Genomic DNA, 57671 nt, shown 5'->3' with positions numbered 1-57671 from the left:
CAATCCCGAGCTTGCGGCCAAATCGCTCGGCTCGGAAGAGCTTGGTTTGTTTGAGGCCTATAGCGCGGTCGCGAATGTCATCAGTTCGCCGAAAAGCTACGCGCCGGCAGATAGTCTGGCCAAGAAATCCACATTGAAGGGAATAACGCCGGCTCAGTTCGGCACTCTGGCTTCCGGATGCTGGAACACTTCATCCTGGGTGATAGGCACGAATGCCTTTGGAGGGTGGCTTTACAAGCTGACCGTTAGTGGCGGATGGTGTGGCAACGGTTCGTCAGCAACACAATCATGGTTCAACGGCACGTGGGGTGAGACGTTTGCAATCGGGTGGCGCGACAATGGCCAGGTCTCCAGGCACGCAATCATCTCGGGCGGCTCGGCTAAAATTGTCGGACAGCGCGAATTCAAACTCGGTGTCGGGGGTTGGGACGTGTCGTCGCCTCGCCCCTGCGTGCGGATCATAGGTCACGGCAATGGTCAAAAAGGAGATGACCAATCATGCAGCCCTTGGTAAGGAAGCGCTCAGGCGTTGCGCTCTCCAGATTTTTCCTGCTGGGAGCGGCCATCTTGTTGATTTTGCCGCTCTATCCATTCACAGCTATCTCTGCTGTCCTGTCAGGATCTGCCCTCTTTCTTGCAGCCAGAGAAGCCCCGAGTCGGAACCGCACCCTCACCTTGGCCACGGCCGTTGTGCTGCTCGGAATGGTCATCCTCTTGACGCTCCTGAGCCTGCAGACGGGAACCATTGGCCCCCACAGCGGCGAGGTCTCGAAAGTGTAGCTCCCGCTGTTCAATGCTCAGGCGCGCACGACGGCGACACGCCCCGAAAAGGACACGTCGCCGTCGTTGTCAATTCCTTTAGTGCGGCCCGCCGTCGATCGCCAAAGCCGTTCCTTCTTGGGCGCCGTCGTGCCACACTTGGTGGACTATCGATTGACTGGGGGATCCGGGTCAGGAGATTGGTATGTGTGTTGTGATGCAACCCCGCACCTCGGGCCGCCGACTGGTGGTGATCGAGCCATGATCATCGGTTGGGCTTACTTCATGGCGGGAGTGATGACGGTTGATGCGCTCTTGCTGGGGCTGCTGCTGTTGAACGTGAAGTGGCCCAAGCATTGGAAGAGGAACGGCTAGGCGCCAGCGTAGGTGCCGGACCTAGAGGACCTTGCGGATCGTCTCTTCGAAACTCACCACGTGGTGCAGGGCGAGCGCCGCCGCGCGGTCCTCGTCGCCGTCGGCGATTGCGGTGAGCAGCTCAGCGTGCTCTGCGACGTGGCCCGTCACAGAAGGCATCTTGTCCAGCATGTGGCACCAGATGCGGGTTGCCAGGTTGTCGTAGCGGATCAGCACGTCCTCGAGGTGCGGATTGGCCGCGGCCCTGTAGATGAGCCGGTGCACCTGGATGTCGTAGCGCATGAGGTCCTGCTGGCCGGCGTCGTGTGCCTCCAGGCCGCTGATGGCTGCGGCGACCTCGCGCAGTTCTTCCCTCAGCTTCGGGCTGGCCATGCGGGCAGCCCGCCGTGACGCCAAGGGCTCAAGCAGCTCGCGGATTTCGGAGACGTCCGCGAGCTGGGTGATGTCGACGCCGGTGGCGAAGGTTCCGCGGCGGGGATATGAGACCACAAGGTGGTCGCTTTCCAGCCGCTTGATGGCCTCGCGCACGGGTGTCCGTCCGATGCCGAGCTCCGCGGCGACCTGCCCGTCGTTGATGGGGTCTCCGGGTTTGATGTCCAGCATGATGAGCCGGTCGCGCAGGAGCAGGTAGGCGTTTTCCGCCAAGGACGTTCCCTGCGTGCCTGTGTCCGGTGCTTCCAGTGCAGTGCTCATGTGCCTCTCCCGTTTGCCACAATTCCAAGTCTGGCGGTTCAGTTGCCGCCGGACTGTTGACGGCTGTGTGATCTTCAACATACTATGGCAACAGTCCTAATATATCAGTTGCTGATTAGTCAGTAAATATAAGTATCTCAAAAGGAGACCACGATGGTTGAACCGCTGATCCGCCCACTCGCCCAGGCGGACCCGGAGGTTGAGCAGGCGATCGCCCAGGAACTCATCCGCCAGCAGTCCACGCTGGAAATGATCGCCTCCGAAAACTTCGCTCCTGCAGCCGTCATGCAGGCACAGGGCTCGGTCCTGACCAACAAGTACGCGGAAGGCTACCCCGGCAAGCGCTACTACGGCGGCTGCGAGCATGTGGACGTCATCGAGCAGCTGGCCATCGATCGCGTCAAGGCCCTCTTCGGCGCCGAAGCCGCAAATGTCCAGCCGCACTCCGGCGCCCAGGCCAACGCCGCAGCCATGTTCGCGCTCCTTGAACCGGGGGACACCATCATGGGCCTCGACCTGGCGCACGGTGGCCACCTGACCCACGGCATGCGCATCAACTTCTCCGGCAAGCTGTACAACGTCATCCCGTACCACGTCAGCGAATCCGACCTCCGGGTGGATATGGCGGAAGTGGAAGCCCTCGCCCTGGAACACCGCCCGAAGCTGATCGTTGCCGGTTGGTCCGCCTACTCGCGCCACTTGGATTTCGCAGAATTCCGCCGCATCGCCGACCTCGTGGGCGCCTACCTCATGGTGGACATGGCCCACTTCGCCGGCCTCGTCGCAGCGGGACTGCACCCCAACCCGGTGCCGTATGCCGACGTCGTGACCACCACAACCCACAAGACACTCGGCGGCCCGCGCGGCGGAGTCATCCTGTCGAAGGAACAATACGCACGCAAGATCAACAGCGCGGTTTTCCCCGGCCAGCAAGGCGGCCCGCTGGAGCATGTGATCGCGGCCAAGGCCGTGGCGTTCAAGATGGCGGCTGAGCCTGAATTCCAGGAACGCCAAGCACGGGTGCTGGAAGGCGCCAAGCTCCTGGCCGAACGACTCCTGAAGGACGACGTGGCCGCAGCAGGGATCTCGGTGGTCAACGGAGGCACCGACGTCCACTTGGTCCTCGTTGACCTGCGCCACTCGGAACTGGACGGCCAGCAGGCCGAGGACACCTTGCACCGCATCGGCATCACCGTGAACCGCAACGCCGTCCCTTTCGACCCCCGGCCGCCGATGGTTTCCTCCGGACTCCGCATCGGCACCCCGGCGCTCGCCGCACGCGGCTTCGGTGCCAAGGAATTCGCGGAGGTCGCGGACATCATCGCGACGGCGTTGATCGCCTCCGCCAGCACTGGCACAAACAGCAGCGGCACCTTGGGAGACGAGGCCGCCGTCGAACTCCGGGGGAGGGTTACCGCGCTCGCCGAGCAATTCCCGCTTTACCCGCACCTTTCCCAGGCTGGCAGCGGCAACGACGCCGCTTCCACCGAACTTGAGGCAGAAATGATTGGAGCAGCCCAGTGAGCGCAGACCAACTCCCCGAACACCCGGATTTCCTGTGGCGTAACCCGGAGCCCAAGGCTTCCTACGATGCCGTGATCGTGGGTGGTGGCGGCCACGGCTTGGCCACCGCGTACTTCCTGGCCAAGAACCACGGCATGACCAACATCGCCGTCCTGGAAAAGGGCTGGCTGGCCGGCGGCAACATGGCGCGCAACACCACCATCATCCGTTCCAACTACCTGTGGGACGAGAGCGCCGTCATCTACGAGCACGCCCTTAAGCTCTGGGAGATCCTGCCCGAGGAACTCGAATACGATTTCCTCTTCAGCCAGCGCGGCGTCATGAACCTCGCCCACACCCTCGGCGACGTCCGCGAAAGCGTCCGCCGCGTCGGCGCGAACAAGCTCAACGGGGTCGACGCCGAATGGCTGGACCCGCAGCAGGTCAAGGAACTCTGCCCAATCCTGAACATCAGCGACAACATCCGCTACCCGGTGATGGGCGCTACTTACCAGCCCCGGGCTGGCATCGCGAAGCACGACCACGTCGCCTGGGCTTTCGCCCGCAAGTGCGACGAGCTCGGCGTGGATATCATCCAGAACTGCGAAGTAACGGGCTTCCTGAAGGACGGCAACCGCGTGGTGGGCGTCAAGACCAACCAGGGAACCATCCACACCGAAAAGGTTGGCCTCGCGGCCGCCGGCCACAGCTCGGTCCTCGCCGAAATGGCCGGCTTCCGCCTCCCGATCCAGTCCCACCCCCTCCAGGCGCTGGTATCGGAGCTGCATGAGCCGGTCCACCCCACGGTGGTCATGTCCAACCACGTGCATGTCTATGTTTCCCAGGCGCACAAGGGCGAGTTGGTCATGGGCGCCGGCGTCGACTCTTACAACGGCTATGGCCAGCGCGGCTCCTTCCACGTGATCGAGCACCAGATGGCTGCCGCCGTCGAACTGTTCCCGATCTTCGCCCGGGCCCATGTGCTCCGGACTTGGGGCGGAATTGTGGACACCACCATGGATGCCTCGCCGATCGTCGGACTCTCGCCGGTTGAGAACATGTTCGTCAACTGTGGATGGGGAACGGGCGGCTTCAAGGGCACGCCCGCTGCGGGCCTGACCTTCGCCCACACCATCGCCACGGGAACGCCGCACGAGCTCAACAAGCCCTTTTCACTGGAACGCTTCGAGACCGGTGCCCTGATCGACGAACACGGCGCCGCCGCCGTCGCCCACTAGCCGCAGCCTTTTAGGAGACCAACCATGCTGCTCATCAGCTGCCCCAATTGCGGGCCACGAGACGAAACCGAATTCCACTACGGCGGCCAGGCCCACGTGGCCTACCCGGAAAACCCGGACGCGCTAACGGACCGCCAGTGGGCCGAGTACTTGTTCTACCGCGACAACACGAAAGGCGCCTTCGCCGAACGCTGGGTACACAGCACCGGTTGCCGCCAATGGTTCAACATGCTCCGTGACACCGTCAGCTATGACATCCAGGCCATCTACAAGATGGGCGAACCGCGCCCTGATGTGAACCCCACAGCAGCCACCACTCCGGAAGGAGCAACGAAGTGACCCCGCAGAACGCCCGCCTCGCCACCGGCGGCCGCATCGACCGCAGCATCTCCTGGCGGTTCACCGTGGACGGCCAGGAATACACCGGCCACCCGGGGGACACTGTCGCTTCCGCTCTGCTGGCCAACGGCCGCATCAACGCAGGCAACTCCCTCTACGAGGACCGGCCCCGCGGCATCATGTCCGCCGGCGTGGAAGAATCCAACGCCCTGGTCAAGGTGGCTGCCCGCTTCCCCGGCCATGTCGCCGAGTCGATGCTTCCGGCGACCACCGTGTCTCTCGTGGACGGGCTCAACGTTGAGTTCCTGAACGGCCTCGGCAAGCTCGATCCCAACGAGGACCGCGCCGAGTACGACAAGAAGTACGTCCACACAGACGTCCTGGTGGTTGGCGGCGGCGTTTCCGGCCTCGCGGCAGCCCGCGAAGCCGTCCGCACCGGGGCCAGGGTCATCCTGATCGATGACCAGCCCGAACTCGGCGGCTCGCTGCTTTCCGGCTCCGCTGCCCCGGAACTCGCCGAAGTGATCGAAGGCAAGCCGGCGCTCGAATGGATCGCCGATGTCGAGGCGGAGCTCGTCTCCGCCGCCGAATGCACCGTCCTCAACCGCACCACGGCGTTCGGCTCCTACGACGCGAACTATGTGATCGCGGCACAGAACCGCACCGACCACCTCGGCAGCCCGGCCGCGGACGGCGTCTCCCGCCAGCGAATTTGGCACATCCGTGCCAAGCAGGTGGTCCTGGCCCCCGGTGCCCACGAGCGTCCGCTCGTCTTCGAGAACAACGACCGGCCCGGCATCATGCTGGCCTCGGCTGTCCGTAGCTACCTCAACCGCTACGCAGTCGCCGCCGGACGGCGGGTCGTCATCGGCACCACCAACGATTCGGCCTACTTGCTCGCTGCGGATTTGCTGGCCGCAGGCGTCAAGGTCGCCGCCGTCGTCGACGCCCGCCCCAAGCTCAGCGAGAAAGCGGCAACCGCCGTCGAAAGCGGCCTCCGCGTCCTCGTCGGCAGCGCCGTCGCCGATACCTCCGGCGCGGGGGAAAACGGCCGGATCGACGGCGTCACCATCCGCAGCCTCAACGACGACGGCGAAGTCACCTCCGGCGTCGAACGGATCGCTTGCGATCTGCTGGCGGTTTCCGGTGGCTGGAGTCCCGTGGTCCACCTCCACAGCCAGCGCCAGGGCAAGTTGCGTTGGGACGATGACCTGGCCGGCTTCGTGCCGAGCTCCGTGGTCAGGGACCAGCATGTTGCCGGTTCAGGCCGTGGCAGCTACGAGCTCGAGGATTGCCTGAGCGAAGGCGCTTCCGCCGGTGCCGCGGCCGCTATCGCCGCAGGCTTCAGCACCCAGACGGTGCCCGTCGAGCCGAAGGCGCCTGTGGCCTCCGCCCCGACCCGCCAGTTGTGGCTGGTGCCGGGGCAGAGCGGAAACGCGGGGGAGTGGCACCACCACTTCGTCGACTTCCAGCGCGACCAGTCCGTGGCCGATGTGCTCCGTTCCACCGGGGCCGGCATGCGCTCGGTGGAACACATCAAGCGGTACACCTCCATCAGCACGGCCAACGACCAGGGCAAGACCTCCGGGGTCAACGCCATCGGCGTGATCGCGGCGGCCCTCAAGCAGGCGGGCGAGGCAGCCCGTGGCATCGGGGACATCGGAACCACGACCTACCGTGCCCCGTTCACGCCGGTGGCCTTCGCGGCGTTGGCCGGACGCCAGCGCGGCGAGCTGTTCGATCCCGCCCGCGTGACCTCCATCCAACCCTGGCACGTTGCCCAGGGAGCGCTCTTCGAGGACGTCGGCCAGTGGAAGCGGCCGTGGTACTACCCGCAAGCGGGCGAGGACATGGACGCCGCGGTGCTCCGCGAATGCGCCGCAGTCCGCGAATCCGTGGGCTTCATGGACGCCACCACGCTCGGCAAGATCGAGATCCGTGGCAAGGACGCCGGTGAGTTCCTGAACCGCATCTACACCAACGCGTTCAAGAAGCTTGCCCCCGGTTCCGCACGCTACGGGGTCATGTGCACCCCGGACGGCATGATCTTCGACGACGGCGTGACCCTGCGCCTCGACGAGGGCCGCTACTTCATGACCACCACCACCGGCGGCGCAGCCAAGGTCCTCGACTGGCTCGAGGAATGGCACCAGACCGAGTGGCCCGAACTCGACGTCGTGTGCACGTCGGTGACCGAACAGTGGACGACGATTGCCGTCGTCGGGCCGAAATCCCGCGCCGTGATCGCCAAAGTCGCCCCGCAACTGGCGGCCGACGGCGGGCTGGACGCCGAAGCATTCCCGTTCATGACGTTCCGCGAGACCACGCTGGCCTCCGGAGTCCAGGCACGGGTTTGCCGGATCTCGTTCTCCGGTGAGCTTGCCTACGAAATCAATGTTCCGTCCTGGTACGGGCTCAACACCTGGGAAGCCGTTGCTGCCGCAGGTGCCGAGTTCAACATCACCCCGTACGGCACGGAAACCATGCACGTGCTGCGTGCCGAGAAGGGCTACCCGATCGTCGGGCAGGACACGGACGGGACTGTCACCCCGCAGGATGCCGGGATGGAGTGGATCGTTTCCAAAGCCAAGGACTTCATCGGCAAGCGTTCGTACAGCCGCGAGGACGCGGTCCGCACTGACCGCAAGCACCTGGTCAGCGTCCTGCCGGCGGACGGCTCGTTCCGTCTTCCGGAAGGCACCCAGCTCGTGGAAAAGGGAATCCCGGTCAACCCGGCTTACGGCCCCGTGCCGATGCAGGGCTTCGTGACCTCGAGCTACCACAGTGCCGCATTGGGCCGTTCCTTCGGCCTGGCTCTGATCACCAACGGCCGCAACCGCATCGGCGAGACCTTGGTGGCCTCCGTCGGCGACCAGTTGCTGGACGTCGTTGTCGGAGAAACCGTACTTTTCGACGCAGAAGGGACCCGTAAAGATGGCTGAAACAGCAACCCCCGCAAACCCTGAGACGCTCCGTGCGGCACGCCGCAGCCCGGCGTCGCACTTGGCACCGACCTTCGAGTCCGGCTCCGTGGCTGGAACCGTGGCGTTGAAGGAGATCCCGTTCCAAACCATGGTGGGGATCCGGGTTGACAGGAATTCCGACGCCGGAGCCCGCCTCGCGTCCGTGACAGGCGGCCTGCCGGCTGCCTGCGGTGACATCAGCGGGGGTGAGAGGGCCACCACCCTGTGGCTTGGGCCGGAAGAATTCCTGGTGGTCGCACCGGAATCGGCCCACGATTCACTGGGCGGAGACCTTGTCCGCGCCCTGGTGGAGGCCTTGGGCGACGACCCTGGACAGGTGGTGGACTTGTCCGCCAACCGCACCACCTTCGAACTGTCCGGGATCCGGGCGCGAGACGTCCTGGAGAAGGGTTGTTCGCTGGACCTGCACCCCCGCGCCTTCCGCACCGGAACGGCCCTGGCCACGGAAATCGGCAACATCCCCGCCATGCTGTTCAAGACCGGCGAGGACAGCTTCCGGATCTTCCCGAGGGCGTCGTTCGCCGACTTCCTGGGCCGCTGGCTGCTTGACGGCATGAGGGAATACGCCTCTCCTGAGGTCCCCTGATGGCATTGAGCGTGCTTGACCTGTTTTCCATTGGCATCGGGCCGTCGTCTTCGCACACGGTCGGCCCGATGCGGGCGGCGAAGCAGTTCACCGACGGCCTGGAATCCTCCGGGCAACTCGCGGCAACGGTGCGCGTCCAGGCAGAGCTTTTCGGCTCGCTGGGCGCCACCGGCCGCGGCCACGGTTCGGACAAAGCCGTGGTGCTGGGACTACAGGGCCAATCACCGGAAACGGTGGACACGTCCACCGCCGATGACCAGGTTGCCGCGGCCGCCCTCGACGCCGAATTGCGGATAGCCGGACATCACCGCGTGGACTTCAACTGGGATGAAGACGTGGTCCTGCACCGACGCAAATCCCTGCCTGCCCACCCCAACGGCATGACCTTCCGGGCCCTCGACCACACCGGGGAAGTGCTCCGCGAACGGAGCTATTATTCGATCGGCGGCGGCTTCGTGGTGGACGGTGACGCGTCCGGAAACGACAAAGTGGTCGCTGACAGCACCGTGCTGCCCTATCCGTTCAGCACTGCAGACGAGCTCCTGGCGATCTGCGCACGGGAGGGCATGTCCATTTCCGATGTCATGCTCGCCAACGAACTCGTGTGGCGCAGCGAGGCCGAACTTCGCGAGCGGCTGCTGCAGATCTGGGCCGTCATGCGCGAATGCGTCGACAATGGCTGCGCCGCGGAAGGAATCCTGCCGGGAGGCTTGAACGTCAGGCGACGGGCGCCGTCGTTGTTCAAGTCGCTCAAGGCCACCGACGCCGGTCTGCAAGGCTCAAGCTCGGCAGACCCGCTGCTCGCCATGGAATGGGTGAACCTGTTCGCGCTGGCCGTGAACGAGGAAAACGCCGCGGGTGGCCGCATTGTCACGGCACCCACCAACGGCGCGGCGGGCATTGTTCCGGCGGTACTGCACTATTACACGAAATTCGTGCAGGGCGCCGACGACGACGGCGTGGTCCGCTTCCTGCTCGCGGCGGCCGCCGTCGGGATCCTGTTCAAGATCAACGCCTCCATTTCCGGCGCCGAAGTCGGCTGCCAGGGTGAAGTGGGCTCAGCCTGTTCGATGGCTGCCGCTGGTCTGTGCGAGGTCCTTGGAGGCACTCCCAAACAAGTGGAGAACGCCGCGGAAGTGGGCATCGAACACAACCTTGGCCTCACGTGCGATCCCGTAGGCGGGCTGGTGCAGATCCCATGCATCGAACGCAACGCCATCGCCAGCGTGAAGGCCATCAACGCCGCCCGTCTTGCCCTGCACGGCGACGGCAGCCACAAAGTGTCCCTTGATAAAGCCATCAAAACCATGCGAGAGACAGGAGCGGACATGAAAAGCAAGTACAAGGAGACCTCCCGCGGAGGCCTCGCCGTCAACGTAGTGGAGTGCTAGCCATGACTGTCACACAGAATGAATCCGCCCCGCGGCCTGGAGCGGCCCTGCCGGCTACCACCGTTGAGCATGTCCTGACGCTCGATTGCCCGGAAACGCGGGGGATCGTGCACGCCGTCTCTGGCTTCCTCCTGGAACACGGCTGCGACATCATCGACAACAAGCAATTCGACTCCCAACTGGATCACCATTTCTTCATGCGGATCCACTTCGCATCGGAAGGTGACGAATCGACGATCGACTCGCTCCGGGAAGCCTTTGCGCCCGTTGCCGAAAAGTTCGGCATGCGCTGGCAGTTGCAACGCCACGGCGCCAAGCGGCGCGTCCTGATCATGGTCTCGAAGTTCGAGCACTGCCTCAACGATCTCCTGTTCCGGGCACGTATCGGGGAACTGCCGGTCGAGATTGTCGGGGTGGTCTCCAACCATCCGGACCACAGGCGGACGGTCGAATGGCACGGCATTCCGTTCTTCCACGTGCCCGTCACCGCGGACACCAAGGCGGCGGCTGAAGGACAACTCCTTGACCTGATCGATCGCCTGGACGTCGAACTGGTGGTCCTGGCCCGCTACATGCAGGTCCTCAGCGACGATCTTGCCCGCAAGCTCGACGGCCGGGCCATCAACATCCACCATTCATTCCTGCCCAGCTTCAAAGGTGCCAAGCCGTACCACCAGGCTTACGCCCGGGGCGTCAAGACCGTGGGTGCCACCGCGCACTACGTCAACGGTGAGTTGGATGAGGGACCGATCATCGCCCAGCAAGTGGTGGAAGTTGACCACACCTTCGGTCCTGACGACCTCGTGGCAGCCGGCCGCGACACCGAGTGCAAAGCACTCAGCAACGCCGTCCGCTGGCACTGCGAAGGGCGCGTGATCCTGCAAGGCAGCAGAACCGTAGTGCTCAAGTAGCGTTTGAACGGCCCACCCAACGGTGGGCCGTTCAGGCGTTGCCTAAAGCCGCGCCAAGCGTGTTGCCACGTGAAGCGCGACGAGCCTGCCCGTTCCCCGGGGGTCCCCGCCGCACAACTCGAAAATCCGCTGGAGCCTGTGGTGCATCGACTGCCGTTCCAAGTGCAGTTCCCGTGCCGCGTGAGCGGTATTGCACCCCGTATCCAGCCAGACGGCCAACGTCCGCATCAGCTCCGAGCGCCGCAGCTCGTCATGCTCGACGACGGCGCCGAGCTGCCGCCGCACGAATCCCTCACGGACTGCCGCGTCGAGGCTTCCTTGTGCCAGTCGCTCGACGGCGAAGTCCTCGGTATCGACCACGCCGTTCGCGGCTCCCGGCCCGGACCCCGGCATGAGCTCAAGCGTCCGGCGCGCCTCTGCCAGCGACCACGGCGCCTCGCCGATTCCCTGCGCCAGCGGACCCACGGCGATGACCGAGCCGTCGGGGACCTCCAGGCCCTCAAGCGCATGGATGAGCGCGATGCGCGAAGCCACTGCCCTGGTGCGGGGAAGCGCGGCCAAGGCAATCAATTCCGCGTTGTCCGCGTAGCTCGCGCTTTGCGGAACCGTGCCGTCCAGGATGCCGTCGAGCCGTGTCCGGAGCTGCCCCGCCGCAGGGGAACGCACCACGACGGCGGCCACCGGGCCGCTGGCGGGAAACCCCGACGCTGGTCCCAATTGCTGCAGTCGCCATGACTGCGTACCCGAACTGACGGCCCGCATGAGTTCGATGCCGGCAAGTTCCTTGAGTCCCGGCGGCATGCGTTGCAGCAGGGCCAAGCCGAGGATATCGACGCACCGCTCGCCGGCCACCTGCGCGAGGTTGGCGTCGCCGTCGTCGGGCACTTCCAACTCCAGCCGGGCCGCAAGGACGCCGCGGACGGGCACATCGACGGTGGTGACGGTCCCGGACTCGGGCTGCGCGGCCGCCGTCGCGCTTCCCAAAGTGATGCCCGACGGCGAGGCGAGCCTCGCGCTGGAACCCGTCCGGCCGGCCAGCACCGCGAGGAGTTGATCCAGTCCGCCTCCGTGCGCGAGCTCCGCCGCCATGGCGTGGCTCGTTTCGTCGCCGAACTGCAATTGCGCAACCGACTCACTGACAAGGAGCGAGTTGATGGCTTGCATGATGCCGACGAAAGGGGCCACTTTGCATAACTCGATGATGGGCAGCCCGGCGTCCTGGCCGGCGTCGAGCATGGACTCCGGAATCGCGGGCAGCTCGGGACCCGTTTCGATCGCCAAAGCGGTGATGCCGCGCGCCGCCAGTTGGCGGACGTAGTCCACGCGCCGCTCGTCCGAGGCGGTGGCGAGGGCCTGCCCGCCGCTCAGGAGCAGCTCTCCGCCACGCAGCAACGGAGCGATGTCCAGCACTTCGCTTGAATGGACCCAACGGAGCTGCCGGGACAGTGCCTCGGGCACATCCGTCCGGAGAAGTGGTTCGGCGGCTTTCAGGCTTTCGTGTTCGAAGGCGTCGGCAAGGAGCAGAGACATGACACTCCGTAACTAATTATTGGAATCTATCGTACACATCGTATCTTGTTGCTGTGATGTGGGGCACATACATTGAAGGAGTCCCTTTCCTACACGGAGGATCCCCCCAATGCACGAGAACTTATCCACTGCGACGCCTGGGGCTGCAACGGCGCAGACCGACGTCGAACAGAACCTGCAGTCCATTCCCGAATCAGCGCGTACCCGCAGCGTAGCGGGCCAATTCTGGATCTGGGCAGGCGCAAACCTTGCCCCCATCAACTGGGTCCTCGGGGCCCTCGGCGTCCAGCTTGGACTGGGCTTTGCCGATACCGTCACGGTCCTGGTGGTGGGAAACCTGATCGGCATGGCGCTCTTTGGCTTGTTTGTCCTCCTGGGCCAGCGGACCGGTGCCACCGGCATGGTCCTGGCCCGGGCGGTCTTCGGCCGCCGCGGCAACTACCTCCCGAGCGCCATCCAGGCGCTCCTCGGAATCGGTTGGTGCGCCGTCAACACCTGGATCATCCTGGACCTCGTGATGGCACTCCTCGGCAAGCTCGGCATGGTCGATCCCGAGCAGCCCAACGTAGGCCCCAAGATCCTGGTGGCCTTCCTGATCATGTCCGCCCAGGTCACCATCGCCTGGTTCGGCTACAAGGCCATCGCGGCCTTCGAGAAGTGGACCGTCCCGCCCACCATCGTGGTGCTGATCGCGATGTCCGCCGTGGCCTGGTTCGGCATGAACATCGATTGGGGTTACGCAGGCCCTCCCGGTGCTGTCCTTGAGGGCGGCGCGCGGATCGCGGCCATGACCACCGTGATGACGGTTATCGGCATCGGCTGGGGGATCACCTGGTTCACCTACGCGGCGGACTATTCACGCTTCGTCAGCAAGTCCGTCCCCAAGCACAAGGTCTACCTGGCCTCCGTATTCGGCCAGTTTCTCCCGGTGGTGTGGCTCGGCATCCTTGGCGCCAGCTTGGCAACGAAAAGCGGCACGGCCGATCCCGGCCACCTCATCGTGGACAACTTCGGCGTGCTGGCCATCCCGGTGCTCTTCCTGGTGCTGCACGGTCCCATCGCGACGAACATCCTGAACATCTACACCTTTTCGGTAGCTGCCCAGGCCCTGGACATCAAGGCCAAGCGTCGCTCCTTGAACCTCTTCGTCGGACTCCTGGCCCTGGTCGGCGTCGTGTTCTTCATCCTGCAGGAGGATTTCGCGTCAACGCTGAGCACGTGGCTCGGCGGGCTCGTGGCGTGGGTAGCCGCGTGGGGAGGCATCATGTTGGTGCACTACTTCTGGGTGGACAAGCGCAGCCCCGTAGCAGTCGACCGGCTCTTCGACCCTGTGGGTACCCGCCGGCTCCCGGCGTTCAACTGGGCCGGGATCACCGCGCTCCTGGTAGGCATCTTTGCCACGTGGCTGTTCATGTACGGCGTCCTGCCGATCATGCAAGGCCCCATCGCCACGGCCATGGGCGGGATCGACTTGTCCTGGCTGGCCGGCGGACTTGTTGCCGCGGCAGTCTATGGCGCGCTGGGCCCACGGGTCCATGCCCGGTACCTTCCGCTGTCTTCCGAGACCGCGGCGCCGCAGCCCGTTGCGGAAGACGCCGTCGCCAATCTGGTCAACGACTGAAAGGACACCCGATGACCACCAACGCTTTCCCCGACGAGGCACACTCGATCACTTGGCCTGAAGGCTTCAGGGCAGCGGCGTCCTTCACGTTCGACGTCGACGCCGAATCCTGCACCATCGCGCACGATCCCACGAGCACCAGGCGCATGTCCCTCATGAGCCACCAGTCGTATGGCCCGAGGGTTGCTGTTCCGCGACTCTTGAAGATCCTCGAGCGCCAAGAGATCCAGGGAACCTTCTTCATCCCGGGGTTCACGGCGGAGAGCTATCCGGACGTGGTGCGGCGGATCGTCGACGGCGGCCATGAAGTCGCCCACCACGGCTACCTGCACGAGCCAATGCAGGGAATCGACGCCGCCACCGAGGCCAACTACCTGGACCGCGGGCTCGACGCGCTCGCGAAGGTAGCCGGGGTCAGGCCGGTCGGCTACAGGGCACCGTGGTGGGAGCTCAACTGGCATTCGCCGGCGCTGCTCGCGGACCGTGGCTTCCTCTACGATTCAAGCCTGCTCGACGGCGATGCCCCCTACCGCATGGCGGTTGCCTCGGATTCGGGTGATTCGCGGGACATCGTGGAGATCCCGGTGGATTGGGCCTTGGACGATTGGGAACAATACGCGTTCTATCCGGGAGTGACAGGCAGCGGGGTCATCGAGAGTCCGGCCAAGGTGTTGGAGATGTGGACCCTCGAAGCCGAAGCCCACCACACCCAAGGCAGCTGTTTCGTCTTGACCAACCACCCCTTCATCTCCGGCCGTCCGTCCAAGGCGGTTGCCTTGGAGCAGCTGATCGGACGAGTCAAGGCCATGGACGGGATGTGGGTGACCACCTTGGAACGGATCGCCGAGCACACCAAGGCCACGGTGAACGAGATCCACAGCCACGCCCGGATCGAGGTCCCGTCCTACCCGGGCGCAGGAGCCAGCTTCACGTCCGCCCGCGTGCTGGAAACCGCCCCCAACTAAGCCCGTCCCCACCCAACTGACTCGCAGTTGTTGTCGTTATCAGGGCCCAAAACGACACCTAATGCGAGCTAGTTGGGTGGGCCGGGCTAAGGGTGGGCCGGGCTACAGGTCGGTGCGGCACAGAGCGGTGTGGAGTTTGTAGAGTCCATTCAGGTCTCCGGCCGCCAAACCATCAGGGGCGCCGATCTCCGGGTACATGAGCTGGATCGGATCGTCTACGTGGTCAAGGCCAACCACGTGGCCAAGTTCGTGTTGGATCACCGCGGAGACGTAATGGGCGCCGCCGGAGACGCCCAGCAGTTCCGTGATTTGCGGGGCGTCCAAGTCCAGGCTTCCCGAGACGTAGCTCTTGGGTCCGGTGCCGAAGCTGTACATGGTGCTGCCGCCGGTTCCGATGACGGATCCTGTCAATGCGGGAGCCGCCTCGGGAGTGGTCCAGGAAATCAGCAGCGGGGCCCAACGGTCTCCGTAGAGCGCGGGCTGGTACGGCTTGCGCTTCTCGGAGGGGGTTTCCTTGCTGGTGCCGTCGTCAACGAATGTGAGGCCCGTAGCAGCGGCAATCTTTGCAATGGCGTCGGCGATGAGCCCCTCGGATCCGGCCGGGGCGAGAGCCGCGTTGACCACGTAGTGCAGTGGCCGGCACGGAGAGTAGCCCACGGGGGTGCCGTCGGCATTGGTGGCCAGGAACTTGAAGGAGTTGCTGGCCACCGCAGGCTTGGCGGGGGAGCCAAGCGGGTGGCCGGCTTCTTCCAGGCCAGGCGGCGGTGTATCCGGCGCGCGGGCCGCCTTTGGCTGACCCTGTCCGGGAGCCCCGCCCGGCCCGGAGCTGCTTGCCGTGGCGTGGGCGGACGGGGCCAGGTTCGGAAGCAAGCCGGTGATTCCAGGGTCGCCCCGGAGGAATCCACTGACCAACACGGCTACGGCAGCGACCACCGCCACCAGCATCAAATTTCGGAACAGCGCGAGCGCGGTGCTGGGGCGCTTGGGCGGCGGGCCGCCGTCGTACCCGTAGTTTGAATGCAAGTCTTCCCCCAAATCCCCGTACCCGGCACCCCAGCGGGCCGGCGGTACTAACCGATGACAGCGCCGAAGACGAAGCCCAGCCCATACGTGGCCGCGGCCGCGCCGAGACCGATGGCGAGCTGCCGGAGGCCGCGGGTCAGCGGCGAGGTTCCGGACAACAAGCCGACGACGGCGCCGGTCGACAGAAGCGCGATGCCCACCAGCGTGCCGGCCACAGCAAGCGCCGCGAAGCCGGTCATGCCGAAGATGAACGGCAGGATGGGCACAATGGCGCCCGAAGCGAAGAAGCAGAAGCTCGAGATCGCGGCGCCCCAGGCGGAGCCCACGGCCTCGTGCTCATTGACGGTTTCTTCCACTTCGGGGTGCAGGGAGAGGCTGGGATCGCAATCGCAGCTGTAGACGCCCATGCGTTCAGCGGCCCGGTGTTCGGCGGCTTCGCGGGACATGCCCCGGGCCAGATACACGAGGACCAGCTCGTTGTGCTCGATGTCCAGGGCCGGGGCTGCGGTCAGCGTGGCCTGGGTGGGGCGGGTGGCCTTGAGGAGCTCGAGCTGCGAGCGGACAGAGACATATTCGCCGGCACCCATGGACAGCGCGCCTGCCAGCAGGCCTGCGATGCCGCTGAACAGGACCACAGTGGCGGGGACGCCGGTGGCCGCCATGCCCATTACGAGTGAGAGGTTGCTGACAAGGCCGTCGTTGGCGCCGAATACGGCCGCGCGGAAAGTGCCGGACAACCTGTTGCGGCCGCGCGTCGCCAGGCCGCGGACTACTTCCTCGTGGATCTGTTCGTCAGCCGCCATGGCGCGGGTCGCTGCTGGATCCTTGGCGTAAGGCGAGCGGCCTTCAGCCCTTTGGGCGAGGGCCAGCACGAACACTGATCCAAAGTTCCGGGCGAGGAAGCCGAGCATTTGGCTTCGGATCGAGGCCGCCTTCGGCATGCCGGCATGTTCCCCGAGGAGCTTGAGCCAGTGTGCCTCGTGGCGGCCCTCGGCCTCTGCGAGTGCCAACAGGATTTCGCGTTCCTCGCCGTCGCGGCGCTGCGCCAGTTGGCGGTACACGGCGGCCTCGGCCCGCTCGTCCGCCAAGTACTGACGCCAGCGCTTGATGTCCGACGACGACGGGGGAGTCTTGGGGGCCGCTTCATCTTGCAATGGACTGCTTTGGTCCGAGGGATTGTCGGGATGCGCGTTGTCTGGATCTGTCGGGTTCTGTGGATCTGCGTGCGGGTGCACCGGGACTCCTGGGTTGCTGGGGCGGGCTTCATCGCCTCATTGCGGCTCCACTCTATCGCCAATTTCCGCGGTTTTTCGGCTGGCAATCCTCACTGGACGTTTTAGGCGCGCCTCAAAAACGGGAGGCTCCCGGGAGGCCTTGACCGCGGCTGGGGGCAGTGCTGGGATGGATGGACAGGGTCCACGAATTGGCGGGGTAGCGTGGTGACCGGCTGCCTCATGTGCCTGTGCGATGGGCTCAGCGGCACGTCGAACGGAGGTTGCACCATGGACAGCACCGAAACCCACGCCCGCCACCCCGACCGTCCCACGGTCGAGGCCGATCCCGCCTACGACTACAGCGAAGACCTTGAGGTGGACGAGGACTGGGAGGAACAATCCGAGGTCCTCGACGACGACGAACGGGTGGTTCCGCTCGACGCAGAGGAACACCGCGAGGACGAAGAGTTCGAATAGCCCCGGGCTCGCTAAACCCCGGAGCTAAAACGCGCTCAGGATGAAGTGCCTCTGCACGCCTGCCCGGTGCCCGGTTGCCGCCACCGTCAGGGTGAGTTTCCGTGTGGCGGGGAACCAGCGGGCGGGCTGGACCGCTTTTGAAAGGGCTTGGGTGATGAGCCGCGGCTCATGGTGCCAATAGCGTTCCAGGTTTCCGTCCACGACGAACGTGACGGAGCCTTGGGAGAGGTCGACGCCGGGAATCACCCGGACGAATTCGTCCACCCGGCGGGGGCGGGGCGACAAGAGGGTGCTGGGCTGGGTGGTGCGGTCGGCTATGGCGGTGGCGCCGTTTTCGAAAGGCATGGCCTTCTCCTGTGGAGTTGCTCTTGCCCGTTCGGTTGTCTCTGGTCCGAGCCGGGCCGCTTCTTCATCCGAACCACCCGTGAACATGGGGTTGGCGTGTGGCAAGTCGGAGCTTGGCGCCACATCTCTTGAAGCTCTTCCTACTGTACATGCGACGGCGGCGCCGCACCCCGGAAAAAGGTGAGGCGCCGCCGTCGTACTTGACTCTGTGAAACTTAGTGGCTGGCCACCGGGTGGGCCTCCAGCGGGAGTTCCTCGGTGACTCCTCCGGCGACGCGACGGTCCCATGCTTCGCGGACCTGGGGCTCCGTGGGAGGCGTCAGCAGCGAGACCACGACGTACACCAGCAACGAGGCTCCGAGGCCCCAATAGATGGGATCGTTGGCGTAGACGCCGTCTTCGCTGGGGATGATTCCCGTGGCATAGGCGATCAGCAGGGCCAGGGTCAGTACGGACCCCACGGCCATGGACCAGGCCGCGGCAATACCGGTGCCCCGCTTCCAGACCAGGCCGCCCAGGATGGCAACCAGCAGGCCGCCCACCAGGATGTCGTAGGCGATGGTCAGGGCGACCACGACGTCTTGCGCCGCCATGGATATCAACACGGCCACGATGCCCAGTCCGAGGACCCAGTAGCGGTTGGCCTTGACGTCGTGCTCGGGGTTCTCGGTGTCGTCGGTGTTGACGGTCTTGCCGAACCAGCTGGCCACGAACGGGACCACGTCGGCGCGGGCAACGGTGGCCGCGGCGATGAGGGCTCCGGAAGCCGTGGACATCATGGCCGCGACTGCTGCGGCCATCACGAGGCCGCCGATGCCGATCGGCAGGATGTGCGTGGCAACCTCGGCGTAGACGACGTCCTTGCCGAGGGCCTTCACGTCGATGTTGGGCAGTGCCACGCGGGCGGCAAGGCCGATCAATGCGCCGGCGACGCCGTACAGGACGCAGTAGATACCCGCGGTGGCACCGCCCCAACGGGCCACCTTGGGAGTCTTGGCGGTGAAGACGCGCTGCCAGATGTCCTGGCCGATCAGCAGGCCCAGGGTGTAGACCACGAAGTACGTGATGATGGTTTGTGCTCCGATGCCGTCCAACTGGAAGAAGCTGGCGTCAACGCGGGCACGGATGCCATCGAAGCCGCCTGCGGCGTTCAGGACGAACGGGAGCATGAGGAAGAAGATGCCCACGGTCTTGATGATGAACTGCACCTGGTCGGCGAGGGTGATGGACCACATGCCGCCGATCGTTGAGTAGACCAGGACGATTGCGCCGCCGACGGCGATGGCGAGCCAGCGCTCCCAGCCGAAGAGGACAACGAAGATGGTGGCGTAGGCGCCCGTGGACGTGGCGCACAGCATCAGGGTGTAGGCGAGCATGACGATGCCGGAAGTCTGTGTGGCGCGCTGTCCGTAACGCAGGCTCAGCATCTGGGAGACCGTGTAGATCTTCAGCCGCTGGATGGTGCCGGCGAAAAGCAGGCTCAGGAGGAGCACGCCCGAACCGATCGCGACAACCAGCCACATGCCGGAGACGCCGAACTTGTAGCCGAGGCCGACGCCGCCAACCGTCGATGCGCCGCCGAGGACGACTGCGGCCATGGTGCCGGTGTAGAGCATCGGACCGAGGCGGCGTCCTGCCACGAGGAAATCGCTGTTGTTCTTGGTGCGCGACTTGCCCCACCAGCCGAAGGCCAGCATGGCGAGCAAATACACCACCACGATCGCAATATTGATGAACGAAGAGTCCACGGTTGGCTCCTGAAAGTGATGCGCAGAGCCCTTGGGGATTCCGACGCCGGTCCGCTGGGTTTCGTTGCGGGTTGCGGAAGGTCTCTGCGCTGGTGATTGGGGAGAGTAGTCTGTGATGTATGCCTCACAAACAACACTTGTTGCCTATGAGGATACGTAGTGATGCGAGTAACAGTCAAGGTGCTGTCTCGCCCAGCAGACTCATCGGCGCTCCTCCAGCTTGCCAAAGGCCCTGCCGCGCGGGCGATCCGGCTACTATTGCTGCAATGACAGGGCCGCAGAAACGGCCTGAAAGGTTCGTGAATGAAGGCTCTCCCCGTTGAACCGAGCAATGTCCCCGTTGCCATCGGTTCCAGAATCCGTGCCGCCCGCCAATCGCAGCGGCTCACCATCGAGCAGGTTGCCGACGCCACCGGCCTGACCAAAGGGTTCCTGAGCCGGGTGGAACGTGACCTGACATCGCCGTCGGTCGCTTCCCTTGTGACGCTTTGCCAAGTTCTTTCAGTCTCCATCGGCGATCTTTTCGCCGCACCTGAGACGCACCTGACGCGGCGCGACGATGGGCCGCGGATTTCGCTTGGCGGCCAGGGAATCGTGGAGCGGCTCCTGACCGCCCGGTCGGAACGACGGCTGCAGATCCTACAGGCTTCCATCGAGCCCCGCGGCCGGGGAGAAGCCGAGCTTTACGCCGTCGATTGCGACGTCGACGTCCTGCACGTGGTCAAGGGCCGCATCAAATTGATCCTCACCAACGAGGAGTACGAACTCGAAGAGGGGGACACGCTGTCCTTCCCGGGCCGCGAGCCGCACACCTGGGTCAATCCAACCGACGAGCCCGTTGAGGTGCTCTGGATCCTGGTGCCGGCAGCCAGCCGCTGACGCCGGCACTTTGCGATACGGGACCGCATGTGGCCGACACGCGGCGTAACACGCCTGAAACATGACTGACTCCGGGATTTAACCCTGGGACCTTCGGTGTTACGTGCCTGAAATGATCCGTGCCGACTGCTGAAACAGGGCGACTGTACCTTCGAGTCAAGGCAACTCGTCAAGGTCGGTATCCCGTGGGGTACCAGGACCTGTTCGTTTTAAAAATGGTCTCGCCGTGCGGGCGCCATGGAGCGCCGTATATGCAGGAAGGCTCCCGAAATGAACCCAGTATTCTTCAGCGTAGGGCTGGATGTGAACCCCCAGACCCTCGATCCAGGCGCAACAGCCTGGATGCTTGCAGCTTCCGCCCTCGTCCTTCTCATGACGCCAGGTTTGGCGTTCTTCTACGGCGGCCTGGTCAGGATGAAGTCCGTCCTCAACATCATGATGATGAGCTTTGGCGCCATTGGCGTCGTCGCGGTGGTCTGGGCCCTGTGGGGCTACGGACTCGCGTTCGGCCCGGATACCCTTGGCGGCTTCATCGGAGATCCCTTCGCGAACTTCGGACTCAGCGGACTGGCCAGCGTCATCGGCGGGAAAGCCCCGGGGTTGCCGGACATGGTCTTCATAGGGTTCCAAGCCACCTTCGCCATCATCACGGTGGCACTGATCAGTGGCGCGGTGGCCGAACGGGTCAGGTTTGGCCCCTGGCTGCTGTTTGCCGGCCTCTGGGTCACCATTGTCTACGCTCCTATTGCCCACTGGGTCTGGGGCGGCGGCCTCTTCGGATCCACAGGGATCATCGGCAGCAAGATCTCGGCCCTCGACTTTGCCGGTGGCACCGTCGTCCACATGAACGCCGGCATGGCAGGGCTGATGCTTGCGGTAGTGCTCGGCAAGCGGCTCGGATTCATGAAAGACCCCAACATCCGGCCGCACAACCTCCCCTTCGTGATGCTCGGGGCAGGCCTGTTGTGGTTCGGGTGGTTCGGATTCAACGCCGGTTCGGAACTGGCCGCTGATGGAATCGCCGCGCTCGCCTGGACGAATACCCTCTTGGCCACAAGCGCGGCGCTCCTCGGTTGGCTGCTTGTCGAAAGGCTGCGCGACGGCCACGCGACGTCCCTTGGTGCCGCATCCGGCGCGGTCGCCGGCTTGGTGGCGGTCACCCCGGCTTGTGGATTCGTGGACCCCATTGGCGCCATCGTCATCGGCGTCATCGCGGGTGCCGTCTGTGCACTGGCCATCGGACTGAAGTTCAAGATCGGCCTTGACGACTCCTTGGATGTTGTTGCCGTCCACTTTGTCGGCGGCCTGTGGGGGACCCTGTCCCTCGGATTCTTCGCGGTACCCTCGGCAAAGACTGAAGGCGGCCTTTTCTACGGCGGCGGCCTGAGCCAATTCTGGCCCCAAATATTGACGGCCTTGGTGGTCACCGCCTGGACGGCGATCATGACGACGCTCATCGGGCTCGCCATCCACAAGACAGTGGGCATGCGCGTCAAGGAGCACGAAGAGCTGGCCGGCATCGACATCACGGAGCACGCGGAAACAGCCTACGAGCTGGCCATGATTGGCGGGTCCTTCAATCCCGGAGAACCGCAGAACGGCAAAACTCCGTCGAGTTCCAGCGGTGACCCAGAAGCCAGCTCCAACGGGAAAACAGATCGGATGCGCAGCAAGGCGTCGACGTGAAACTGGTCACGGCCATCGTGAGGCCGGAGCGGATCGACGAGGTCCGGGAAGCTTTGGAACACTTTGGAGTCAACGGGATGACCGTGAGCCAAGCCAACGGTTACGGCCAGCAACGGGGCTTCGTGGAGGTGTACCGGGGCGCGGAATACAATTCCGATCTCCTTCCCAAAATCCGGGTGGAGGTCCTGGCCACGGACGATCTCGTGGACGGAATAGTGGACGCCATCATCTCCGGTGCAAGTACGGGCCAGTTCGGAGACGGGAAGATCTGGACGGTCGACGTTTCGCAAGCCGTCCGGGTCCGGACCGGGGAGCGTGGCGCCTCCGCGATCAGCTAGAAGACTGTGTTGGTGCCGCTCTGTTGGTGCCGCTCTGCGGCGAGCGGCACCAACACTGCCATGTTCATCCCACGTGCACCCATGGCCTGCGCGTGATGTCCGGTTCGGCTTCGCGCAGCACTTCGCGGGTCACCGGTGCAATCTCGCCCTCGCCGAAGAAGAGGAACTTGCTCAGATTGGCGATCGGATTGCCTTCGGTCCAGCGGAAATAGATGTGCGGCATGAGTCCCGTGACGTCGCGGATGTGGAGGAGTACCGCGGCCAGCGTGTTGGGCACGTTGTTGCTGTGGATCTCCAGGATCTTGAAGCCGTGCCGGACCTTGCCTTCCACGAGGAGTTCCTGCTCGAAATCTGAGCTGTCATCCACAATGATCTCGATGAAGATCGCGTGGCTGTCCACCGGCAAGTGGTTGGCTTGCTGGGCATGCTGCAGCTTCAACTCGTACCGGTCGGCGCTCAGCCGCTTGGGCTCGTGGGCGATGATCCGGATGGGGCCTTCCTCGTTCGATGCCGTGAACTCGAGGGCCATCTGGTCCATCTTGATGTGGGTAGCCCGCAGTTCGAAGGACCGGCGTACCCGCGACGCGAAGCTCACCAGGACAATGCCGAGGATGAACAGGGCAGCGATCCTGATACCGTCCGGGCGTTCCACCACATTGGCCACCGTGGTGTAGGCGAAGACCACCGCCACAGCACCGAAAGCGAGGGTCTTGCCCCGTTGCTTCTTCCGGCGCGCGGACAGGGTGACTGCGATCGAGGCCGAGGTCATGAGGACCAGGACGCCGGTGGCGTAGGCACCGCCTTGGGCCTCCACGTTTGCCTCGAAGACCAACGTGATGATGAATCCAACCGCCGTGAAGACGAGGACCAGCGGGCGGACGGCTTTGGTCCACGCCGGGGCCATGCCGAAACGCGGCAAATAGCGCGGCACGAGGTTCAACAAGCCGGCCATGGCGGAGGCCCCGGCAAACCACAAGATGGCGATAGTGCTGATGTCATACACCGTGCCGAAGCCGTCGCCCAGGAACTGGTGCGCAAGGAATGCGAGGGCTCGACCGTCGGCTTTCCCTCCCGGCTGGAATTCAGCGGCCGGAATCAGGAACGTGGTGATGAAGCTCGAGGCCACCAGGAAGGCACTCATGATGAGTGCCGCCGTCGTGAGCAGTTTGTGGGTGCCGCGGATGCGGCCCGCGGGATTTTCCTCCGTGTCGCTCGGGCTGCCCTTGATCTGGGGCATGACCGCGACGCCGGTCTCGAACCCTGAGAGCCCCAGGGCAAGTTTCGGGAAGACCAGGAGCGCGATGCCCACCATGATCAACGGGTTGCCGTGCTGCTGGTTCAATGCAGCCCACCAATCGGTCGCCACATGCGCCTCGGTCACCACGTGCGCCAAGCCGACCGCGACGACGACGGCGTTCAGCACCAGATAGACGCCCACCAACACGACGGCGACGTTGATGGCCTCCTTGAATCCCCTGAGGAACACCACGCCAAGCCCGGCGATGAGCGCCAGGGTGATGGTGATTTCCTGCCCATGGAGCCATTCCGGTGCAAAAGGGTTTTCGATGGCGTGGGCGCTCGCATCCGCGGCGGAGAGCGTCATGGTGATCATGAAGTCCGTGGCGGCGAATCCCAGCAAGGCGAGGACGAAGAGTTTGCCGCCCCACCGGGGGAGGAGCCGCTCAAGCATCGCGATGGAGCCTTCGCCGCGGGCGCTTTCGGAAGCCACCCGGCGGTAGACCGGCAGGGCGCCGAGCAGGGTGACGGCCACCAGGACAATCGTGGCGAGCGGCGAAACGATACCCGCGGCGAGCGCCGCAATGGCGGGCTGGTAGCCGAGGGTGGAGAAGTAGTCGACGCCGGTGAGGCACATGACCTTCCACCAGGACTGGGGAGTGTGGCCCTCGTCCGGCTTGCCGTGTGGACCCTGGCGTTTTCCCGAGGTCTCAGGCATTCCGTCGAGCAGCCATCGCTTGAATTGCCCCTGTTTGATGTCGCCCGCGGGCTTGTGCCGGTCAGAGGGTTCGGCCGGCGGCCTGGTCAGCGTTGTCACATGGTCCTTTCGCGCAGCCTGGAAGCTGCTCCAGATGGAGCGTACGGGTGTACCGGGGAGTGGATGCCCGTCTTTATGGAATCTTTACGCCGCTTGTGAGGCGGGTCACTTCCAGGAAAGACGCATTCAAGCATTTGGCATGTGAGCGGCATCACGTAGCATATAGAACGTCCTATGTTGGATGTGACCAAAAACGAAAGGGCTACGCATGAATAACCCGCTACTCAGTGACAGGGTCAGGAGGCGGCCGGGATGGAGTCGGGGCAGACTAGCCGTCTCCTTGGCAGCCGCCGCAGTTCTCGTGACGTCAACCGTTGTGCCCGCCTACGCCGCGTTGGATCCATTCCCGAGTCCCAACGTTCCCTCCAACCCTCCGGGAAGCTACGCCGAGCAGGTCCTGGCTTCCAACGGTGACAACGCCATCGACCCCGTGCTCGGCAAGTACTACCGGATCGTCGCGCTCGCGGACTTGGGCGACGGAGTCCTCCTGGCTTCCTACGATGGCCGTCCCGATGGGGGCGATTCACCCTCGGCCAACTCGATCGTCCAGCGGCGCAGCACCGACAGCGGAAAGACGTGGGGCAGTCCCACCTTCATCGCTCGGGGACAGATGGGCTCAGCGGGCGTACAGAAATACGGTTTCAGCGACCCCAGCTACGTCGTGGACAAAGTCACCGGGACGGTGTTCAACTTCCACGTCTACTCGAAGAACCAGGGATTTGCGGGCAGCGTGCTCGGCAACGACGACTCCGACCCCAACGTGATCAGCTCGCAAGTGTCCGTCTCCACCGACCGCGGACTCACGTGGTCCACGGATCCGGTCAATCAGCCCACCCTGCCTGTGCCCTCCAGCTACGCGGCGGGTTCCGCCTACGCCGGGTTTGCAGGTCCGCTGGTCACCAGTACCGTCAAGCCAAACGGCAGCACTGTCAACGGCGTCCCCAACGTTGGCGGCGTGGTCAGCATGTTCGCTTCGTCCGGCGAGGGCATCCAGCTCAAGTACGGAGCGCACGCCGGAAGGCTCATCCAGCAGTTTGCCGGAACCATTGTCCAGCCCGACGGGAGCCGCCAGATCCAGGCGTACAGCGTCTACTCCGATGACCACGGCAAGACGTGGAACATGGGTAAGCCCACCGGAACGGGCATGGACGAGAACAAGGCGGTGGAACTCTCCGACGGCCGCGTCATGTTGAACTCGCGGGACAGCACCGGCGCCAATCCGCATTTCCGGAAGGTGGCGTATTCCTCCGACGGCGGTGTCACGTACAGCACGCCTGTTGCCGAGACGCAACTCCCGGATCCGCGGAACAACGGCTCGATCACCAGGATGTATCCGGACGCGGCTGCAGGATCGGCGGATGCCAAGAAGCTGCTCTTCTCCAATTCGCCCACTCCAACCGCCGGCGGCGCGCGGGTGGACGGCACTGTGCGCTACTCTGCCGACGACGGCAAAACGTGGGGCTCCTCGCGCGTCTTCAAGCCCGGAAGCATGTCCTACTCCACCCTGAGTCCCCTTTCGGACGGGACTTTCGGCGTCCTGTACGAAGGTGACAGCAACACCATCACCTTCGGGAAATTCGACACGGCCTGGCTGAGCCCGGTTGCCGCCGTCGTCGTCCCCGGTGCCGTCACCGTCACGAACGGTGGCAGCGCCCAGCTCAGCGTGACCGTCACCAACAACGACAGTTCACCGCTTCCCGCTTCGACCGTCAGCCTTGATGCCTTGCAGGATTGGACGTCGACGACGGCGCAGCTCGCCTCCCTCGATCCGGGCGCCTCGGCGACTGTACAGCTGACTGTCGCGGCGCCGTCGTACGCCAAGGCAGGTGCGGTTCCCCTGACCGCCAGGTTGAACGTGGGCGGGTCGTCGATTACCGCACCCGTGTCCGTGACGGTTTCGGGTGGTTCCGCCAGCAACGTGGTGGGCGCCTACATTTTCGGCGCCCGCAATGACGCCGGACGGGACCTGGCAAGCCACCCGTACGCCGTAGGTAGTACGGTGCCTTACAAGTTCCGGGTGTACAGCACGGGCAACGTCACGGAATCCGTTGTCCCGCAGTCCGGCAACTTCCAACCGTTCCTGCCGCCAGGCTCGGGCAACTGCCGGTTCAGCGCCCTTAGCGTGTGGGGCAATTACCTCTGCGGCACCCCGCAGCACACCGTGACGGCAGACGAAGCGGCCCAGGGATTCTTCGTCCCCAGCACCGGCTGGCAGGTGACCGGTAGTGGGGCTGCCACCCAGAACTACACGGTCACGGGTGACGAGGTGGATCTGATGGTCCGTCATCCCCAAGTGAACGGATCGGTGGTTCCCACCTTCAATGATGTTGACGGGGATGGATTTGCCGGTCCGGGCGATACCGTCACCTTCGCCTACACGGTGAGCAACAGCGGCAATGTGGCGTTGACGGACCTTTCGGCTGCGGCCATTGGTTTGTCCAAGCCAACCCTGGCCGTGGGCGAGTCGGTCAACCTCACCTCCACCTACACGCTGGCCGACGCCGACATCGCGGCCAAGCAGATCCCGGCAATCAGCATCCCGGTCAGCGCAAACAACGGTGCCAAGCTTGCGTCCCTTCAGTTGGCCAGGCCAGCGGTCGAGCTGAAGGTCAAGCCTGCGAAGCCCGGTTCGGAGCCAGCCGTGGCTTCCCAGGAATTGATCGGCGCGAATCCGCCGCTGGACTTGGGGCTCGGAACGGATAAGTACCGCAGCGGGCAGACCGTGACGGTCCACAACGTGGAGTACGGCCAGTGGTACTACGTCTACCTGAACAAGCGCAGCTACCGTTTGGGCTGGTTCTTCCCGACGCAGCAAAACACCCTGACCTTCGTGCTGCCCGACGATGTGAAAAACGGAATGGACAGCCTCGTCGTGTTGGATACGGACGGCCATCAAGTGTCGTTCGGAGACTTCCAAGTGACGCCCTTCGGGAACAAGTAGCCCGGGAGGAGGCATGAGATGACAAGCTGGGCCCGGCGCGGGGGCCCCCGCCCCGGTCTTGGTGAGGGGACTATGGCGGTATTTGCTGATGTAAACAAGTGATGCATATAAGGCAACTTTGAGTGTATGATTGGTGTCACAGTCACTGTCCGATCCACCTATTCACAAAGGAGTGGCGCATTTTGGAAGAGCTTCGTATTGAGGCCAACGGCAACCTCGGTCCCATTGATTCGGCCCGAATCCCGCGCTATGCCGGTGCTGCCACCTATGCCCGCTTGCCGCGACTGGACCAGGTTGCCAAGGCCGATGTCACGGTGGTCGGCGTCCCCTTCGACTCCGGTGTTTCCTACCGCCCCGGCGCCCGCTTCGGCGCCAACCACGTGCGTGAAGCCAGCCGTTTGCTGCGCCCGTACAACCCGGCCTGGGACGTCAGCCCCTTTGAGAACATCCAGGTTGCCGACGCCGGCGACATGGCCGTGAACCCGTTCAACATCAACGAGGCTATCGAGACCATCCAGCAGAACGCGCTGGACCTGACCGCCAACGGAAGCAAGCTCGTGACGCTCGGTGGCGACCACACCATCGCCCTGCCGCTGCTCCGCGCCGCCGCCGAACGCGCCGGCGAGCCCGTTGCCATGCTTCACTTCGACGCCCACCTGGACACCTGGGACACCTACTTCGGCGCCGAGTACACCCACGGCACCCCGTTCCGCCGCGCCGTCGAAGAAGGCATCCTGGACACCGAGGCCATCAGCCACGTCGGCACCCGCGGCCCGCTCTACGGCAAGAAGGACCTCGACGACGACCACCGCTTCGGCTTCGGCATCGTCACCTCGGCGGACGTCTACTACCAGGGCGTCCTCGAAACCGTGGCCAAGATCCGGGACCGCATCGGCAACCGTCCGCTGTACATTTCGGTCGACATCGACGTCCTCGATCCGGCCCACGCTCCGGGTACCGGCACGCCTGAAGCCGGCGGCATCACCAGCCGCGAGCTCCTCGAAATCATCCGTGGCTTCCGCGGCATGAACCTCGTGGGCGCGGACATCGTCGAGGTCGCCCCGGCCTACGACCACGCCGAGATCACGGGCGTCGCGGCCAGCCACGTTGCCTACGAGCTCGTCACCCTCATGGCGGACAACGCCGTCGAAGGCAGCCGCCACGGCGCCCTTAATGGCTACGCTGCCCAGGCGCTTGGCCAGGAATCCCGGCGCCCGGCCGGTTTCGTCGCCAACGCTGCGGAGGCCCTCAAGTGAATCCCCAGCCGCTCCCCACCCTCGCAAGCTCGGCCGGGGGCCCCTCGCGGCCGGAGGCCCCTGGCAGGCCTGTCCGCAACGGCGGGGACCTCGTCGTCGAGACCCTCGAGGCGCTCGGTGCGAAGACCGTCTTTGGGATCCCCGGCCAGCACGCCCTGGGCCTGTTCGACGCCATGGGCCGCGGCAAGCTTCACTTCGTGTCCTCCCGCGTGGAAAACAACTCGGCGTTCGCCGCGGACGGGTACTCCCGTGCCACCGGCGAGGTCGGGGTGCTGTTCCTCTCCACCGGTCCGGGGGCGCTGACGTCCCTGGCGGGATTGCAGGAAGCGTACGCGACTGGCGTGCCGATGGTCGTCGTCGCGAGCCAGATCCCGTTGGAAGGTCTGGGGGCGCGCCGGAAGGGCATGCTCCACCAGCTCGATGACCAGAAAGCCTCGGCCGCGAACGTCACCAAGAGCCAGCGCCTCATCCAGCACGCGTCCGGGATTCCCTCGGCCATCCAGGATGCCTGGACCGAGGCCATTTCCTCTCCGCAGGGCCCGGTGTGGATCGAAATTCCGCAGAACGTGCTCCTGGACCCCATCATGGTCCCGCCGGTGGAGGACGCCCTCGCCGAAGCGGCCGACAACCCGCCGCGCGTCGAACTGATCCGCGAAGCCGTCAAATGGCTCTCGACGGCGAAGCGTCCGGCGATCATCGCCGGCGGCGGCACGCGCCGCGGCCGGGCCGAAAAGTCGCTCCTGTCTATCGCCGAGAAACTCCGCGCCCCGGTGATCTGCACGCCCGGTGGTAACGGAGCGTTTCCGTGGACCCACGAGCTGTCCCTGCAGTCCTGGATCGAAGACCGCCACATGACGGATGTCCTCGAGGACGCCGACGTGCTGATCGTCATTGGTTCCTCCCTGGGCGAGGTGACGTCCAACTACTTCACCTTCGAGCCGCGCGGTCGCATCATCCAGATCGACGCCGAGCCCCGGGTCCTCGAGTCCAACCGGCCCGGCCTGGGCATCCGCGCCGACGCCGGCCAGGCCCTTGCCGCCTTGGATTCTGCCTTGGACGAGGCACTTGCTGCGACGGCTGCGGCACCGGATTGGCACGGCATCACGCCCGAGGAGCTCGTCAAGGAGTCCCTCGCCAAGGTCAAGGCGCGGCTTGAAGAGCAGGACCTCGGCAAGGAACTGAAATTCATGGCCGATATCCGCGAGGCCGTTCCGGCGGACATGCAGACCTTCTGGGACATGACGATTTCCGCGTACTGGGGTTGGAGCTGCTGGGATTCCCGCGAGGGCCAGTTCCACTCGGCCCAGGGCGCCGGCGGCCTCGGCTACGGCTTCCCGGCGGCCATCGGCGGTGCCGTGGGACTGGAAACCGTGGGCAAGCCGAGCCGCGTGCTGGCCGTCTCCGGTGACGGTTCCTCCATGTACTCGATCTCCGAGCTGGCCACCGCCAAGCAGCACAACGTCCCGGTCACATGGCTGATCGTGGACGACGGCGGCTACGGCATCCTGCGCGAATACATGGTGGGCGCCTTCGGCAAGGCCACGGCCACCGAGCTCGCCCGCCCGGACTTCGTCAGGCTTGCCGAGGCCTTCGGCGTCCCGGCCCGCAGGGTGGCCCCGGAGGGCGTCGGGGACGCGCTCAAAGAGGGCTTCGCCGCGGACGGCCCCAACGTCGTCGTGGTTGAAACCCTCCTGAAGATGTTCGGCCCGACGCACTTGGGCGACTGACACCCCGGACGCTTCACACCCCAGCGCGAGCTGGCAGGTAATGACCCATTTTTCGAAAGATGAGGGCATTAACTGCCAGCTCGCGCTCGGTGTTTAACGCATCTCACACATCATTAGTTTCCCAAAGCAATCATTTGGGCGTATAGTTGCTTTAGGCAAACAAAAGTGAGGTGTCTTCCATGGCTGTAGCATCCAGCACAGCAACCGAACTCGTCCATCAGATTTTCGATCTCCAGCGGGTGCTGCGTTGCATCGTCACCGCGAACATCGCGAAGGATGCCGACGTCGGGTTCGCCTTGCAAGGCGTCATGCGCTTCATCGGCGAGGGGGAGTCCCGGGCCACGAAGCTCGCATCCCGGCTCGGCGTCAGCCCACCGGTCCTCAGCAGGCACATCGCCGAACTGGAGGAACTCGGTTTGGTGGTCCGCCGTCCCGATCCTGCCGACGGCAGGGCCCAATTGGTGGCCCTCTCCGAAGCCGGCATCGAAAAGGTCCGGAACTTCGAAGAACAGCGCAGCCTCAATTTGCGGGCCTACCTCGCGGAGTGGAGCGAGGAAGACGCCTTGGAAGCAGGGCAGGTCCTGGAGAAATTGACCACATCACTCAACCACTCAGTCCGGGCAACGGCGGCCGGCTCCCACCACTTGAACCACACAGCTTAGGAGCAGCAGCAATGGCAACCCGAATACAAGAACGTTCGACGGCGGTACCGGCGTCATCCGCGCCCATGACGCACCGCCAGATCATGGAGGCCCTGACGGGCCTCCTCGCGGCATTCTTCACCGCCATCCTGAGCAGCACCATCGTGGCCAACGCCCTCCCGACCATCATGTCCGATCTCCACGGCACGCAAACGGACTTCGCGTGGGTCATCACGGCCGCACTGCTGGCCAACGCCGCAACTACCCCGATCTGGGGCAAGCTCGCCGATCTCTTCGACAAGAAGCTCCTGGTCCAGCTGAGCATCGTGGTCTTCGTGGCCGGCTCGGTCATGGCGGGCTTCTCCACGAGCATTCCCTTCCTGCTCACCGCCCGCGTCATCCAGGGCATCGCGATGGGCGGCCTCACCGCCTTGGCCCAGGCCATCATCGGCACCATGATTCCGCCGCGGGACCGCGGCAAGTACTCGGGTTACATGGGCGCCGTCATGGCGGTCGGTACCGCAGGTGGCCCGCTGCTCGGCGGCTTCATCGTTGACAGCCCGCTCGGCTGGCGCTGGACGTTCTTCGTCTGCGTGCCGCTCGCCGTCGTCGCACTCATCCTGCTCCAGGTGACCCTCAAGATCCAGCACATCAAGCGCCCCGCCAAGATCGACTGGCTCGGCTCCATCCTGCTGACCTCGGGCGTGAGCCTGCTCCTGATCTGGGTTTCCTTCGCCGGCAACCCGGACTATTACGACTGGATCTCCTGGCAGTCCGCCCTCATGGTAGGCGGCGGCGTGCTTCTCCTGGCCCTGCTGGTAGTGGTCGAATCCAAGGTGGCCCAGCCCATCATTCCGCTGAAGATCATCTCCCAGCGCACCACGGCTTTGGCGATCCTGGCCTCCGTGGCCGTCGGTATCGCGATGTTCAGCTCCTCCACGTTCCTTGGCCAGTACTTCCAGGTAGCCCGTGGCGCCACGCCTACCGAGGCCGGCCTCCTGACGCTGCCCATGATTGCGGGCAACCTCTTGGGCTCGGTGGCATCCGGCCAGCTGATCAGCCGCTTCGGAAAGTGGAAGCGCTTCCTCCTGGCGGGTACCGTGTTCCTGGCCGGTGGCCTTGCCTTCACCGGCACCATCGACCACACCACCGAACTGTGGATCACCTGCTGCTACACCGCCATTTTCGGGCTGGGCCTTGGCTTGCTCATGCAGAACCTGGTCCTCGCGGTCCAGAACACCGTCCGCGCGCAGGACATCGGCACCGCCAGCGCGTCCGTGGCATTCTTCCGCTCCGTCGGCGGTGCGATCGGCGTTTCGGTGCTCGGTGCCATCATGGCCACGCACGTCAAGGACCTTGCCACCCAAGGCCTCGCCGCGGCACACATCCCGGTGAGCGGCGGCTCCAGCAACGCGAGCATGGACCTGACGGATTTGCCGGCCCCGATCCGCGACATTATGCGGGCCGCCTACGGCGATGCCACCGCCCAGATCTTCATGATCTCCGCGGCGATTGCCCTGGTCGCGTTCATCGCAGTGCTCTTCATCAAGGAAGTTCCACTGCGGAAAACCGTGGACGCAACGCCTGAGAGGGAATTGCTGGCAAACGCTTCCGGCGAGGCCGGGATGACTCTGGACACCTCCACCCTGCCGGTGATCGAGTCCGCTGAGTTTGTCCCAGCAGCCGACGACGCCGGCACCCCCTTGGGTGCCAGCCGCGCCCGAGCGGCAGCCGAGAAGGAGCACGATGAGCTGGACCTTGAGTTCGCCCGCATCCTGACGCAGGAACGGCCCGATCCGGCAGCTGGCCTGCGCGAAGTCCAGGACCAGCTGGCCCGCACCCAACGGTTGCTGGCCGAGCAACAGCTTCAGTTGAGCAAGGCGCAGCGCGAGCTCCAAGTACGCGTGCAAGAACAACTTGCCACCGCCGTCGAGCAGTCGCGGATCGCCGAGGAGTTGGCCGCGCTGCGCAAGGAACTCAAGCGGGAACGCCGCCGCCAGGAACGGGCTGCCTTGCTGCTCCTCGCCGGTGATGCCTCACGGGCGGGCGAAACCGGGCGGCACGCGGGCTAGGGGGAGTCCGCCTCCTCCGCCCGCGGGACGCGGGCCGGGAGCCTGCCAGGCTGGCGACGGGAGCCGCTGCAGCGAGTTTTGAAGCGCTGCAGCGGCTCAGCTACGCCGCAAGGATGATATTTGGCTATCGATATTTCGCTGGGGCAACGGATTTCGTAGAGTTGAGGGACTAATACTGTCAGCGCCTGCTGCTATCCATGTATTTAGTCATTCGCAGTATTTAGTCATTCGCAGTAATTCATTCGCGCACTCTCATTAAGGATCCGTGGGCATGCTTGTCACCCTGATACGGCGTTACTCCAAGCCGTATTTGCCGCAGATACTAGCCGTCATCATCTTCCAGCTGGCGTCTACCATTGCCACCCTTTACCTTCCAAGCCTCAACGCAAAAATCATCGATGAAGGGGTGTCCCGGGGGGATACCAACTACATCTGGCAAACCGGTGCCCTGATGCTCGCGGTCGCGCTCGGCCAGGTCGTCGCGGCCATTGCCGGTGTCTATTTCGGATCCCGCGTGGCCATGGCCATGGGCCGCGACTTGCGCAGGGACGTCTTCCGGAAGGTCAGCAGTTTCTCGGCCAAGGACGTCAACAGCTTCGGCGCACCCACGTTGATCACCCGTGGCACCAACGACGTCCAGCAGGTCCAGATGCTCATGCTGATGGGCCTGAACTTCATGGTGTCCACGCCCATCATGTGCGTCGGCGGCATCATCATGGCCTTGCGCGAGGACCTCAGCCTCTCGTGGCTCGTCTGGGTCTCGGTTCCCGTCCTCGTGGCCGTGGTTGGTTACCTCGTGGTCCGGCTCATGCCGCTCTTCCGTTCCATGCAGAAGAAGATCGACGCCATCAACGGTGTCCTGCGCGAGCAGATCATCGGCATCCGTGTGGTCCGGGCGTTCGTTCGTGAACCGTACGAGGCCAAGCGCTTCGGCGATGCCAACAAGGACCTCACCCTGGTGTCGGTCAAGATCGGCAACCTGTTTGTCCTGATGTTCCCGGCCATCGGAATGATCCTGCACCTTTCCACCGCGGCAGTGCTGTGGTTTGGCGGCCAAAGGGTGGACGCGGGCAACATGCAGGTGGGTTCCCTGACGGCATTCCTGCAGTACCTCCTGCAGATCCTCATGGCGGTCATGATGGGTACCTTCATGGCCATGATGATCCCGCGCGCGTCTGTGTGCGCGGACCGCATCGGCGAGGTCCTCGACGTCGAACCCTCCATCCACGATCCGAAGGCGCCCGTGGCGCCCGCGGAAAAGAAGGGTCGCGTCGAATTCCGCGATGTCACCTTCAAATACCCCGGCGCTGAAGCTCCCGTGCTGAGCAACATCTCCTTCACCGCGGAGCCGGGCCAGACCCTCGCCATCATCGGCTCCACCGGCGCAGGCAAGACCACCTTGGTGTCGCTGCTTCCGCGCCTGTACGACGTTGCGTCCGGCGATGTATTGCTCGACGGCGTTCCAGTCACCAGCCTGGACCGCGACGAGATCACCAGCCGCGTGGCCACCGTGCCGCAGAAGCCGTACCTGTTCTCCGGAACCATCGAGCACAACCTGCGCTTCGGCAAGACCGACGCCACGGACCAGGAACTCTGGGATGCGCTGGAAACCGCACAGGCCAAGGACTTCGTCATGGAAAAGTCCTCCGGCCTCAACCGTCGTGTGGCCCAGGGCGGCACCAACGTCTCCGGTGGCCAGAGGCAGCGCCTCTGCATCGCCCGGGCGCTGGTGACGCAGCCCAAGGTCTATCTCTTTGACGACTCCTTCTCGGCCTTGGATGTGGCCACGGACGCCCGCCTTCGCAGGGCGCTCAAGGAAAAGACGCAGGATGCCACGGTCATCATCGTGGCCCAGCGCGTCTCCACCATTGCGGACGCGGACCAGATCCTGGTCCTGGACAACGGCAGAATCGTCGACCGCGGCACCCATGAAGAACTCCTGGAAACATCACCCACGTACCAGGAGATCGTCGAATCCCAGCTGAGCGCGGAGGAAGTGGCATGAGCGAACAGAATCAGCAAAAGCGCGGCTGGGCCGCGAAAGCCGAAGCAGCGAAGGCTGCGCGCGACGCTGCGGAAGCGAAGGATGCCGACGCAGCCGGTGCCGTAACGGCGGTGGACGATGACGATATCGAGGAAACCGAATACACCCCGGGCGAAGCCGACAGCGGCATGTTCGGCAACCTGCCGGCCAAGAAGGCAAAGGCCTTCGGACCGTCGGCCAAGCGGCTCCTGGGGTTGCTCAAGCCGGAGGCCGCCGGAGTCGTCTTCGTCATCGGCCTCGTGGTGGTCTCGGTCGTCCTGAACGTCATCGCCCCGAAGATCCTCGGCAGCGCCATGGACGTCATCTTCGGCGGCGTCATGGGCAAGCAATTGCCTCCCGGCGTGAGCCAAGCGGCCTTCGCCGAGGGCCTCCGCCAAGCCGGCCAGAACAACTTCGCGGACATGGTCTCCAAGATGGAGCTCACCAACGGGATCAACTTCTCCAAGCTCACGTTCCTGATCTCGATCGTGCTCTTGATGTACTTCGTGGCCAACATCTTCCTGTGGGCCCAGGGCTACATCCTGAACAAGATCGTCATGAAGGTCATCAACCGGCTCCGCAACGACGTCCAGGCCAAGCTCAACCGCTTGCCCCTGAACTACTTCGACACCCGCCAGCGCGGCGACATCCTCTCCCGCGTGACCAACGACGTAGACAATGTCCAGCAAGGGCTGCAGCAGGCGTTCGCGCAGCTGGTCAGCTCGGTCCTGACGGTCTTCGGCATCACCATCATGATGTTCATCGTGTCCTGGCAACTGGCCCTCATTGCGCTGGTCGCCTTGCCGCTCTCCGGCGTCCTTGCCGGCGTGATTGGCTCGCGGAGCCAAAAGCTGTTCGCCGCCCAGTGGAAGAACACCGGCTCGCTCAACGGCCAGATCGAGGAATCGTTCTCCGGTCACGAGCTCGTCAAGGTCTTCGGGCGTGACGCGGACATGCTGGAGCGTTTCGACGAACGCAACGAAGCCCTGTATAAGGCCTCGTTCGGGGCGCAGTTCGTTTCCGGCATCATCTTCCCGGCCATGAACTTCGTCTCCTACCTCAGCTACGTGGGCATCGCCGTCGTCGGTGGCTTGCGTGTGGCCTCCGGCTCCATGAGCCTTGGCGACGCCACGGCGTTCATCCAGTACTCGCGTGAATTCACCCAGCCGCTTGGCCAGATCGCCGGCATGGCCAACATGCTCCAGTCCGGTGTGGCCTCTGCTGAGCGCGTTTTCGAGTTCCTGGATGCCGATGAGGAAATGCCGGAGAACGCGGCCCGTCACCTGCCCCCGCGCACGGACGGCCACGTCGAGTTCGAGAACGTCTCCTTCAGCTACGTGGCCGACAAGCCGCTCATCGAGAACCTTTCCCTCAGTGCGGAGCCCGGACACACCGTCGCGATTGTCGGACCCACAGGCGCGGGCAAGACCACCCTCGTCAACCTCGTCATGCGGTTCTACGAGCTCAATGCGGGCCGTATCACCTTGGACGGGGTGGACATCAAGGAGCTGAGCCGTTCCGAGCTTCGCTCCAAGGTGGGCATGGTGCTGCAGGACGCTTGGCTGTTCGGCGGGACCATCTACGACAACATCAAGTACGGCAACCTCGACGCCACCGAGGAGCAGATCATGGAGGCGGCCAAGGCCACCTACGTGGATCGTTTCGTACGCGCCTTGCCGGATGGGTACCAGACCATCATCGACGAGGAAGGCAACAACGTCAGTGCGGGCGAGAAGCAGCTGATCACCATCGCGAGGGCCTTCGTTTCCGATCCTTCGCTGTTGATCCTGGACGAGGCCACAAGCTCCGTGGACACCCGTACGGAGCTGCTGTTGCAGAAGGCCATGGCGGCCCTCCGCACGGATCGCACCAGCTTTGTCATCGCCCACCGTTTGTCCACCATCCGCGACGCCGACACCATCCTGGTGATGGAAAACGGCAGCATCGTGGAGCAGGGCAACCACAACCAATTGCTCGCATTGCAGGGTGCGTACTACCGCCTCTACATGTCGCAGTTCGCCGGTGAGGATGCCGAGGAAACCGTTGTGGATGACTCGACGGCGGTGCACAGCTGAGCGAGCGAATTACGGTCCAAGTACCCATGCGTTGGGGAGACATGGACGCGTACGGGCACATCAACAACGTCCAGATCGTGCGCATGCTCGAAGAGGCCCGCATCGCGGCCTTCGGTCCGCCGCGCGGTGCCGGACTCCCCGGAGTGGAACCACCGGTCTCTGTTTTCGACTCCGTTGAGGACGGGGTCATGACCCTCGTGGTGGAGCACAAGGTCCGGTACGTCCGGACCTTGGAGTACCGGAACATTCCCGCACTGGTTGAGATCTGGGTAGGGGCCGTGAAGGGGGCAAGTTTTGACCTGCACTACGTCATCAAAGATCCCGTGACGGGCCAGGATTGCGTCAACGCGAGTACCCATCTGGCGTTCGTCGACGAGTCCACCGGCCGTGTCCGCAGGCTCACTCCCGAGCAGAAGGAGCAGTTGGAGCCCTATCGGGCTTAGCGAAGCATTGCAGCAGCGCCCTGGGCACTGCGGTGGCCGTTAGAGTTTTCCCATGAAACTCGAGATCGTCGCCGTCGGTGCCCAGGGCGCTGCCGTTGCCGCTGAAGAAGGCGCGGACCGGATTGAACTTTGCAGCGCCTTGGAGCTCGGGGGACTGACTCCGAGCCAAGGGCTGATGGAAGCCGCGCAGGAAGCTGCCGACGGACGGCTGGAGATCCACCCGCTGATCCGCAGCCGGCCAGGAGACTTCCTGTACTCCGACGCGGACTTGGACACCATGGACCGCGAGATCCGGTTCCTGCTCGGGCAAGGGGCCCACGGCGTGGTGATCGGAGTCCTCACGGCCGCCGGTGACATCGACGTCCAAGCCACGCGAAAGCTCGCCGACGCGGCTCTAGAGACGAACCCCAACGCCCAGCTGACCTTCCACCGGGCCATCGACCAGACCCCGGACCCGGCGGCCGCCGTCGAGCAACTCGTGGAACTTGGTTTCACGCGGGTGCTCAGCTCCGGGGGCGCCGCGACGGTGGGAGCGGGGATCGAGACCCTCGAGCGCATGGTCCAGCGGGCGGCGGGGCGGCTTGAGGTCATGGCTGGCGGCGGACTCGTCTTGGACGATATCCCCGCCCTGCACGCCGCAGGATTGAGCGCGGTCCATTTGTCCGCCAAGGCCACGGTTTCCACGCGGAAGGACCGTGGGGACTCCTTCGGCGCACCCGGCGATTCAGACCCGACGGCGTACATGGTCACCAACCGGGACCTGGTGAGGGCCGCCCGCGCCGTCTCCCGCTGACATTCCCAACTGACTGGCAGTTGATGTCGTTTTGGGCCCTCAAAACGACATCAAATGCGAGCTAGTTGGGTGGCTCCCTTTACACAGCGGCGACTTGGGTCAAAGATGGGTGAAGTCTTACGATCGAAAATAGCCTCCAGGAGTCATAAAGATGCAAAACGTGAGCTTCTCCACCATCACCCTGAACATGGCGGAGTTGGGTCCCAATAGCCCCCTGCCGGTGGTCATGGCTGAGTTGGACCAGCCGTACAGAATCGGCGACGGCGTCCCGGAGGAGCTGCGGGCGGCGGCTCGCTATGGCCAGGTGCCGAACATGTTCCCGTACCTGATGCAGGACGGCTACTCCCGCGAGCGGACTGCCCACGAGGTGCCCGCCGTCGTGCTCGAGAACAACAAGCTGCGTGCCGTTGTCCTCCCCACCTTGGGCGGCCGGCTCTGGCAGCTCTTCGACAAGGCCTCGGGAAAGCAGCTCCTCCACACCCATGGGACACTGCAGTTCGCCAACATCGCCCTGCGCAAGGCGTGGTTCGCCGGCGGGCTCGAATGGAACATCGGCACGCGCGGTCACTCGCCCACCACGTGCGATCCGCTGCACACGGCGATCGTCAAGTCCCCCGAAGGCCACGACATTCTGCGCATGTGGGAGTTCGAACGCCTCCGCGAAGTGGTCTTCCAAGTGGACATGTGGCTTCCGGAGGACTCGGACGTCCTCCTCACGGCGGTCCGGGTCCGGAACCCCCATGACCACGAGGTCCCCATGTACTGGTGGAGCAACGCAGCCGTTCCCGAGACCGCGGAAACGCGCGTGATCGCGCCCGCGACGGAGGCTTTCGGCAGCGATTACACCACCGACATCGCCCGCGTCCGGCCCACGGAACACCAAGGCTTGGATGCCACCTGGCTGGTCAACAGCCCGCACGCGGCGGATTTCTTCTTCGACATCCAGCCTGGGCACCGGCATTGGATCGCCGCGGTAGACCACGACGGCGACGGCCTGGCCATGCTGTCCACGAGCCTCCTGCGGGGCAAGAAGCTGTTCGTCTGGGGCCAGGGCGACGGCGGGAAGCGCTGGCAGGAATGGCTCAGCCCGGGCGCTGGCCCCTACGCGGAGATCCAGGCTGGGCTCGCGCAGACACAGTTCGAGCATCTGGCCATGCCTGCCGGCGCCGAGTGGAGTTGGGTAGAGGCCTACGGCAACGCGAAGCTGGATCCCGCAACCTCCCACGGCCAGGATTGGGATGCGGCCGTGACCCACGCCAGCGCCCGGCTCGAAGACCTCGTCCCGGACGCGGAGCTCGAAGTCGCCCTTGCCGAAGCCGCGCGGAACTACGCCCTGCCTCCGGACGAGATGCTGGTCCGCGGCAGTGCTTGGGGTGCTTTGGAAAGCGCCCGACGGCGACACTCGGGCCGCAAATGGCTGGACGAAGTCGGTACTCCCTTCGCGGACGACGCAACCCCTGAGGCCATCGAGGAAACGGGCCCCTGGCACAGCCTGCTGGATGGAGCGAGTTTCCTGGGCGCCGGGACCTTCGTGGCCGGAGCCGATTGGGAAGAGCTGCTGGCCAAGGATGGCGGAGCCGAGGCACAGTTCCACCTGGCCACGATGAAGCACGCGCGCCAAGACCTCTCCGGTGCGATCGCCGGATACGGCGCCGCGCTGATTGCCGAGGACCTCTCGCTCCGTTCCAAGGTCCTCGCCACAAGGGGCCGGGCCCTCGCGCTGCTCGCCACCAACAAGACTGACAACGGCTTGGCGGAACTTGCCGCCGCGAGCCGGCTGGAACCGTCCAATCTCCCCTTGCTCAGCGAAGCCATGACCCTCAGCATCCGGCACGGAGACCCCGCCCAAGCACTCGCCCTGGCGAGCGAGGCACCTGCCGGAATGTCCGACGTCGGACGCGTCCGTTTCCTGACGGCGCTCGCCCTCGCGGGTGTCGGCCAAGGCCGGGAGGCAGCAGCGATGCTGCGGGACGGCGTCGAAATACCGGACATCCGGGAAGGCGAGGACGGGATCGCCGAGCTGTGGCAGGAAGTGTGTCCCGGGGAGCCGGTGCCTGCCGGCTATCGCTTCGGGATGCACTGAACTTCCCGGGCGCATCGGCCCGGGGCGCATGCGGCGGGAAGCACGTTGTGGGACGCATGTGGCAGAACATGAGAGGCGGGACGCCTGTGGCGGGGGTGCCGACTTTCCTGATGCCAGCACCAAGAGAAACCATGTAAGTTGGCATGGTGACTCCCTCCACCAAAACCCCACTGACCCGTGCCCCCGGTATCTCCAAGGAGATCGAAGATGCGGCGTGGTTCGTGCTGGGCCCGGGGCTTCAAGGCAAGGCTTCGGCGCTCGACGCCAGTACCCGCACTTGGACGGTGGACGCCGCCGGCGAGCTCCTGGAGCGCCTGGAACGCGGCGTCGGAGATGCCAAGGCGCCCATGATGACCAACCTGCGCCAGAACCTGGAAGGGGCTTCCCGCGAGGCCAAGTTGCTCGCCGTCGAGCTTCTCTTCCTGCAGTCCCTGCCCCTGGCGCACGAGGTCAAATCGCTGAAGGTGAAGCGCGCCCGCGTCGCTGAAGCCGCGTCCTGGCTCGATCCCGAGCTCGAGCTCCCCAAGGAGCTGTACCAAGGGATGACCGATCACGGCGTCATCCGTGACAGGACCGCTGAGTTCAACTGGACGATCTGGGACCACCTGACCTGGTTGTGCCGGTTCGTGGCGCACGTCGATGGCCAGTCCAACGCGAGCATCAACAAAGCCCTCAAGGACCCGTTGAAATTCCACGAACTCGCGGCGGCAACCCCCGAGGACCAGCCGGCCATCCGCCGCAGCATCGAATACTTGGCGTGGCCCAGTTACTTCGAGCCCGTGGTCGCGGACGTTGAGCGGCGCGAAATCCGGGACGCCTTCGCCTCGCTGGTTGGCGGTGCCCACGGCGAAACGGAAGCCGACATCACCGCGGACGTCCACCGCATCCGGCTTCACCTGGACGAACAGGCCGGCCAGCGCATCGATTGGTACGACCGCCAGCTCGTCAGCCAGTGGCGCAAAGTGGGAGATCCTGGCCGCCGGGCATGGCTGCTGCGCACGCACCAGGACTCCGCCGAGCTCCTCGCCGCGTGGCGGGACGAGGAAAAGGCGACGCTCGACGTCGAACACCTCCGCGAACTCACTCCCGGGGTGACGGCCGGGGTGGTCCAACACGCCGTGGACGAGGACTACAAGCACCTCGGCTACGTGGAGCGGGAGGACACCAAGACTGCCGTTTTCGCGTTCCTGACCGTGATGAAGCCCGGCGACCTCGCGCTGTTCCAGAATTCCGGAGCCATCAGGATCGGCGTGGTCCTGGGCGAGCCGGAACACAACGAGGACAACCGTCGGCTCCGCCGTAAAGTGCGTTGGTTCGACGAGACCCACCCGATGGCCGAGGCTCCGCGGCACGTCCAGCGCCAACTCTCCACGTCGGGGATCGTCGTGGACGTTACAAGGGTCATCCAGTCGCTGCAGTCCCTCCTGCCGGCCGAAGCGGAGTCCGACGGCGAGGAAACCGCCGCCCCGGACGCCGTCGTCGAGCCCGTGATTGAAGGGTTCCGCCCCCTCACTGAAGAGTTCGCAGCTTCCCTCCACATGGAGCTCGATCCGCTCAAGGAGATCGCCGAACTCCTGGAGGAGAACCGCCAATTGGTGCTCTACGGCCCTCCGGGAACGGGAAAGACCTACCTCGCCAAGCACTTGGCTGCCGAGCTCGCGGGCGACAGCACCGATGAGCGCGTCAAGCTGGTGCAGTTCCACCCGTCTTACGCGTATGAGGACTTCTTCGAGGGGTACCGGCCGGACAAGACCGACGACGGCCAGGTTTCGTTCAAGTTGGTGGCCGGACCGTTGCGTCGACTCGCGGAAGAAGCAGCGAAGCCCGGGAACTCCAACAAGCCGTACTTCCTCATCATCGACGAGATGAACCGGGCCAACCTGGCGAAAGTGTTCGGTGAGTTGTACTTCCTGTTGGAATACCGTGACGACCGCATCTACCTCCAGTACAGCCCCAACGAACCGTTCAGCCTGCCGGACAACCTCTACATCATCGGCACCATGAACACGGCGGACCGCTCCATCGCCATGATGGACGCGGCCATCCGCCGCCGCTTCGCATTCGTGGAGTTGCATCCGAAGGTGGAACCGATCCGCGGTTCGCTCCGGCGGTTCCTCGCGGCCCGCGGCCTGGACACCCTCAACGCGGACCTGCTTGACGCCTTGAACGACTCCATCGACGATTGGGACCGGGACCTGATGATCGGTCCCTCCTACTTCATGAAGAACGCGGCCCAGAACCCCGCAGGGCTGCGCCGGATCTGGAAGTACGAACTCATGCCACTCCTGGAAGAGCACTACCACGGTCAGTTGAACCGGGCCCAGCTGGAGGAGCGCTTCGGGCTGGACCAGTTGTTGGGTCGACTTGCGGTCCGCTAAGACCGCGCCACCGCGGCCGGCCCGCCCCCCGGGTATCGGAAAGCCTGCGGTCCGCGCGTCAACGAAGGCACCGGCGGTGCGGCACATCGTCATGGACGAGCTCTCCGGTGGCATCGTGGACAAGCTTGATCCGGACACGGCCGCCCTGCTCAACTCGAGCGGGCTCGCGAAGGCCTCGCCGATGGGGATGGGGCTCTACCGCATCGAGCCTGTGGGCAAGGTGGGGTCGGTGCGGACGCCCACCGTCCAAATCGAGGTACGGCCCAAGGACCGCCTTGGCTTGAGTCGGCTCCTCTTCCTCCTCAGCTACGCCGGGGACCAGGGATTCCGCGAGGATTCCGTGGCCGCCGTCGAGCACAAGGACCTGTGGAGCGCCCTGGCCGAGTCCCTCGCCCAGTTGGCGGAGCGGGCGCTCAGCCGAGGTCCGCTGCAGGGCTATCTCACTGTGGACGAGTCGCTCCGGACGGTCAAGGGCCGTATCCGGATCTCGGACCAGATCTCCCGGCGCCCCGGAATGCTGGTACCGCTGGAAGTCTCCTACGACGAATTCACCGAGGACATTGCCGAGAACCGCATTCTGCGTGCCGCCCTTGAGCGGATGGGCAAGGTTCCCGGCGTGCGGCAAAACGTCCTGAGCCGCTTGCGGCAGCTCAAGGGAAAGCTCGACGCCGTCACGCGGCTGCAGTCCGGAGCGCCGCTGCCGAAGTGGCAGGCCAACCGGATGAACCTCCGCTACCACCCTGTCCTCCGCTTGGCCGAGCTCATCCTGCGGAATGCCTCTGCGGAAGCGGGCGAGGGGAAGCAGCAGACCGCCTCGTTTGTAGTGGACATGTCCACTGTGTTTGAGGAATTCGTGGGTGTGGCTTTGCGGGCGGCCATGCGGGCACATCCGGGTGAAATGCGGCTTCAATACGGCGCCACCCTCAACGAAGCTGTGCGGGATTCGGACCGGCTCACCGTGCGCCCCGACGCCGTGCATTTCCTGGGTGGCCGGCCCGTGGTGGTGTACGACTCGAAATATGCCTCGGCCACGGATGCCGGGGCATCGCTCAACGCGGACCACTATCAACTCCTGGCCTACTGCACGGCGTTGCAAGTGCCCACGGCGTGGCTGGTCTACGCGGGCAAGGGCGAGATGAAGCTGCGACGGATCCTCAACACGGATATCGACATTGTGGAGTACCCGCTGGACTTGTCGCGGCCACCGGCGGAGATCCTTGCCGCCGTCACGGACCTGGCCCAGCAGTCCTGGGGCGAAGTGGTGCGCCAGGCTCGGCTATGAGGGGCATCCTGTTCCGTCCGGTTCCGTCCTGTTCCGTCCGGGCGGCTGGCAGACTAGCCTGAGAGGGCAAGTCACTGCAGATGGAGGCATCATGCACGGCAAGAAAAAGAAGAAGTCCTGGAAGGACATGACTCCGGGGCAGCGGGTAGGCGTGCTTGTGATGGGTGCGGGACAGATGGCGTTGCTCATCGCGGCACAGCGCAGCATTTCCAAGACCCCCGCGGCCCAGATCAGGGGGAACAAAGCCGTATGGCGGGCCGCAAGCTTCATCAACTTCTTTGGGCCGCTGAGCTACTTCCTGTTCGGCCGCCGTCGAGGAACTGCGTGAGCTGATTCTCCAAAGCCGAACGGTCCCGCAGTTCGCATTCCCACACGGTGAGAACCTCCCATCCCGAGGCCCTCAGCAATTCGCGCTGTCCGGCGTCGCGCTCCCGGGTGCGGTTGCGCTTGGCTGCCCAGAAATCCGCGTTGCCGGTCGGTGAGTGCTGGCCTGCCCTGCAATCGTGGAAGTGCCAGAAGCATCCGTTCACGAAAATCACCTTGCGGCGTCCGGCAAACACGAGATCCGGGCTGCCTGGCAATTTCCCGCCCGCAGCCCGGCCATGGAGCCGGTACCGGTAACCCTTGGCATGCAGTAGCCGACGGACCAAGAGCTCGGGCTTGGTGTTCTTGCCCCGGATCTTGGACATGTTCAGGCTGCGTTGCTCAGGCGTCAGCAGGTCGCGGCTCTCGCCCATATCCTCAGTCTACGCAGCACCCCCTCCAACGCTCGCTCACGAATGTGGGTCTTTCCGTGGACGCCCGCTCACGTATGGCGCCCAAAACTAGAACCCTCGATCACATGATGTGAGCGGGCGTTGGCCGGAAAGGGTTTGTTTGTGAGCGGGCGTCGGCCGGAAATGCCCATGATGTGAGCGAGGGTCGGCCGGAAATGCCCATGATGTGAGCGAGCGTCGGCCTCGCGGGGTGCGACTGATAGCATTCGCCGGTGGGTCGAGGGATATTTCAGCGCATGGTCGGCATTGTGATCGCGGTAACAGTCGGCGGTGCAGCGGCCCTCTTGTGGTTCGCTATTGCCTCGACGGGGAATTCAGCGGTCGAATCGCGGGCTGAGGGGATTGTCCTCGGTGTCTGGAGGATTCTCTACGATTCAGTGGCGCCGCAGCCCCGCGTGATTCTCGTGGCCATAGCCTTTGCCCTTCTGCTATCCGCTGGCGTGGCTGTGCTGGAGCAGCGCATTGCCAACAGATCACGCCGCTCCGCGCATCCCTGGACACCGCTGGCGCCAAAGATCGTCATGGCCGAAACCCGCGGTGTGTATGCTGGCGCGGTCACGGTGACCGTCTTGATCCCTGCGCACAATGAAGAAGCCTCGCTGCCCGCCACCATCGCTTCGCTTTTGTCCCAATCGCACCGCCCGGACCGCGTGGTTGTGGTTGCCGACAACTGCACGGATGCAACTATTGCGCTTGCCCGCGAGGCCGGGGTTGAGGTCTTCGAATCGGTGGACAACACGAAGAAGAAGGCCGGCGCACTCAACCAGGCGCTCAAGTGGCTGCTACCAGGCCAAGGCGATAACGACGTCGTCATGGTCATGGATGCCGACACCCGCCTTGACGATGGATTCCTGGAAGTCGCGGTTGCGCGGATGAGCAATGACCGGGCACTGATGGCTGTAGGTGGTCTTTTCTACGGGGAAGAGGGACACGGAATTGTCGGCCAATTCCAGCGCAACGAATATATCCGGTATTCCCGGGAAATCGGACGACGGCGTGGCCGCGTTTTTGTGCTGACCGGGACGGCCTCGCTTTTCCGTCCCCGTGCCTTGCGCGCTGTTGCCCAGAGCCGGGGCGAATCGATCCCGGGAATTCGGGGAGACGTTTACGACACGGCATCGTTGACCGAGGACAATGAGCTCACGATTGCCTTGAAATCCCTGGGCGGCCTCATGATTTCCCCCATGCAATGCACTGTGGTCACCGAGTTGATGCCGAATTTCCGCACCTTGTGGGCGCAACGACTCCGTTGGCAGCGGGGTGCCCTGGAAAACCTTGGGGCTTACGGGGCCACACCCCAGACGCTTCGTTACTGGGCGCAGCAGTTCGGCATTGGCTACGGAGTGATTGCCCTCAGCGCTTACCTCCTGCTGATCCTCCTTATGGTTTTGTCCCTGGACAACTGGGTCTGGTTCCCGTTCTGGCTGGGAATCGGCGTCGTCTTCTCCATCGAGCGGGTCGTCACCGTGTGGAAGGGTGGCTGGCGGGCACGCCTCTTGGCAGTCACGCTCTTTCCGGAGTTGTTCTTCGATATGTTCCTCAACGTGGTGTATGTCAAGGGAATCATCGACATTTCCCTTGGCAAGCAAGCCAAATGGAAACACCTCAACCATTCACCAACCGGCGAACCATCGAAGGCAGGGTAATCATGGCTATTTCCGCCGCCCTTCCCACTGGAATTTTGTTTTCCGAGGGAATTCTGCATTCCGATTGGTTTGCCGTATTGGCGACCTTCGTCGCGATTAATACGTTGATGTATGGAGCGCTGGCCATCGCCAAAATCTTGCCGAAACTGCACCCCGGCGATTGGGTTCGCACCCGGAACCAGCGATCGGAGACCCGCAGCATCCATCCCGATGCGCCGGCCGTGAACGAAGCCACCGACTTCCTCAAATCTCGACGCTGACAGTCCGCGGAGCTTGGAAAGACAGTAGGCGGAGCCACTCGGGGTTCGGCTCTGCCAATCGGACGCCATGCAGCGCTGCCGCGGTTTCCTTCACGACGACGGCGGCCTCCAGTTCCGCTAGCTTCGCACCAAGGCAACGGTGAATCCCTGAGCCGAAGGCCAGCCCGTAGGCCGTGGGACCCTGCTCGTGGGCCGCCGAAGCCCGGCCGGATGACGCGTGGTTGCCTGTGAGTTCCAGGAGGATTTCGGCGCCGGCGGGGACGCGCTCGCCGTCGAGCACTGTGTCCTGGGCGGCAACCCGGCGCCATGTGGGAACGGAGGATTCCGTAGCCAGGACGTGCCGGATGAGGTCCCGTGCAGTGGTTCCGGAGGCCGCGTCTTTCCAGTCAAAGCCCACTGATCCCTCGGCAAGCCGGAATAGCGCCGTGCTGATGAGCTGGGTGGTGGTTTCCTGCCCTGCGATGAGCAGGAAGTAGCCGAGGGAACAGATCTCGGGAGTGCTGAGGCCGTGTTCCGCCAAGGAACGGAAGAGATTGCGTCCGGGGGATGCCACGGCTTCGAGGACGAGTTCCCGCAGCCAGCTGTAGAACCCGGCCGCGCTGTGCGCCAGTTCCAGTTGCCGCTCGGGATCCGGCCAGCCCCAGAACAGCTCGAGCGAGTCCAGGCTCCAGGCTTTTAGCTCCGGAAGATCACGGACAGGGAGTCCCAGAAGCTCCAACATCACGATCGCCGGCGGGTACGCTGCCACGGCCTGCACCAGATCCACTTGCCCACCCGTTTCCAGCAGGCCAACAGCGGCGGCAGCGGCAACCCGCGCGATGCCGCGGATGCGCGGCTCAAAAGCACCCACCGTTGCCGGGGTAAAGAACCCGGCCACCACCTTGCGAATGCCAGCGTGGGAAGCCGTGTCATTGCTGGCCAGCACCGGTGGCAGCGCGAAGCGGGCGCGCTGCAGGACCCGCAACGATGGTCCGGACAAAGGTGTCACAGCGATGAGGGCATTCGCCGGGCTGAAGTCTTCCGGCCGGTGCAGGACTTCCCGCACAGCCGCGGGATCCCGCAGCACCAGATACGGGCACGTCTGGGCGCCGGCAGTAGTGGTGTTCATGACCAAGCCCCGCTCAGCCAGTGCACACTCGCCGCCCGGAACGTCACGGGTGGGAGGTCCGCGGCGCGCTCGGGGAGCACCCCAAGAAGCGGCCGCAACGTGCCGAGCGCCGCCCGGTTGCCGTGTTCCAGCACGCCCGGGTCGTCCGGCCAGGTTCCCAGAATCACTCCATGCACAGCCAAATCCCTGCGTTCCAGGGCTTCGAGCGTCAGCGCCGTGTGGTTCAGGGTTCCCAACGCGGGGCGGGCAACCACTACAAAAGTCGCGTCACTGCCAAGGCGGCTGCCCAGATCCGCCAGCGTGCCGCCGTCGGGGTCCAACTCCACGAGGAGACCGCCGGAACCCTCCACAAGGACATGGTCATGGGTGCCGGCAAGTTCGCGGACGCGTGCGGCATATGCCGCAAGCTGAGGCAGCGTGACGCCGTCCAGCGCGGCCGCGGCCACCGGGGCGAGGGGTTCTTGGAGCACGACGCCGGCCTCGGCTGTGAGCGGTCCGGCCAAGCGGGTGATTTCGGCGCAATCAGAATCGCCCGTCACGGCGCCGCTCTGGCACGGCTTGTACACGGCCACCGAGCGACCGTCCGCTTGCAGCGCGGACGCAAGCGCCGCCGTCGTGACTGTCTTGCCGACGCCGGTGTCCGTTCCGGTGACCAGCACTATGGGTGGCAGTTTCATGGCATTTCCTCCAGGATGCGGCGCAACGTTGCGCACGCGTAGTCGATGTCGCGGGGAGTGAGGGTGGCGCGGGCCGTCAGCCTGAGGCGCGAGACGCCGTCGGGCACCGAGGGCGGGCGGAAGCAGCCGACGCGGACACCCGCCCCGTGCGCCGCCTGGCTCGCCGCAAGTGCGGCCGCAGCGGAGGGCATGGGAACGGACTGAACGGCACCTGCCGTCTGAAGCGGCGCGCCAACGGGCACGACGGCGATGCCCGGCTCACACAGCACGGGCGCCAGTCCGGCGCTGAGGCTGGCGGCGTTGTGGTGAACTGCCGCCGCACGCCACGGTTCAGTGCGGATGATCCCGACGGCGGCCAGCGCAGCCGCCGCGGACGACGGTGCGAGCCCGGTGTCGAAGATGAAGCTGCGGGCCCGGTTGACGAGGTGCTCGCGGAGCAGCGCGCTGCCAAGCACGGCACCCCCCTGGCTGCCGAGCGACTTGGAAAGGGTCGCAGTCAGCACCACGTAGGGGTGGCCCGAAAGCTCAGTTCCAGCCACCGAGCCGTGACCCTCAAATGCCCCGTGGCCCGCAACACCGAGGCTGTGGGCTTCGTCCACGAGGAGCACCGCGTCGTGCTCCTCGGCCAGTGCCAAAAGCCGGGGGAGCGGGGCGGCATCGCCGAAGACACTGTAGATGGACTCGACGGCGATCAGGGCCCTGGGCTCTGTACGGGTGCGCAGACAGTGCTCGGTCGCGAGGAGATTGTTGTGCGGGACCGTTTCCACCCTCGACCGGCTCAAGCGGAAACCGTCAATCAGCGAAGCATGGCAATGCTCGTCGGCCACGATGAGCGTCCCGGGGCCGCCGAGGGCCGTCGTGACCCCTAGATTCGCCAAGTATCCGGACGAGAAGACCAACGCGGATTCCATGCCGGTGAGGCTCGCGAGCTCGGATTCGAGCTCGAGGTGCAGCGCCGTGGTACCGGCAACCAGCCGCGAGGACGTGGCACCGGTTCCCCAACGGCCAATCGCTTCGCGGGCGGCCGCTGCCAGCCTCGGGTCCGTCGCGAGTCCAAGATAGTCGTTGCTCGCCAGGTCCACCGCAGCGTCCGGACCGAGGCGCGTCAAGGGCGAACGGACGAGGCCGCGGCGCTCGCGGACCGCGGCCTGCTGTTCCAACCACGCGGTCATTGACCTGCTCATGGCCCGTGCACCTCGGCAACGGCTGCCACCATACCCTCTGCGATCCGCCGGATCTCCTCGGCGGTGCTGATGTAGGGCGGCATCGCGTAAACAAGGTTCCGGAACGGCCGCACCCACACCCCATGCCCGACGGCGGCACTCGTCACTGCGGCGACGTCCACTTCCGTGTTCAACTCGATGACGCCCACGGCGCCGATGGTGCGGACGTCCTTGACGGCGTCGAACGCATTTGCAGCTTCGAGGCCGGCCGCCAGGCCCGAGCCGATCCGGGCCACATCGCTGCGCCACCCGCCGCCGTCGAGAATTCCCAGGCTCGCATTGGCCACGGAACACGCGAGCGGATTGCCCATGAACGTCGGTCCGTGCAGCAAGGCGCCGGCACCGCCGCTCGATACGCGGGCCGCCACTTCGCCCGTGCAGAGCATCGCCGCGAGCGTGAGGTAACCGCCCGTGAGTGCTTTGCCGACGCACATGATGTCTGGAACCACGCCCGCATGCTGCGCGGCGAAGAGCTCGCCCGTGCGGCCGAAGCCCGTTGCGATCTCGTCGAGGATCAGGAGGATCCCGTGCCGATCGGCGATGTCGCGGAGGATGCGGAGACATTCGGTGGCGTAGACGAACATGCCGCCGGCGCCTTGAAGCACGGGTTCCACGATGATCGCGGCGAGCTCGTTGGCGTGTTCTTGGGCGAGGGCTTCTGTGTGCGCCTGCCATTCCGCGATTTCCTCGGGCGGCGCGCCCGCGGCGGGTGGCCTCGCGGCGAACACATTGGCTCCGAGCAGCCCGGGGAAGGCCGAGTGCATGCCATCCACGGGATCGCAGACGCCCATCGCCGCGAAGGTGTCGCCATGGTAACCGCCGCGGATGCTGAGGAAGCGTTGCCTCTTGGGGAACCCCGACGCAGTCTGGAACTGTACCGCGAGCTTGAGCGCCACCTCCACGGACACCGATCCAGAATCCGCCAGGAAAACCCGCTCCAACCTCGGCCGATCCGCCGCGGAAGGGGCCATGGCGACCAGCCGTTCGGCCAATTCGACGGCGGGTTCATGGGTGAGGCCGCCGAACATCACGTGGCTGAACGTAGCTAGTTGGCGCTTCGCCGCGGCATCCAGGACGGGATTCCGGTACCCGTGGATGACCGACCACCAGGAGGACATGGCATCGAGCACCTCGTGGCGTTGGCCGGTTTCGTCGCGGAGCCGCAGCGTCACGCCGTCGGCGTCTTCGACTTCCCACAACGGCAGCGTCCCCGACGCCGGAGCGTAGGGATGCCAGAGGCTTGCCCGGTCACGCTGGATGACGCTCATGGCGTAACCCGGCCGTGGCGCGAGCATTCAGCGGTCCAGCCGAGCGGCGTGACCTGGACTTTCATGCGGCGCCGGCAGACAGCGCAATAGCGGGGAGGCTCCATCGCGAGGCGCTGCTGGCAGCCCAGGTGGGCGTCCGACGTCGGGCGCTCACCTTGCGTTGCCGGGTCACCCTGTGCGGCTGGCCCGGCTTGCGTGGCGGGTCCGCCGCAGTGCCCGCAGAAGCCTGCCGTCTCAACAGTGTTCACAGCGACTTCTGGAGTTCCTTGATGGGCATGTTCAGCTCCACGAGGAGGTTGAGGTCGGCGTCGGCGGGTCGGCCGAGTGTGGTGAGGTAGTTGCCGACGATCACCGCGTTGATGCCGCCCATGAGGCCTTCGCGCGTGCCGAGGTCGCCCAGGGTCAGTTCCCGTCCGCCGGCGTAACGCAGCACGGTCCGCGGCATGGCGAGGCGGAACGCCGCTATGGCACGGAGGGCGTCCTTGCCGTCCATGATTCCCTGGTTTTCGAGGGGCGTTCCCGGGCGCGGATTGAGGAAGTTCAGCGGGACTTCGTGCGGTTCGAGGGCCGCAAGCTGGCTGGCGAGTTCGGCGCGCTGGGCGGTGGTTTCGCCCATGCCGATCAGGGCACCGCAGCACAGTTCCATGCCGGCCGCCTTGACCATGTTGCAAGTATCGAGGCGTTCCTCGTAGGTGTGCGTGGTGACGACTTCGGGGAAGTAGCTGCGCGCGGTTTCGAGGTTGTGGTTGTAGCGGTGGACGCCCCATTCGGCGAGTTGGTCCACTTGGCGCTGGGTGAGCATGCCCAGCGAGCACGCGATGTTGATGTCCACTTCGGCGTTGATGCGGTCGATCGCGAACTTGATCTGGTTCATGAGCTTGATGTCCGGGCCTCGGACGGCTGCGACGATGCAGAACTCCGTGGCCCCGGTGGCGGCGGTTTCCTTCGCGGCCTTCACGAGCTCGGGGATGTCGAGCCAGACGCCCCGGACCGGACTGTCAAAGAGGCCCGACTGGCTACAGAAGTGGCAGTCCTCAGGGCATCCTCCGGTCTTGATGGAGATGATTCCCTCCACTTCGACGTCCTCGCCGCAGTGCTCCAGGCGGACTTCGTGGGCAAGCTGCAGGGCTTCGGGAATGGCCTCGTCCGGGAGCTCGAGGATCTCGAGCAGTTGGGCTTCGCTGAGTCCTTCGCCTTTCGCGAGGACTTGCTCGCGGGCTGTTTCCAGAATCGGATAGGTGGACGTACGCCTTGGGTTTGGCTGGGTGGTCATGATGCTCCTCGGCCGTTACTTGCAGGGGATGGTGCGTTCCTTCACGACGGTAGTGGGCCTGCGGGTCCGCGATTTTGTTGGACGTCCACAAACCCGGAGCCGCAATCTTGGCGTCCAACTCGCTGGATAAGTTACAGCGCGGAAACATCGTGGTGACTCCGTGGTTCCATCCCGCCGATAGCGTCGAGCCCATGTTCATCGGGGAAACATGTCGAGACGAGGAAAGTTTTGGGGATGACTGACGATTCGAAGACAACGCAAGTGCTTGAACCACCGACGGCGGGTGGCTCCCCGATGGGGGTCGCCGTCGTCGAACCTTCCGAGGCGCTAGGCGCCGGGAGCCGCACGGCTGGTAATGCCGATGCGATGAGCGCAGCGAAGGAGAGCCTGGAGGACTACACCCTCAGGTTCGCGCCACGGTCCTACCGCAAATGGGGTGCGGGTGTGGTGGCGACGAGTGCGCTCGGTGGAATCGCGTATTTGGCTGATTTCTCGATCGGCGCGAACATCGGTATTTCGTACGGCACCGTAAACGCTATTTTCGGAATCGTGGTGGCGGCCGTGGTCATTTTCGCCACCGGATTTCCCTTGGCCTACTACGCGGCCCGGTACAACATTGATCTTGACCTCATCACTCGGGGTTCCGGATTCGGTTATTACGGCTCGGTGGTCACCAACGTCATTTTCGCGACGTTCACGTTCATCTTCTTCGCGCTTGAGGGTTCCATCATGGCTCAAGGCCTGGAACTTGGGCTGGGCATCCCGCAGTGGCTCGGTTATGCGGCGTCCACGCTTATTGTGATTCCCTTGGTGATTTACGGGATGAAGGCCTTGTCCAAGTTGCAGGTGTGGACCACTCCTTTGTGGCTCCTGCTCATGGTGGTTCCCGTGGGGTATTTGGTGATTTCGCACCCGGACAGCATCGGGGAATTCTTCGCGTTCACGGGCAAATCCGGCGCTGAAGGCACCAACCTGGCCTCCGTGATGCTGGCCGCGGGTGTCTGCCTGTCGCTCATGGCGCAGATCGCGGAGCAGATTGACTATTTGCGTTTCATGCCTCCCAAGACCGCCGAGAACCGTGGTGCTTGGTGGCGTGCCGTGATCCTCGCGGGGCCGGGCTGGGTGATTTTCGGCGCGATCAAGCAGATCGTGGGCATGTTCATTGCCATCTACCTGATTGCGACCCTGGATCCAGCCGCCTCCGCGCATGCCAACGAGCCGGTGCATCAATTCCTTGGCGTGTACCAGGAAATGATGCCGGCCTGGCTGGCGATGACCTTGGCCGTGGTGCTTGTGGTCATTTCGCAAATCAAGATCAACGTGACCAATGCCTACTCCGGCTCGCTCGCGTGGACCAACAGCTTCACGCGCATCACCAAAAGTTACCCGGGGCGCATGGTGTTCGTGGTGGTGAACCTGGTGATTGCGCTGGTGCTGATGGAAGCGAATATGTTCGAGTTCCTGAACACCATCCTTGGGTTCTACGCGAATTGCGCCATGGCATGGGTGGTTACCGTTGCGTCCGATATTGCCATCAACAAGTATTTGCTCAAGATTTCGCCCAAGGTTCCCGAATTCCGCCGAGGCATGCTTTACGCCGTCAACCCCGTGGGCTTCGTCTCGATGTTGGTTTCGGCCGTTATCTCGATTGCGGTGTTCTTCGGCGCTTTCGGTTCAGCTGTGCAGCCATATTCGCCGATCTTCGCCGTTGGGCTGGCGCTTGTGCTGCCGCCTGCGCTGGCCGTGTTGACCCGCGGGAAGTACTACCTACGCCGCTCCGACGACGGAATCGATCTGCCGATGTTCGACGCCGACGGCAACCCGAGCGACGCCAAGCTGCTGTGCCACGTGACCGGACTGGAGTTCGAGCGCCCGGACATGGTCCGCTCGGCCCTGGATGGGCCCGACGGCGAGCCGCAGTTCATCTCTTCGCTCGCTTTGTCGACGGATAAGTCGGGCGGGTTGGTCCTGCCGGCCCAAAAGTAGGCGGGTGCTCAAGGTCCCATAGGCCTCGACGACGGATGGGCGGCCTGGCCGCGGTCCCGTCGTCGGGGCCTTTGGTTTGTGTTTGTTGTGGTGGGCTGGTTGTGCTGGGCCACGCTCGTGAAGCGATGGTGCGTAATGAATCGGAGCCTGTGGATAACTTTCCCGCCACGACGGGCAATTAAGCTACCCTTTTTGGAAACGTTTAGTCTTGAAAACTATTTGGGGATAGCAAACCATGACTCCACGCACTTCGGTTTCTGCTCGCTTTTTCATGATTGTCAGCCTTGCGACGGCGTTGACGCTGACTGCGTGCGGGATCAGTACCCAGCCGCAGTCTGCGTCGCCTACAGTTTCTGCTTCAGCTTCAGCCAGCGTCACTGGTGCTCCCTCTCCGACCTCGACGGCTGTTTACAAACCCGCGGACGCCAAGGGGAAAGCCGAGAACGTCCCGGTTCCCGTGTTGCCGGAGGCCGCGAAGGCGAACACGAAGGAAGGCGTGGAGGCGTTTGCGAGGTACTGGTATGAACTGCTGAATTACGGTTTTGAGACCGGCCGATTGGGCCCCATCAATGAAGTAACTAGTTCTACGTGCGCGATGTGCAGCAAGGTCTTTCCTGGGATCGAGAAGTGGAGCTCCGACGGTCGATGGATTGTCGGAAGCAAGATCCAAGTTCAGGCTGTCACATCGAAATTCCTGGCGGCTAGCGGGGAGTACCAAGTAGCCGTACAGTCCCAACAATCGGCCGGAACCTTGCATAACTCTGACGGGAGCGTTGGGCAGAATGTTGCGGCATCCGGCGTTCTCGGTGACCTGGTTATCGCCAAATACGTCGATGGAAAATGGTTTGCTTCAAACGTTGACCGATTGGGTAGCTAGTGGTTGACCGGGTCCGGGTTGCAGCATGGAGTCTGGTGACCTTTTGTCTTGTTGCAGGGAGTATGTTCGTCACGTCGATTGCACGTGCTGAACAGAGTGATTCAGATATTTCCTGGGGTCAACGCGGGATTGGTGTCTGGAGATATGACTCTGGCAGCGGGGCATGGGTGGAGTTGCCAGCGGCTGGACCTGAGGATCCTAAACAGTACAAGTTCGAGTTGTTATGCCTCGACCCCGGTCAGAACAATTTTGACAAAGCGTGTCTCGCGGCGGCAGCGGACTGTAAGGAAGGGGAGAACGGGAGGCCAGTCCGCTGGTTCGAGTCGCTCAAGATTCTTGATCCACCGGCATGGGCTGCCATACGGCCCGACCGTTGCTTGTATTCGGAAAAGCCCACAGACGTGCTCGAGAAAATTGCCGCCCAGATACAGTCGAAATTCGAACAACTTCCAATCACACCAGCAGTATCTGGCATTCAGCCATTTCCTCATACGCTGAGGGGCGCTGAAACCAACTTCTACGCTGAGGCCTCCGAACAGGCTTTTACTGTGGACATGCTCGGGCAAAAGGTGGTCATAAAGGCAGAACCGGTCGAATATCGATGGGACTACGGAGATGGTGCGACGCTCGGGCCGGGGCCAACTATGGGTGGTCCACTTCCTGAAGAAAGATGGGGCGAAAAGACGCGCACGAGCCACGCTTACGCCGGGACAGATGACTACTGGGTTGTTTTGACCACCACCTTCCGCGGCACCTACTCCGTGAACGGCGGCCCGAACATGCCGATTCCCGGCACAGGACAATTTGCGTCGCCGTCCCAGAAGGTGAGCGTATGGAGGTCGATCACGCGCAACTACGCCGACAACTGCATCGTGAATCCGCGGGGCGAAGGCTGCCCGGGCGTTCCCTAAGAGCGTGTGATCCGCGTCTCAACAGGAATAGTTGCAGGCGCGCTGCAGTTGCCGCCAGTGGACCTGTTCCCGTTTGAAAGGCACTGCCCATGTTGTTTTCCCCTTTGACTCTCGGCGAGATTGAAATTCCCAACCGCTTGGTCATGGCGCCGCTGACCCGCCTCCGTTCGGGCGTCGAAGGCGTTCCCGGCCCGCTGGTCGCGGAGCACTATCGGCAGCGTGCTTCCCTCGGGCTGATCGTCAGCGAGGGCACGTACCCCACGCCCGCGGGTCAGTCCTACCCGGGGCAGCCTGGCCTCGTCACCGAGGAACAGATCGCGGGCTGGAAGAAAGTGACGGACGCCGTCCATGCCGAGGGTGGCCGGATTTTCGCCCAAGTCATGCACGGTGGCCGCGTTTCCCACTCGGACATCACCGGCGGTCACGAGATCGTGGCACCCAGTGCCGTGGCCATCGACGGCGAAGTCCGCACGCCGAACGGCAAGAAGCCCTACCCGGTTCCCCGCGAACTGAGCACCGATGAACTTCCCTCGGTGATCCAGGAAATCGTCACAGCTTCCCGGAACGCCGTCGAGGCAGGATTCGACGGCGTCGAGCTCCACTCGGCGAATGGCTACCTGCTGCACGAATTCCTGGCACCCAACACCAACGTCCGCACTGACAGCTACGGCGGTTCGCCGGAAAACCGTGCACGCTTTGTGATCGAGACCGTCAACGCGGTGGTAGAAGCCTTGGGCGCCAACCGGGTCGGCATCCGGATTTCCCCTGAGCACTCGGTCCAGGGAATCGCCGAGACAGACCCCGCGGATGTCCGCGCCACCTATGAAGTCCTGGTGGACACCATCGCCTCGCTCAACCTCGCCTACCTCAGCATCCTCCACCATGATCCCAAGGGTGAGCTCGTCCAGGACCTGCGCGAGCGCTTCAACGGCACCTTCCTCGTCAACACCGGCTTTGGCGTAGTGACCACCCGGGATGAAGCCCTGGCACTCGTGGCCGACGGTCACGCCGACGCCGTGGTGGTTGGCCGCCCGGCCATCGCCAACCCGGACCTTGCGCGCAGGTGGCGTGAAGGCCTCCCGCTCAATGAACCGGATCCGTCCACGTTCTACGGCGAAGGCGCGAAGGGGTACACCGACTACCCGTTCTACGCCAACTAGAACCCCCGAAACCGCGACGGCGGCACCTGCGAAAGGTGCCGCCGTCGCGGTTTAACCGGCTCATCGCATTTGAGGGTGTAATCGCGGTCTGAATCCGCCGGTTTCGAGGAGTGATCGGGCGATGTAGTTGGCAA

The 57671-nt window shown here is 64.3% G+C and carries 49 protein-coding genes and 1 riboswitch (1 of these 50 running past the window's edge); of the genes, 34 read left to right on the top strand and 15 right to left on the bottom strand.

All coding sequences use genetic code 11. The features are described 5' to 3' along the window. Together AC3WJM_RS14145 and AC3WJM_RS14140 are read left to right on the top strand one after the other, a co-directional pair. A protein-coding gene (locus AC3WJM_RS14145; RefSeq protein ID WP_332601675.1) for a hypothetical protein crosses the window boundary here: on the top strand, positions 1-514 show its 3' portion. It extends 338 nt beyond the left edge of the window; only the last 514 of its 852 coding nucleotides appear in the window; the start codon falls outside the window, past its left edge; it ends in the stop codon at positions 512-514. After that, entirely contained in the window at positions 499-780 is a 282-nt protein-coding gene (locus tag AC3WJM_RS14140; RefSeq protein WP_059388145.1) for a hypothetical protein, read from the top strand. The genes AC3WJM_RS14145 and AC3WJM_RS14140 overlap by 16 nt, the downstream gene beginning before the upstream one ends. A 375-nt stretch (positions 781-1155) precedes the next feature. Here AC3WJM_RS14140 and AC3WJM_RS14135 read toward each other — a convergent pair whose 3' ends face one another. After that, positions 1156-1827 (bottom strand): GntR family transcriptional regulator, encoded by a 672-nt coding sequence (locus AC3WJM_RS14135; protein WP_332601674.1) that lies wholly within the window; start codon positions 1825-1827, stop codon positions 1156-1158. 153 nt (positions 1828-1980) lie between these two features. Between AC3WJM_RS14135 and glyA the strand changes: the two genes are divergently transcribed. Genes glyA through purU form a run of 7 tightly spaced genes read left to right on the top strand, consistent with a single transcriptional unit; the run spans position 1981 to position 10779 of the window. After that, positions 1981-3351, top strand: coding sequence for a serine hydroxymethyltransferase (gene glyA / locus AC3WJM_RS14130; protein ID WP_284989680.1), 1371 nt, complete (start codon positions 1981-1983; stop codon positions 3349-3351). Beyond that, a complete protein-coding gene (locus AC3WJM_RS14125; protein ID WP_492272205.1) occupies positions 3348-4568 on the top strand; it encodes a sarcosine oxidase subunit beta family protein in 1221 nt (406 codons plus the stop codon). The genes glyA and AC3WJM_RS14125 overlap by 4 nt, the downstream gene beginning before the upstream one ends. Positions 4569-4592: 24 nt before the next feature. After that, a complete protein-coding gene (locus AC3WJM_RS14120; RefSeq protein WP_059390258.1) occupies positions 4593-4907 on the top strand; it encodes a sarcosine oxidase subunit delta in 315 nt (104 codons plus the stop codon). Further along, positions 4904-7849 (top strand): FAD-dependent oxidoreductase, encoded by a 2946-nt coding sequence (locus tag AC3WJM_RS14115; protein WP_492272204.1) that lies wholly within the window; start codon positions 4904-4906, stop codon positions 7847-7849. The genes AC3WJM_RS14120 and AC3WJM_RS14115 overlap by 4 nt, the downstream gene beginning before the upstream one ends. After that, positions 7842-8477, top strand: a complete 636-nt coding sequence (locus AC3WJM_RS14110) for a sarcosine oxidase subunit gamma (RefSeq protein ID WP_284989683.1) — start codon at positions 7842-7844, stop codon at positions 8475-8477. The genes AC3WJM_RS14115 and AC3WJM_RS14110 overlap by 8 nt, the downstream gene beginning before the upstream one ends. Further along, positions 8477-9868 carry an L-serine ammonia-lyase gene (locus tag AC3WJM_RS14105; protein WP_059388143.1) on the top strand — a complete coding sequence of 464 codons (1392 nt, stop codon included), beginning with the start codon at positions 8477-8479 and terminating at the stop codon, positions 9866-9868. Before AC3WJM_RS14110 ends, AC3WJM_RS14105 begins: the two co-directional genes overlap by 1 nt. A 2-nt stretch (positions 9869-9870) precedes the next feature. After that, a complete protein-coding gene (gene purU, locus AC3WJM_RS14100; RefSeq protein WP_059388142.1) occupies positions 9871-10779 on the top strand; it encodes a formyltetrahydrofolate deformylase in 909 nt (302 codons plus the stop codon). Positions 10780-10821: 42 nt separating this feature from the next. Here the strand turns inward: purU and AC3WJM_RS14095 are convergent, their stop codons facing one another. Beyond that, on the bottom strand, positions 10822-12309 hold the full coding sequence (locus AC3WJM_RS14095) for a PucR family transcriptional regulator (protein WP_492272203.1): 1488 nt from the start codon (positions 12307-12309) through the stop codon (positions 10822-10824). Between the two features lie 109 nt (positions 12310-12418). Between AC3WJM_RS14095 and AC3WJM_RS14090 the strand changes: the two genes are divergently transcribed. Continuing rightward, positions 12419-13930, top strand: a complete 1512-nt coding sequence (locus tag AC3WJM_RS14090; RefSeq protein WP_306962159.1) for a purine-cytosine permease family protein — start codon at positions 12419-12421, stop codon at positions 13928-13930. Positions 13931-13941: 11 nt separating this feature from the next. Beyond that, entirely contained in the window at positions 13942-14895 is a 954-nt protein-coding gene (locus AC3WJM_RS14085; RefSeq protein WP_284989685.1) for a polysaccharide deacetylase family protein, read from the top strand. A 102-nt stretch (positions 14896-14997) separates the two neighbouring features. Here the strand turns inward: AC3WJM_RS14085 and AC3WJM_RS14080 are convergent, their stop codons facing one another. Both AC3WJM_RS14080 and AC3WJM_RS14075 read right to left on the bottom strand, forming a co-directional pair. Next, complete coding sequence (locus AC3WJM_RS14080) at positions 14998-15918, bottom strand: matrixin family metalloprotease (protein ID WP_442880142.1); 921 nt, start codon at positions 15916-15918, stop codon at positions 14998-15000. Between the two features lie 47 nt (positions 15919-15965). Next, positions 15966-17072: a VIT1/CCC1 transporter family protein gene (locus AC3WJM_RS14075; RefSeq protein ID WP_492272202.1), complete on the bottom strand. Its 1107-nt coding sequence runs from the start codon at positions 17070-17072 to the stop codon at positions 15966-15968. Between the two features lie 348 nt (positions 17073-17420). Here AC3WJM_RS14075 and AC3WJM_RS14070 point away from each other — a divergent pair, with 348 nt between their 5' ends. After that, positions 17421-17609 carry a hypothetical protein gene (locus tag AC3WJM_RS14070; protein ID WP_059388139.1) on the top strand — a complete coding sequence of 63 codons (189 nt, stop codon included), beginning with the start codon at positions 17421-17423 and terminating at the stop codon, positions 17607-17609. A gap of 24 nt (positions 17610-17633) precedes the next feature. Here AC3WJM_RS14070 and AC3WJM_RS14065 read toward each other — a convergent pair whose 3' ends face one another. Both AC3WJM_RS14065 and AC3WJM_RS14060 read right to left on the bottom strand, forming a co-directional pair. After that, a complete protein-coding gene (locus tag AC3WJM_RS14065) occupies positions 17634-17954 on the bottom strand; it encodes a hypothetical protein (RefSeq protein WP_059388138.1) in 321 nt (106 codons plus the stop codon). Positions 17955-17968: 14 nt separating this feature from the next. Beyond that, positions 17969-18088, bottom strand: a riboswitch (SAM riboswitch). Between the two features lie 81 nt (positions 18089-18169). After that, the gene (locus AC3WJM_RS14060; protein ID WP_306962165.1) at positions 18170-19702 is read right to left on the bottom strand and encodes a sodium:solute symporter family protein; all 1533 of its coding nucleotides are present in this window, start codon (positions 19700-19702) and stop codon (positions 18170-18172) included. Positions 19703-20005: 303 nt separating this feature from the next. On the opposite strand from AC3WJM_RS14060, the gene AC3WJM_RS14055 reads away from it, so the two are divergent. The 3 genes from AC3WJM_RS14055 (at position 20006) to AC3WJM_RS14045 (ending at position 22605) form a co-directional block, all read left to right on the top strand. Further along, positions 20006-20581 (top strand): helix-turn-helix domain-containing protein, encoded by a 576-nt coding sequence (locus tag AC3WJM_RS14055; RefSeq protein WP_059388136.1) that lies wholly within the window; start codon positions 20006-20008, stop codon positions 20579-20581. Between the two features lie 270 nt (positions 20582-20851). Beyond that, a complete protein-coding gene (locus AC3WJM_RS14050; RefSeq protein WP_492259258.1) occupies positions 20852-22267 on the top strand; it encodes an ammonium transporter in 1416 nt (471 codons plus the stop codon). Further along, positions 22264-22605, top strand: coding sequence for a P-II family nitrogen regulator (locus AC3WJM_RS14045; protein ID WP_059388134.1), 342 nt, complete (start codon positions 22264-22266; stop codon positions 22603-22605). Before AC3WJM_RS14050 ends, AC3WJM_RS14045 begins: the two co-directional genes overlap by 4 nt. Positions 22606-22669: 64 nt before the next feature. Here the strand turns inward: AC3WJM_RS14045 and AC3WJM_RS14040 are convergent, their stop codons facing one another. Beyond that, a complete protein-coding gene (locus tag AC3WJM_RS14040) occupies positions 22670-24658 on the bottom strand; it encodes an APC family permease (protein ID WP_284989690.1) in 1989 nt (662 codons plus the stop codon). 280 nt (positions 24659-24938) lie between these two features. Here AC3WJM_RS14040 and AC3WJM_RS14035 point away from each other — a divergent pair, with 280 nt between their 5' ends. From AC3WJM_RS14035 to AC3WJM_RS13975, 13 genes are all read left to right on the top strand, one after another. Next, positions 24939-27599, top strand: coding sequence for an exo-alpha-sialidase (locus tag AC3WJM_RS14035; RefSeq protein WP_492272201.1), 2661 nt, complete (start codon positions 24939-24941; stop codon positions 27597-27599). 182 nt (positions 27600-27781) lie between these two features. Further along, on the top strand, positions 27782-28855 hold the full coding sequence (gene speB, locus AC3WJM_RS14030) for an agmatinase (protein WP_441433336.1): 1074 nt from the start codon (positions 27782-27784) through the stop codon (positions 28853-28855). Continuing rightward, a complete protein-coding gene (locus AC3WJM_RS14025; protein WP_492272200.1) occupies positions 28852-30582 on the top strand; it encodes a thiamine pyrophosphate-binding protein in 1731 nt (576 codons plus the stop codon). The genes speB and AC3WJM_RS14025 overlap by 4 nt, the downstream gene beginning before the upstream one ends. A gap of 179 nt (positions 30583-30761) precedes the next feature. Next, a complete protein-coding gene (locus AC3WJM_RS14020) occupies positions 30762-31244 on the top strand; it encodes a MarR family winged helix-turn-helix transcriptional regulator (protein ID WP_059388130.1) in 483 nt (160 codons plus the stop codon). An 11-nt stretch (positions 31245-31255) separates the two neighbouring features. Further along, positions 31256-33295, top strand: coding sequence for an MFS transporter (locus AC3WJM_RS14015; protein WP_307054015.1), 2040 nt, complete (start codon positions 31256-31258; stop codon positions 33293-33295). A gap of 271 nt (positions 33296-33566) precedes the next feature. After that, positions 33567-35300, top strand: coding sequence for an ABC transporter ATP-binding protein (locus tag AC3WJM_RS14010; protein WP_284751458.1), 1734 nt, complete (start codon positions 33567-33569; stop codon positions 35298-35300). Next, complete coding sequence (locus AC3WJM_RS14005; RefSeq protein WP_492272199.1) at positions 35297-37393, top strand: ABC transporter ATP-binding protein; 2097 nt, start codon at positions 35297-35299, stop codon at positions 37391-37393. Before AC3WJM_RS14010 ends, AC3WJM_RS14005 begins: the two co-directional genes overlap by 4 nt. Positions 37394-37419: 26 nt before the next feature. Next, complete coding sequence (locus AC3WJM_RS14000; RefSeq protein ID WP_307054017.1) at positions 37420-37836, top strand: acyl-CoA thioesterase; 417 nt, start codon at positions 37420-37422, stop codon at positions 37834-37836. A gap of 52 nt (positions 37837-37888) precedes the next feature. Next, entirely contained in the window at positions 37889-38629 is a 741-nt protein-coding gene (locus tag AC3WJM_RS13995; protein WP_492272198.1) for a copper homeostasis protein CutC, read from the top strand. Between the two features lie 151 nt (positions 38630-38780). Then, entirely contained in the window at positions 38781-40712 is a 1932-nt protein-coding gene (locus AC3WJM_RS13990) for a DUF5107 domain-containing protein (RefSeq protein WP_492272197.1), read from the top strand. A 143-nt stretch (positions 40713-40855) separates the two neighbouring features. Next, positions 40856-43090 (top strand): McrB family protein, encoded by a 2235-nt coding sequence (locus tag AC3WJM_RS13985; protein WP_492272196.1) that lies wholly within the window; start codon positions 40856-40858, stop codon positions 43088-43090. A 91-nt stretch (positions 43091-43181) separates the two neighbouring features. Further along, positions 43182-44372 (top strand): 5-methylcytosine restriction system specificity protein McrC, encoded by a 1191-nt coding sequence (locus tag AC3WJM_RS13980; RefSeq protein ID WP_492272214.1) that lies wholly within the window; start codon positions 43182-43184, stop codon positions 44370-44372. A gap of 91 nt (positions 44373-44463) precedes the next feature. After that, complete coding sequence (locus AC3WJM_RS13975; RefSeq protein WP_084784400.1) at positions 44464-44700, top strand: PLDc N-terminal domain-containing protein; 237 nt, start codon at positions 44464-44466, stop codon at positions 44698-44700. On the opposite strand, the gene AC3WJM_RS13970 is transcribed toward AC3WJM_RS13975, so the two are convergent. Further along, a complete protein-coding gene (locus AC3WJM_RS13970) occupies positions 44642-45109 on the bottom strand; it encodes a very short patch repair endonuclease (RefSeq protein ID WP_492272195.1) in 468 nt (155 codons plus the stop codon). The genes AC3WJM_RS13975 and AC3WJM_RS13970 overlap by 59 nt on opposite strands. A 275-nt stretch (positions 45110-45384) precedes the next feature. Between AC3WJM_RS13970 and AC3WJM_RS13965 the strand changes: the two genes are divergently transcribed. Together AC3WJM_RS13965 and AC3WJM_RS13960 are read left to right on the top strand one after the other, a co-directional pair. Next, positions 45385-46794 (top strand): glycosyltransferase family 2 protein, encoded by a 1410-nt coding sequence (locus AC3WJM_RS13965; RefSeq protein WP_492272194.1) that lies wholly within the window; start codon positions 45385-45387, stop codon positions 46792-46794. A 2-nt stretch (positions 46795-46796) separates the two neighbouring features. After that, complete coding sequence (locus AC3WJM_RS13960) at positions 46797-47054, top strand: hypothetical protein (RefSeq protein ID WP_492272193.1); 258 nt, start codon at positions 46797-46799, stop codon at positions 47052-47054. On the opposite strand, the gene AC3WJM_RS13955 is transcribed toward AC3WJM_RS13960, so the two are convergent. Genes AC3WJM_RS13955 through bioB form a run of 6 tightly spaced genes read right to left on the bottom strand, consistent with a single transcriptional unit; the run spans position 47038 to position 52603 of the window. Then, a complete protein-coding gene (locus AC3WJM_RS13955; protein WP_492272192.1) occupies positions 47038-48162 on the bottom strand; it encodes a cytochrome P450 in 1125 nt (374 codons plus the stop codon). The genes AC3WJM_RS13960 and AC3WJM_RS13955 overlap by 17 nt on opposite strands. Next, positions 48159-48839 (bottom strand): dethiobiotin synthase, encoded by a 681-nt coding sequence (gene bioD / locus AC3WJM_RS13950; RefSeq protein ID WP_492272191.1) that lies wholly within the window; start codon positions 48837-48839, stop codon positions 48159-48161. The genes AC3WJM_RS13955 and bioD overlap by 4 nt, the downstream gene beginning before the upstream one ends. Next, positions 48836-50011 carry an 8-amino-7-oxononanoate synthase gene (locus AC3WJM_RS13945; protein WP_492272213.1) on the bottom strand — a complete coding sequence of 392 codons (1176 nt, stop codon included), beginning with the start codon at positions 50009-50011 and terminating at the stop codon, positions 48836-48838. Before AC3WJM_RS13945 ends, bioD begins: the two co-directional genes overlap by 4 nt. 8 nt (positions 50012-50019) lie before the next feature. Continuing rightward, positions 50020-51330, bottom strand: coding sequence for an adenosylmethionine--8-amino-7-oxononanoate transaminase (locus tag AC3WJM_RS13940; RefSeq protein WP_492272190.1), 1311 nt, complete (start codon positions 51328-51330; stop codon positions 50020-50022). Continuing rightward, positions 51327-51578 carry a biotin synthase auxiliary protein BsaP gene (gene bsaP / locus AC3WJM_RS13935; RefSeq protein WP_492272189.1) on the bottom strand — a complete coding sequence of 84 codons (252 nt, stop codon included), beginning with the start codon at positions 51576-51578 and terminating at the stop codon, positions 51327-51329. The genes AC3WJM_RS13940 and bsaP overlap by 4 nt, the downstream gene beginning before the upstream one ends. Then, entirely contained in the window at positions 51575-52603 is a 1029-nt protein-coding gene (bioB, locus tag AC3WJM_RS13930; protein ID WP_284989707.1) for a biotin synthase BioB, read from the bottom strand. Before bioB ends, bsaP begins: the two co-directional genes overlap by 4 nt. A gap of 234 nt (positions 52604-52837) precedes the next feature. On the opposite strand from bioB, the gene AC3WJM_RS13925 reads away from it, so the two are divergent. Further along, positions 52838-54589 (top strand): purine-cytosine permease family protein, encoded by a 1752-nt coding sequence (locus AC3WJM_RS13925; RefSeq protein ID WP_492272188.1) that lies wholly within the window; start codon positions 52838-52840, stop codon positions 54587-54589. A gap of 183 nt (positions 54590-54772) precedes the next feature. Here AC3WJM_RS13925 and AC3WJM_RS13920 read toward each other — a convergent pair whose 3' ends face one another. Next, positions 54773-54967 carry a hypothetical protein gene (locus AC3WJM_RS13920; RefSeq protein WP_492272215.1) on the bottom strand — a complete coding sequence of 65 codons (195 nt, stop codon included), beginning with the start codon at positions 54965-54967 and terminating at the stop codon, positions 54773-54775. On the opposite strand from AC3WJM_RS13920, the gene AC3WJM_RS13915 reads away from it, so the two are divergent. The 3 genes from AC3WJM_RS13915 to AC3WJM_RS13905 all read left to right on the top strand — a co-directional run bounded on the left by AC3WJM_RS13915 (position 54885) and on the right by AC3WJM_RS13905 (position 57537). Further along, positions 54885-55466 (top strand): DUF6318 family protein, encoded by a 582-nt coding sequence (locus AC3WJM_RS13915; RefSeq protein WP_492272212.1) that lies wholly within the window; start codon positions 54885-54887, stop codon positions 55464-55466. The two genes, AC3WJM_RS13920 and AC3WJM_RS13915, sit on opposite strands and share 83 nt — an antisense overlap. A gap of 35 nt (positions 55467-55501) precedes the next feature. After that, positions 55502-56377, top strand: a complete 876-nt coding sequence (locus tag AC3WJM_RS13910) for a hypothetical protein (protein ID WP_492272187.1) — start codon at positions 55502-55504, stop codon at positions 56375-56377. Between the two features lie 89 nt (positions 56378-56466). After that, entirely contained in the window at positions 56467-57537 is a 1071-nt protein-coding gene (locus AC3WJM_RS13905; protein ID WP_332601650.1) for an alkene reductase, read from the top strand. Positions 57538-57671: the final 134 nt, after the last annotated feature.

Source organism: Arthrobacter sp. FW306-1B-G06A, assembly GCF_058781765.1.
Note: the sequence above shows the minus strand (reverse complement) of the source record. Positions and strands in the feature narration are given on the sequence as shown.

What these genes read in the sequence shown, in the direction of transcription:
- AC3WJM_RS13945 (WP_492272213.1), bottom strand. Translation starts at nt 50,011, where the DNA reads ATGACCGCGTGGTTGGAACAGCAGGCCGCGGTCCGCGAGCGCCGCGGC.
- AC3WJM_RS13905 (WP_332601650.1), top strand. Translation starts at nt 56,467, where the DNA reads ATGTTGTTTTCCCCTTTGACTCTCGGCGAGATTGAAATTCCCAACCGC.
- AC3WJM_RS14070 (WP_059388139.1), top strand. Translation starts at nt 17,421, where the DNA reads ATGGACAGCACCGAAACCCACGCCCGCCACCCCGACCGTCCCACGGTC.
- AC3WJM_RS14120 (WP_059390258.1), top strand. Translation starts at nt 4,593, where the DNA reads ATGCTGCTCATCAGCTGCCCCAATTGCGGGCCACGAGACGAAACCGAA.
- AC3WJM_RS14110 (WP_284989683.1), top strand. Translation starts at nt 7,842, where the DNA reads ATGGCTGAAACAGCAACCCCCGCAAACCCTGAGACGCTCCGTGCGGCA.
- AC3WJM_RS14055 (WP_059388136.1), top strand. Translation starts at nt 20,006, where the DNA reads ATGAAGGCTCTCCCCGTTGAACCGAGCAATGTCCCCGTTGCCATCGGT.
- AC3WJM_RS13965 (WP_492272194.1), top strand. Translation starts at nt 45,385, where the DNA reads ATGGTCGGCATTGTGATCGCGGTAACAGTCGGCGGTGCAGCGGCCCTC.
- AC3WJM_RS14085 (WP_284989685.1), top strand. Translation starts at nt 13,942, where the DNA reads ATGACCACCAACGCTTTCCCCGACGAGGCACACTCGATCACTTGGCCT.
- AC3WJM_RS14000 (WP_307054017.1), top strand. Translation starts at nt 37,420, where the DNA reads ATGCGTTGGGGAGACATGGACGCGTACGGGCACATCAACAACGTCCAG.
- AC3WJM_RS13940 (WP_492272190.1), bottom strand. Translation starts at nt 51,330, where the DNA reads ATGAGCGTCATCCAGCGTGACCGGGCAAGCCTCTGGCATCCCTACGCT.
- bioD (WP_492272191.1), bottom strand. Translation starts at nt 48,839, where the DNA reads ATGAAACTGCCACCCATAGTGCTGGTCACCGGAACGGACACCGGCGTC.
- AC3WJM_RS14015 (WP_307054015.1), top strand. Translation starts at nt 31,256, where the DNA reads ATGGCAACCCGAATACAAGAACGTTCGACGGCGGTACCGGCGTCATCC.
- AC3WJM_RS13960 (WP_492272193.1), top strand. Translation starts at nt 46,797, where the DNA reads ATGGCTATTTCCGCCGCCCTTCCCACTGGAATTTTGTTTTCCGAGGGA.
- AC3WJM_RS13990 (WP_492272197.1), top strand. Translation starts at nt 38,781, where the DNA reads ATGCAAAACGTGAGCTTCTCCACCATCACCCTGAACATGGCGGAGTTG.
- AC3WJM_RS14140 (WP_059388145.1), top strand. Translation starts at nt 499, where the DNA reads ATGCAGCCCTTGGTAAGGAAGCGCTCAGGCGTTGCGCTCTCCAGATTT.
- purU (WP_059388142.1), top strand. Translation starts at nt 9,871, where the DNA reads ATGACTGTCACACAGAATGAATCCGCCCCGCGGCCTGGAGCGGCCCTG.
- AC3WJM_RS13985 (WP_492272196.1), top strand. Translation starts at nt 40,856, where the DNA reads ATGGTGACTCCCTCCACCAAAACCCCACTGACCCGTGCCCCCGGTATC.
- AC3WJM_RS14095 (WP_492272203.1), bottom strand. Translation starts at nt 12,309, where the DNA reads ATGTCTCTGCTCCTTGCCGACGCCTTCGAACACGAAAGCCTGAAAGCC.
- AC3WJM_RS14010 (WP_284751458.1), top strand. Translation starts at nt 33,567, where the DNA reads ATGCTTGTCACCCTGATACGGCGTTACTCCAAGCCGTATTTGCCGCAG.
- bioB (WP_284989707.1), bottom strand. Translation starts at nt 52,603, where the DNA reads ATGACCACCCAGCCAAACCCAAGGCGTACGTCCACCTATCCGATTCTG.
- AC3WJM_RS14135 (WP_332601674.1), bottom strand. Translation starts at nt 1,827, where the DNA reads ATGAGCACTGCACTGGAAGCACCGGACACAGGCACGCAGGGAACGTCC.
- AC3WJM_RS14005 (WP_492272199.1), top strand. Translation starts at nt 35,297, where the DNA reads ATGAGCGAACAGAATCAGCAAAAGCGCGGCTGGGCCGCGAAAGCCGAA.
- AC3WJM_RS13995 (WP_492272198.1), top strand. Translation starts at nt 37,889, where the DNA reads ATGAAACTCGAGATCGTCGCCGTCGGTGCCCAGGGCGCTGCCGTTGCC.
- AC3WJM_RS13925 (WP_492272188.1), top strand. Translation starts at nt 52,838, where the DNA reads ATGACTGACGATTCGAAGACAACGCAAGTGCTTGAACCACCGACGGCG.
- AC3WJM_RS13975 (WP_084784400.1), top strand. Translation starts at nt 44,464, where the DNA reads ATGCACGGCAAGAAAAAGAAGAAGTCCTGGAAGGACATGACTCCGGGG.
- AC3WJM_RS14065 (WP_059388138.1), bottom strand. Translation starts at nt 17,954, where the DNA reads ATGCCTTTCGAAAACGGCGCCACCGCCATAGCCGACCGCACCACCCAG.
- AC3WJM_RS13980 (WP_492272214.1), top strand. Translation starts at nt 43,182, where the DNA reads ATGGACGAGCTCTCCGGTGGCATCGTGGACAAGCTTGATCCGGACACG.
- AC3WJM_RS14020 (WP_059388130.1), top strand. Translation starts at nt 30,762, where the DNA reads ATGGCTGTAGCATCCAGCACAGCAACCGAACTCGTCCATCAGATTTTC.
- AC3WJM_RS14050 (WP_492259258.1), top strand. Translation starts at nt 20,852, where the DNA reads ATGAACCCAGTATTCTTCAGCGTAGGGCTGGATGTGAACCCCCAGACC.
- AC3WJM_RS13970 (WP_492272195.1), bottom strand. Translation starts at nt 45,109, where the DNA reads ATGGGCGAGAGCCGCGACCTGCTGACGCCTGAGCAACGCAGCCTGAAC.
- AC3WJM_RS13955 (WP_492272192.1), bottom strand. Translation starts at nt 48,162, where the DNA reads ATGAACACCACTACTGCCGGCGCCCAGACGTGCCCGTATCTGGTGCTG.
- glyA (WP_284989680.1), top strand. Translation starts at nt 1,981, where the DNA reads ATGGTTGAACCGCTGATCCGCCCACTCGCCCAGGCGGACCCGGAGGTT.
- AC3WJM_RS14105 (WP_059388143.1), top strand. Translation starts at nt 8,477, where the DNA reads ATGGCATTGAGCGTGCTTGACCTGTTTTCCATTGGCATCGGGCCGTCG.
- AC3WJM_RS14090 (WP_306962159.1), top strand. Translation starts at nt 12,419, where the DNA reads ATGCACGAGAACTTATCCACTGCGACGCCTGGGGCTGCAACGGCGCAG.